This is a genomic window from Pseudomonas sp. O39 (assembly GCF_045447295.1).
GTDB lineage: Bacteria > Pseudomonadota > Gammaproteobacteria > Pseudomonadales > Pseudomonadaceae > Aquipseudomonas > Aquipseudomonas antarctica_A.
Genome location: NZ_JBJGXV010000031.1, coordinates 1 through 51753, shown reverse-complemented (window position 1 = coordinate 51753; position 51753 = coordinate 1). Strand labels below are relative to the sequence as shown.

The following is a 51753-nucleotide window of genomic DNA, read 5'->3' as shown; positions in this document are numbered from 1 at the left end:
GAAGGGCGTTTCCAGCACTTTCCCTTTGCCTTTTTTCCGACGCTCCGCGTACGCCCTGGCAAATTGCAGGGCGTGCATGGCCCGGTCGTTCAACAAAACGAATCGATCTCCGCCGGTTTTCGTACGCTCCACCACTTCCCCCAAGGCGATCCCGCGACACACGTGGGCCGTCCTCTTCTCTTCGTCAACCGCATCCCAGCGCATCGCCAGGGCTTCGGATAGGCGCATTCCCGTAAAAAACACAAATTCAAAAAATGCCGCATAGATCGTGCTCGGCCAGTGACTGTGCTCGTACATTTTGGCGATGATCTGGTTCGCCTCGTCCAGAGTGAACGGGTCGATTTCCTTCTTACTGCGCTTGGGCAGTTCCAGGATCGCCGCCGGGTTCTTTGGGATCAACTCCTCAGACACAGCGGAGTTCAGTATTGTCGACAGCTTCGAGATCGCGTTGCGCTTCACCCCTGGCGACTTCCACTCCCTGGAAGCCATAACCCGGCGGAGCAGCGTGGTGGTGATCAGGTCGATCCGCACCAGAGCCAGCCCAGGCATCCAGTACCTGTTTAGCGCTCCCTTGTAGTTCCCCTTCGTGCCGGCCACTACCTCACGGCTATCCAGTCAGAGCTGAGCGTACTCGCCGAAGTTGATCTTCCCGCCTGCGACGTTGCTGGAGCTGGGGAATAGCTCGGCGTACTTGTCGTCGTCGAGCAACCCCAGCTTGATCAGCCCCTTTACCTGATCAACAACCTGTGAGGCTGATTTGATTCCTTTCTGTGTCGCGGGATAGGGGAGCGTTTCACTGCGCCGGCTGCCGTTCCACATAAATCGGATGCGGATCGATCCGTGGTGGAGGTCCATTCCTGCGGGCAGACCCACTGACTTTCGAGCCATTCGTAATATCTCCTGATGCTGTAGATGATCCTGCTGCCATGCTTATTCCAGACGCCAAGAGGTATCTGGTTCCTGGCGCGCTTCGAGCGCAGCGCCGCGATAGTGGTGCCGAGGATTTCGGCCATTTGCGCCTCGGGAACCTTGTCACCGGTGACGCCATCGCTGAGTTGTTCTGCCGCTGACATATCTACCTCCCGCCGGCCGCAGTGGGCCGCGCTGTCTTGATGATGTGAACGATGAAACCGAAGGTGATCAGCAGCCAGGCGCAGGTGCCGGCGAAGGCGTAGAGGATGTCGGCTGTTTCGCCGTCTTCCAGAAGGCAAGGGGCGATCCAGAAGAACCAGCAGCCGCTGCCGACCAGGTACAGCAAAGCGCTCAGCAGGATCAGGGTGAGTTTGATTGCGAACATGTGGTGTCCTTGCCGCGCTGGGCGGCAGAAGGTGGGTTGGGCGGGGAGAAGGCCTTTGGCTTTTGCTTCGTCCCAGCATTGCTGCCGGAACTGTCGCGCTGATTCCAGTGCCTGCTGCTTATTGGATGCCTTCCAGGTGGGGCCGGTTTGCACGAACTTACCGCGCAGCTTTCCGCACCAGTGATTGACGAAGTTGCCGTTTTCGATCTGGCTGATGATTCCCGCGGTGGCTTTCGGCGCTGTCGCGTAATCGACCAGTTTTTGTTCGTACGTTAATTCGGGCATAGGAATACCTCGCCCGCCGCTTACCGGCAGGCATTTGGTTAGGGGTTGAGAGTTTTTAATGTATGAGGTGAGTCTGCGCTGAGCATCCTATGGGGAGGTGTGTAGGCGGATCGAAAAGGTTCGAGAAACGCACTAGCTCATTTGAGTTTTAGTTTGCCTCGCAGGGCGTTGGGCTTTGATATAAGCTTCACAGCTAAATCAACTGAACTGGTTCTGGTGGGATATGGCTGAGCTGAGTTTTACTCAAGTAGTCGCAGCAACGTTTCTTGGTAGTGGTGTTGGTACGTCATTGTTTATGTTTTTTTTGCAGTCCAATAAAGAGTATAAAGCTCTTCTCCGCTCAAAGCTTGAAAGTGTTTATGCGGATTTTGATAAGTTTTCAAATGCTCATAGAACGTTGATCTCTACGTTTAGAGACTATGCGGAAAAACGTATCGATCTGAAGGGTTTTATGACCAACATTCAGAGATACCAATCTCAACTCGGTGATCCAGTAAAGCATAGGATAGAAGCTGTATCTGCTATCTATTTTCCGAAAGTTACGATGTCGTACAAATCGTACCTGACTGCGAGAGATAAAAGTGATGCGGTGATTACTCCTCTTTTAACAGATGTAAGCTTACTTGCTAAGCTGCCACCCGATACGCTAGAACAACTTATCCAAGTCGGCTCGTATCAAAAAGATATGGAGATCCAGACTAGAAAGTCCATTCTTTCATGTGCCGACGACATAAACAGAAATTTCGTATATGTTTTTTTGAATCGAGTAAAGGGGAGGTTTTGAAATCTATCCCCATCTAGCTAGTTTGATTTTTTAGGCGTGACGATGCCTTGCCGCTATAGCGGCTGACTTTGAAGGGGGAGGGGTTACAGGTTTTGCGGGTGGAGTACGGATGTACTCCTATCGGGATTTTGCGTTCAGGCCGATCACGTCAGAAAGTCGCACCAGTGGTTCGACGCGGTAAAACCCAGGCTCAGACTGCACCTGGTTAATATCACCGTCTACCCAGGGCTTTTTCCTATAGCCGGGCACTGCCTTCATTGCCTCGGACGGAAAGCACTGACGCCCGACCACCTCCAGCGATGCCACCGCTACCCGCGCGGGCTGCTCGGTGTAGAGCGGGATTGAGTAGCCATTCACGGCGGCTGTTGGCGCGCCGCCGATTTTCAGGCTGTGCTGTGTGACTTCGTTGGAAATGGTCGCGTGCATTTCCGGCGAGCGCGGGTCCATCCACGCCACCGGCTCGCCCTGGGCTCGGCGGCTGGCTTGCAGCCTTGGCTGCACTCTCGGCTTGTAGTCATTCACGGCCCGGCATGCAGGGTGATGGCCTGCCACGGTTTCAGGTTTCGCATCCAGCAGGGCGCGCAGCTCGCCTGCCCAGGAAAAGCTATCGGTCAGTTCAAGCATCGCAAGCTCCAGCAGCTCACGCGGCACGCCGTTAATCGTTTGGCCGGTCATGGCAATTCGTCTCCGACTATCATCTCGCAGGGGCCCAGACGTACAGCAGCGAGTTCAGCCCGCAAATCATCTATCTGCTGATCCGCTGTGGTTAGGCGCTGTTGCAGGGCATCACGCTCGGCGGCCACGCGATCGAAGTCGTCTTCGATGACGAAATACCGACGATCACGATCACGGACTATCTCGAACTCAGCAGGGGAGCAAGGCCTTGCTTGAGCTTCTCCGCCGTAGACGCCGATGTACCACTTCTTCACTTCGCTCATACGGCTTCCCTCGTTACGAGGTCATGGGCATTAACAACCGTCATGCCGAGGCGTTCGGCGATCAGGACTTCCAGGCAGGCACCCTTTGAATGCTCCCAGCCGGGCAGGGTGGCCACGGTGTCGCAATCCATCAGGGCAGCAATGTCGCGGCGCATGCAGTCGTTCCAGGTGCCGCCGTCTGGGTTGATCTCGGCGGGATTGGTGACGGTGTGGCCGCCGGCGCGCAGGTTGGTGGTCATGGCGTGGAAGGCGGCGAAGTTGAGGCCGGGCAGGACAGTCATGGGGCCGCTGAGGTAGATGCGCTTCATGCTGCCACCTGCTGCTGTTCCTGGCCCAGCGCCGCCTGGACTGCCTCGACCACTCGGCGAAGGTAAGTGAATTTGTGGTTCTCTTCGACCGCATTGCCGTCGAGCGGGTAATGCCATTCTTCGCCGAACAGCTCAGTCAGTAGCGCACTTTGATGCCAGCACTCGCTCGGGCTCTCAATGCTGCGCAACACATCTATGTCATGCCAAAGCTCACGGGCTTCATCTTTGCTCAGCTCGCCCAGTTCCCACTCATGGCGGCCTGTACGTTGCCGGCGGCGCTGCAGGATGCACTTCTGGGCCAGGGCGTGCAGAGCGTTGCCGCTGAACACTGTGGAGCTGATGCCGCGATCCAAGCAACTTAGGATGTAGTCCCAGCCGCAGTCGGCGACGAACTCGGCGACGGTGCGCGGGCGCATCCCACCCCAGTAGGTGTTCCAGCTGTTGTCCCAGCAGTTGATGGTAATCTTGCCCTGGGCGGTCTGGTAGTTTGGGTTCGAGTCAATCGGGCAGTCGCGCCGGCCGAAGTCCTCGAGGAACACGGTGATCGGATCGAGTCGCGGCGCGCCGGTGATGACGAGCTTCGTGACTGTCGAGCGCTCAACCTGCAGCGAATCTGCCGTATTGTTTTCTGTGGGCATGGGAGTACCTCGACGGTATATTGTGCGGATATTAATGTTGGAGATTAAAATGCGGCTTTTTCACTACACGGATGTCAATGCCGTCAAGTCTATTATTGAAAATGGAAAAATGTGGCTGACAGATTCTCGATTTCTGAATGACTCTCAAGAAATGCATGATGGGGTAGAAAGAATAATTAATTCTTTAGAACATCAAAAGAAACACTTCTCTCATAGGCATGAATGTTTAGAGCTTGCTGCTGGATACTTAGCGCAGGATCTCGGGCTGGGGCCATATTTTAAGTCTGAAAGACGTCCCGTGTACGTTTGCTCATTCAGCGAACAATGCGATTTATTGAGTCAGTGGAGAGCTTATGGGAGCTATGCCGTTGAATTTGAATCGGATGATATTCCTCTACATCTAAAATCTTGCGTATATGATGTTGACGAAAAAAATACGCAGGCATCATATGGAGCTTTGGATGCCCTGGAAGTCGTTGCAAATGAGATGAAAGACGACGGACTTTGTGGTGCTCCAAGTTTTGAAGCAGTTGCAAATCTTGTGTCACTAGCTGCAACATTCAAAGATTCCAGCTTTTCAGAAGAGCGCGAGGTCCGCCTAGTACTTGGTCACGATAAGGACCCGATGTTCAATCAACGGCTTAAAGTTTTGTTTAGGGCTAAAGGGAATAATTTGATTCCGTATGTCGAGCAAGAGATCCCCGTCAAAGCGATAAAGGCAATACATGTCGGGCCTATGCGCGACCAGGAGCTTGCGTATATCTCAATGAGCGCCTTCGTCCAAAGTCAGTCTCTAAGTAGTAGTATTTACGCTGAAAGTAAGCAGCATTGCGTCAAAGTCATTAAGTCTGCGATACCATACAGGGCACCTTAACCGGGTAAGCCCGGGCGGTAGAGTTGTGGTGTTACGCGGCCCGGGCTTGACGTTCTTCGGCGCGCCATGGATCGTTGGCGCGTGCCAGCGCTGCCATCGGCGGCGGGCTGACACTATTGCCGCACATGTGCACCTGCTGGGTCTTGGTGAACGGCTGACCGTCGGCGCCGTGGGTGATGATGTAGTCGGCGGGGAAGCCCTGGGCCTTGTACAGCTCGGCCGGTTTCAGCATCCGTAGGCGGATATCGACGATTACGTAGGGCGTGCCCTTGACCATCACGGTGACCATGGCCAGGCGGTCCTTAGTGGTGATCGTCGGCGCCGGCGAGTCGCAAGCGCTGATGTTCTCGGTGCCGTAGTAGCTGATCAGGAAGGCGGCGACGCGCAGGGCACCGGCTTCGTGTTCAGGCGACAGGGTGAGCGAAACAAGCGAACTCTTGCCACCGCCGCCGGCTGTGATGGTCGGCGCCGGTTCTTCCAGGCCCTGGCCAATGCTGCCGCCGAATGCCCGTTCCATGAATGCACTGACTAACCCGTGGTGCTGGCCGCCGGCGCTGACGGTGTGCAGCGGGTCATTCAAGTCGCGTGCATCGCAGTTGCCCCGCAGGTGCACCAGGTTCGCCACGGCCAGTTGCTGCTGGCTGCCGGTGTTGGTCACCGTGGTCATGGGTTCGTGCATGCCCTTGGCGTGCGTGGTGTTGAATCCGCCGTTCGCCTGGATCATCACCGCCGTGCTGACGGACTGCCCGCCGCCGCTTGCAGTGACGGTGCCCACCGGCCCGCAGATGTCATTGACCCCGTGGGAGCGGCGTTTGTTTGCGCCAGAACCTTCGCCGTGCCCGGCCTGGACGATGCAGGCCGAAGCCAGTGCGTGCTTGACTCCCCCGGCTACAACCGTCCCCAGCGGCTGATCCAGGCCCGGCACCCTTGGCTCTTGTCCTGCGCGCTCGCCGTACCCCGACTGAATCAGCGTTGGGCTGATCAGCGTCAGCTTACCGCGATTCGCGCACGTCACCGTGGGCAGAGGGTCGAGCGGGTCATTGATTCGGTCGCTACCCTGGTGCGTTGCCGGTGCGATGATTGGGCTGACCACGCTGAACGCGCCGCCCTTCGGATAGGAGGTGACGGTGCGCAGCGGCTCGTCGGCCGATTGCACAGTCTCGCCTGACCAGTTGGCAATCGGCACAATGAACGGCGCCGCGCTATCGATGACGAACTTCTTCATGCCCTTGGCAACACGGCGGAGGGTGGCCGGGGCCAGGTCTTTCTTACGGCCGAAGATGCTTTTGCCCAGGTCGGTGAAGTCGATGCATTCAGCAGCGGTTTTCCACTTTTGCTGGCCCCTGGCGGGGTTCTTGGCGTGAGTCGCTTCCGGCCACACAATCGGCTGGCCGTCGCACCGGGCGATCATGAACAAACGTTCCCGGCTGGTCGGCGCGCCGAAGTCGCAGGCCTTGATGACTTTCCATTCAACGACGTAGCCCATGCCTTCCAGCAGGGCCACGAATCGGCGCCAGGTCCGGCCGCGCTGCTTGGGGTCAGGGATCAGGAACTGCTGGCCCACCGGCACAACCTCACCAGGTGCCGCAACGTCGCCGCCAAGTTTCACCACGCGGCCGGTGGCCTTGTCGCGCTTGGCGATCAAGCGGCCCCACTGAAGGATCTGCTTCACGTTCTCCAAGCTGATCACCCGGGGTCGCTTCATGCCTGCCCACTTGAGGCCGATCCATGAAAGGTTGCGGATCTCGCGCTTGCGCGGTTGCCCGCCGGCCGCCTGACTGTGGTGCGTGCAGTCCGGTGACATGTGGAACCAGCCGACGGCCTTGCCGCCACACTCGGTGTCTGGATCACCCTCGAACACGTCGGTAGTGAAGTGCTGGGCGCCGGGGTGGTTAACGGTGTGCATGCTGATCGCTTGCGGGCTGTGGTTCTTCGCCACGTTCACCGCGCGGCCCAGTCCCATTTCCAGCCCGGTACCGGCGCCGCCACCACCACAGAAGAAGTCGACAACGATCTCGTCGTCCTGAGGGTTGAAGCTGAGTCCGTATTGGGTTTTGAAATCGAAGGGGTGTTTCTTCTGTTGTGCGGACATAGGGGATCCTCGCCGGCTGGCGTGATTCGTTGATATGGGGTATTACGGGTGACCGGCATGGAGCCGGATCAAGGAGAAACAGATGGGTGCAGTTGAGTGCCTCTATGAGAAAGAAATTCTTAAACATAGGAGGTGGTTCATTTTTTACACTCTATTGGCGTTAGCCACTCCAATCGCCACGCTAATACTGGTTTCCACTCTGGATAAACCGAGTCTTTGGATTTCCCGGTCTGGCGCAGTAATGGCGGGTATTGCGTTTCTTGCTCACTTAAAATCAGCGGACATGATGGGGGTCTTGACCCCGGGCATGATGGTTGACAACAGCTATACAGCCACGCGAGCACGGTACTATTCGCAGATTGTCTGGTTCGGTCGAATCGCGATCGCGGTGGTACTCATCGGGACAGCGGTATGGGGGTTTGGAGATTTGCTCCCGATTGGATCAGCGCCCACTCTATAGGCTTAATACACTCAAGGCGTGTTGCTTGCCCCGCAGTTCCGGCAGTCTTCGCGATAGCGCTGCATGTCGCTGACGAACCGGCCGCAACCGCCACAGTTGAAAACTTCTCCCCGTGGTTTTTTCGGTTTCGCTAATTTGATGCCGGTGCCGCGGAGTGCCTGCTTAAGATCAACGTCCTGGCGCCAAACCAACCGTCGGCGAATGGAATCTATGTAGTCGGCAGACCATAGTTTTCGCGTTCCGGCTGTGAGTTCGGCGGCGAACTCAATCCGCGATTGTTCCAGATTCAGATTGCAGGCGCGGCCAAGATCAGCGGTGACTTGACCCCTGCTCCAGCCGATCCAGTAGACGTCATTGCCGTTCCAACTGCCTGGCACTTGCAGGTAGACGCGGCACCCTGGCTCCAGCATGGAGTTGCTGGCTTGTTCGTCCATCAACTGGCAGTCGACGCCATAGTGGGCGCGTTCGTCGATGTACTGCTTCGGCCATGGGATGTCGGTGTCACGGTGGCCGCAGGCCTTTTCTTTGGTGTGCAGCTCGCACTTGTCCAAGTCGGTGTAGTAGCCGCGGTGCGACTTTCCGTGGAAGGTCAGGCCATCACCGACGTGACTGCGGCTGTCTTGTAGGTAGAACTGATCGTCCATGGATTATCTCCAGTCAGGCGCCGCCCTCCGGTTACCGGATGCAGCGAGTAGGGTGGGGGTATACAAGAAGCTGACAAAACGACTTAAGGTCTGATTTCTACTCATAAAGCAGGTGCAGCGATGAACGATAAAGTCAGCCGCGAGACTCGCAAATTCAAGGATTACGAAATACTCGTTGTGATCCACTTTCCCTCCGAGAACACCGCAGAGAAATTCACGGTTCAATACCAAGTATCGAAGGATGGACTGCCCGAGACTGAGCTTCTTGCATCTCATGAGCCGCAAGCCACCCTCGATGAGGCTTTCGAGCATGGCTACTCAATGGGACGTAGATACATTGAAACGCTAATCGCCTGAATTGTGCGGCTCTATGATCTCGTCGCCCGGGTCTTTCTGTATGGCGAGCAGGCTTTTATTGAGGAACTCCCGCGCCACGTTTTGAGATATCTCGATTTCGTGGCGCGGCGGATTCAGTAGAGGCTGGCACTTCGCAGCGCCCATCGCATGCAGGTGATGAATCATCAGCGTCATTGCCTCGCCCTGCTCAGTAATGCCTGACCACTCCATCAGGTCGGCCAGCGCTTTCCGGGTGCCTGGGCGGACCCTGAGCCTCAACTCTTCCTCGGCAAGTGCCACACGCTTTCTGGAAGACTTGGCCGAGCGTTCTTTCAGGGGTACTGCAGCCATGGCCTACCTCTTCTATTCCGCTGGCCGGCAGTGCGAGCCAGGTTTGTCGTTTGCGTTGCTGGGTGCGGGCTATGCGGCGCATGAATCGACCTTGACCTGGCGCCAGGCACCGACCGCTTCGAAGATCCGCGCGGCGTGCGCCTCGTCCAGCGATATCGCTTCGGGTATCGCGATCCAGCCCGAGGCCACCATCTGGCTTTGGTTGGCCTCGTCGCGCAGCTTCTTGTAGCAATGCTCGATCACGTCTTCCAGGTGGTCGGAGAGGTAAACGCCATCGGGCGCTACCTCCACCGACTTGTTGTACCGGTCGCCGCGGGCGTCGATGCAAAGCGCGCTTAGGTAGATCGTCCACCGGTGCGGGATGCCGCATACGGCCTGGCCAATCTTCCCCGGCGCGATGTTCTTCAGCGACTTGTAATTGATCATGCGCTGGCGGCCGCTGGGGTCGATGTTGACCACCGCGACGTGGTGGGTAGCCAGCAGCGACCGGCAAGACCGGTCAATGCGGGCTTTGAAGTTGTGGGGTTTGCGCTTGCTCATAATGCCTCCGCGAGTTTGCGCGGCGCCTTACGCTCGTCCCGCGTGATGGGCGGTTTGCGGCGCTTGAGTACAGTTTCAGGGTCTATCCAGTTACGGCGCTCGGGCGGAGGTTTAGGTTTGACAGGTGGCACGTTCTTGTAACTACCACCGGGCGACTTCCAAAAGTCGGCCACCGCCGACGCAAGCCGATCAGATTCAATCTGTTTTTCTCGAACCGCGTAGAGGTTAAGACTGATCATGGTGGCCTCACTTTATGCGAATCGAGCTGTCGCCGCGCTCTAGGTGAGCCCATTTCGGCTCTTCGAGCAGTTCGTGTTCGGCATCCTCACCTGCAGCCATGCGCTTGCGGACCGACTCGTTATGATCTCGGATTTCCTTGAGCTTGGCGGCGATGGCCTTTTTGTCGGGGGTGATGCTCGATTTCACAGACGTCAATTCGTCCGGCACGGCGTCTTCGTTGTCCACGATGACCCGCTCGCCGCCCATGGCTAGGGTGATGGTGAATAGCGGACGCTTGATGGACTTTATGTTGGCTGCTTCCATGTTTCGGCGCAGGTAATCGCTGATCTGCGAAACACTGTTGGTCTTGATCCGCTTGAGTTCGGCCAGGCGCTCGATTTCGTTTTCAATGGCCGTGACGTCGCTTTCGATATTGCGGCGCAACATGACGATGTTGTCGGCCTTGATGTTGAAGTCGCCTTGAACCTCGTCCATGGCGTGCTGAAGGGCCTCTTTCAGGCCTTCATCATCGGTGTCGGCCATGGCCTGGAGTTCGGCGAGTTTGCCGGTGAGTGCGTAGAGTTGAGTCATGCTGCTGCCTCCGTACCTTTCTCAAGGCTGGCTTTGCGCTCTTCGAATGCGCGAGTGATGCGGGCGATGAACGCGGGCTCATTGCGGCGAGTGGCTTCGCGGATGTATTTCACGTTCAGTGTTTTCAACTCGTAGGCGGTTACCGCCTTGCCGATGGTCTCGACAGCCGAGGCGAGCCAGTCAATGCGCTCCTGTTTTTGGCGCAGAATTTCGGCGTCTTTGTCTTCAGCCTTCTCAATCTTGAATTCTTCGGTGATGGTGTCGACGTAGGTGGGGTCGTCGAACATGCCCAGGTAAATGTCAGCTGCGAAGCCCAGGGCTTGCAGGCACTTACCGATGCCATCGGTGAGGGACTTTTTCGCCGTATCCCAGTCAGTCAGGATTTTCCCCTGCTGCAGGTATACAAATGGTGTGTGGCCGTACTGCTGGATTGTGCATTTCTGCCCGGCCTTGCCCGTGTACCAAAGCTCTACTTTTACGGTGTGTACCTTTGCGCAGATCATCGGAGCTCCTGGCCACTCTTTCGTCGGTGCCTGGAGCGGAGCGCCTTCGTCGAAGCGATCCTCAAGGACAGTCCAGCCCCAGCCTTCGCCACACGGGCCAAAGAGCTCTGTGGCTCGATGCATCAGGTAAGTGGGCCTGATGGCAGTACCCTTGAAACCACCTGCGCCGGTAAATTTTTTGGTGACTTCGGGGTCGGTAGTTTCGACCTGATCCCATATCCTGGTGTTCTCAGACATTACTTATTCCTCCAGCCGTCCGCGCGCTTGGCCAGTTCCTTAAAGGACGCCGCGGGCAGCCTGCTCATATATTTTTTGTTGTCGCGATACCATTCTTCCAAGGCCGCTTTGGGCGTCTGGATGGCAACGACGTGGGATACTTGTTGTTTGTACGAGGTCGAATTGGCAACCTGGGAGTAGTAAGCCCCGCGCACGACCACGGTGTTGGTCATGCCCTGCTTGACCAGGTTGTTCAGCTCTTCCTGGGATTGAACGGCAATGGCGCCGGGGTGTTTCTGCTGGAACAACCTATAGCAGGCCTCCCGCACAAGCTCGGTGCTGCCGTACTCGACATATTCAACGTCAGAAATTCCGGCCTCGATCTTCTCCGCCACCTCATCCAGGCGCCCGGTGTCGATCCAGGCGTTTTTGGATACCTGTTTCAAATCCCAGCCGCTGACCGTCTGGCGGTCACGCTCAAGCTGCAGGTGTTCGGGGAGGATGTCGTAGCCGTAGGTCAGGTCGGTGTCGCAAACAAACAGCGTGCCGACGTAAAGCTTTCCAGGCCGGGATGGCAGTATGTGGCCGTACTTGGTGCCGATCACGTCGCTCATCGGCGGCTGCATGCGCAGGCACATGCTGCGGATTTCCGTTTCGTCATCCTCGGTAAGACCGGAGACAACGAATTCAACACCCTGATTCTGTCGGTGTGCCGGGGTTTCGTTGATGCAAAGCACCTCTGCGTCGAACTGATCGCTATGCCGGAACTCAGGTACCCACTGCTTGTTGCCGTTCCAGACTTTGACGTCGTAGCCGTTGCGGGCCAGCACCAGCAGGGCGATCTTGTAGCCCTCGCCGAAACTACCTATGGCGTCGGATCGTGCTGCCCAGCACCAGGGTGCTGGCTTCCAGTCTTGCAAAACGGCTGGTGATAAACAGCTGGCCTTCGGCGAAGGCATATTCAAACGGCGACTCGCTATCCAGGGCGTTCTGGACCAGCTCCCGGATGGCCTCTTTCAGGCCCCAATGGCGGACGTAATCGCGGGACAGGGGAAGTTCGTAGGACTTGGAACGGATGCGATCTGCAATAGCTGCGAGCATGACTATCTCCCGCGCCATCCTTGCGGGGCGCTGTGAGGTATTGGTTATTGAGTGATTCGATCAGCTAGGGCGCTGAGCAACATCAGGAAGGTGAAGAGGGCGAGGACAGGGAAGGAGCCGCGCCAGATGAGTAGGCGCCGGTGGCGCTGGCGGGTGGTCATGGCCAGGGCCTCAACTGCTGCAACACCAATTCGTGCAGCGCCTTACCGTTTCGGCTCATGCGTTGCCCGCGCAACTGCCATTTTTTCGTGCTGGGCCAGCAATCGATCATTCGCCCATCGGGAAGCGTAAGCACGACGTGGTAGCCGTTGTTGTGCTTCTTGTGGGCGATGCCGGTGCGTGCGAGCCAGCCGTCGAAACGCTGCATGGCTTCGGCCTTCATGCGCTTCTTGTGACCTTCAGGGTTTGGCTCACTGCCTTCGCCACCACAGTTCCGGCAACACCGCGTGTAACCAACATCCTCTCCGATGAACTCGCAGCAGCTCATGCAGTGGCTGCCGTCCTCGATATTGTCTTCAAAGAAGCTCACGGCCGAACCCTCACCGCGATCCGCCCGCCCTTCATGGTCGCCGCCAGGCGCTTCGGCAAGGTGGCCACGGCACGCTCACGCGGCTGGCCGATCACTTCATTGAAGGGGAGGCCGAAGCCCAGCATGATCAGCTTCGACTCAACGTCATCGAGCTGCTCATCAATCAGCGATTTAACCGGTGCGGTGGTCATGCAGCCTCCTTGCGCTGCCTGGTGATTTTCAGCAGGCGCTGGCAGTAGTGGTTGAATTCTTCGACGGTGATTGCGTCGCCGGTGAGCATGCTCGTGATCATCCGCGCCACGACGGCTTGGGCGCCCGGCTCGCTACTGGGGTGTTGCAGTGCCTCCAGTGCCTCATCGATCAGGATGTGCGGGCTCATACATCGGCATCCACGTCGTCTTCGCGCTCTTCCCGTTCCGCCGCTATCGCGTCTTCGGCATACGAACTCAGCAGTGCTACAGCGATCTTCTCGACCGCTTCAATCGGGCGTTGCTGGCCCAGCAGGTCTGCGGCGTGAGACCGGGCATCGCTCTGGCTGCCGAGCATTGCCGACAGCAGCAGGCGGGCAAACGAATCGCGCTGGTCCAGACCGTCGATTTGGCGCTGGTTCAGGTGGCCTTGCAGCACCGTGCAGAACCGGTCGAACGTCACAACCTGCGGCTGGCCGTAGCGGCGCTTCCACTTAATGTCGACGCCGCACACCAGGCGCTCCGCCGAATGCTCAAGCCAGTCAGTTACCTCGTCGCTCTCGCTGACCTCTGGAGGCAACTGAGCGTCGTAACGCTCCTGGCAAATATTCAATGCTGCGCTCATGGTCGCCTCCAAGGTGGCGGGTGTTGATCCAACAAAACTCGGATGCACTCATCCGCTCCGCTGCTTGCCGTTGGGCGCGGAGGGGAGTGCATTCGGGGGCTGTCGAGCTGGGAGAGGGAACTAGATCTTTTGTTAGTGGCGTTGTGGCACTATTGGGCTGGGTCAGAATGGATCCAAGCCAATTAAAAGGATGCTGTGATGTACAAGTTTTTTATCGATAAGGGAAACCTGAGGGCCACTGCTCAATTGCTTCATGATGCGAAGCGCGTAGATCCAGAATTGGATGTTGACGCTGTTGAACAGATGCTGCGGGCAAAGCTCAGCGCGCTTTTCACGCCCCTCGCAAATACGCTGCACCTGGCAGACTGCCCTAATATCTACGGCCCAGTTTTTTGCATGCCAGCTTCATCACCAAACGGCTCGAAAACCGATATCGTTTTGAACTTAACAATTCGCCCAAATGATGCAGAAATTGCCAAGTGGACGTTTGAGGTGCTCTAAGTTTTTCGCATTGGGATGTGATCTGGCAGGCACCCAATCATGCATCAACCGTGTTCATAGCTCGGGTCTCGCTGCACGGAAACTTGCTGCTTGGCGGGAGGATTCAGATCACACCCCGATGCGCTCTCATAGGGAGTATCGGGTGGGTTAACCGGGTTCGTCCTGACCACCCAGGACCTCAACCATCACCGGTATAGGGCTGTTAACGACAGGCTGTCGTGGCGCTGGTTGTCCTATTCGGCGTCCTGCTCAAGCCATGCAATCCGCGGCGCCTCTTTGCGAAGCGCGAAATACTCGACCTGTACCTTGGCACTGTTGATCATCTTGCCGCCGAGATTGGCGAGTTCGGCCGCTTCAGCCGGCTTCAGTTCGCCGGCCTGCAATTGGCGGAAAACGTCGGCCAAGTTCCTGCGTAATTCTTCAGCGTTCTTCATCGAGCATTTCCTTCGTTTTACGTTTTATTGACAGCTCCAGCCTCTTAAGCTCAACCAGCTCCTGAGGAATCTGGAACCGTTTTAGGGTCGTGAACTTCACTAGGATCTGTTTGATGTAAGTGTCATCCAGCCTATCGACGGACATTTTCAGGCTTCGCTTGGCGTGGTCTTTCCCCTGGGTTTTGTTTGCCTGGTAGTAGGCCTTGCCGTAAGCGTTTCGGGCTTCCCTGTTGGCTTGGTAATACGCCTTCTGCTTAGCCTTGCTCAGCCCTGCCTTTGAGCAAGCCTTGCAAGCTGGGCGCCGTCCACAGGCTCGGCTTGAGTCTCTGTAAAACTCGTCGAGGGGGAGCGATTGCTTGCACATGGAGCAGATTTTCATCTGAGCCTCCCGGTTGTTTTCCCAATGCACCCGGGTAACCAGGTGCATCAGTGAAAAGGTCCGTCAGTCGCCGTCGCTCGCCTCGACCATTTTTTCGATGTCGGCGGCGACCGGCTTATTCCAGTTCTTGATCTGGCCTGTCTCCAGGTCGATGTTCAGGATCAGGTAATCGCCGTAGTGCTCTCCGGGGAAGAAATCCGGCACGTAGCCTTCATAGCTGCCGACTTCATCGCCCTGTGCGTCTTTCAGGCCAGCCGCGAACCCGTCGCGGACCTTGATGTGGAGGTGCAGCTCAGTCACGTCGACCTGCACCGTTTTCTTCTGATTGATTTGCATGCTGATGCTCCTGGTTGTCATCCCAAGCAGCCCTCGCTAGAAGGCTGCTCAGTGATGCTGTCCAGTTGAACCCCCGAGAAATCCTCGGTAGTTCGTTTCTCCACCACGCGCATCGCCCGATTCATATCTCTGGCCGGCGTCACACATTTCGTGGACGGTGTTCTTCGCCGACCGGCTTGCGTGATTTCGCGTACTCACATCTGGTGAGTACGGCCAGTTCCAGAGCTGGCATGGGGATCGAATTTGTTTTTCGCGCTGTTCGCCGTTTTGGCGATGCCTCAAGGGCTTCCCGTTTCCGGGGATCGATCCGCGAAGATTTCAGGTTTTTAAAGAGCGGCGGGCGGAGGCCCTTCGCAGTGGCTGTGTATCGCTGCGATGAGTCAAATATAAGCGCGCTTATTTTATGCGTCAATAAGGATGCTTATAATTTTTCATGCAGGTGATAAAAAACCCGCTCACTGGCGGGCTCTTTTATGAATCGCAGTACTCGCGCCAGCCGATTCGAACGGCGCCGTCACCGAGATGCTCGATTCTTATTCCGGCGGTTTCGCCGATGTCTTGGATGACTTGGCACCAGGCTTCAGGGCTTTCGTCGTCGCGCCTGGATACCTCGACCAACTGAATCCGCTGTACTCGAGGGGAGGCGATTATGCGTTGCAGGCGGTGGCCCACAAGCTCGTAGGAATTTCGCGGTTTCGGTGTGGGGTAGGGTGCCTGGATCATGCTTCGCTCCTTGCGAATACTGTATGTGTGTACAGTATTGGTGCTGACATATATTGGCAATAGGGTAGCGAGAAGTTTCATGCATAAATGCATATGTCTGATGGAGATCCGTTTCTGCAAGCATGAAAAAGCCCGCACTTGGCGGGCTGTGGTGACTCTCGGCTGTCAGTCGGTAATGGAGGGATACTTTCCGCTCACCGAGTCTCTATAGATGATCTCGCTGAACAGCCTTGGGCCGTCGCGCATCGTGACCAGGGCTTGCTTGGCTTCTTCCTTCGTTTCAAATGGGCCGGCACCCACAGCTAGGCCAATCATTGAAACAACCGGAAGCCCGGTACTGGTAATGGCTTCAATGGTTCGCCGCTGTTCTTCTTCGTCACGGCAGGAAGTTGATGCGACCCATCCATTTTTAAGGCGCGGGGCGGCTACTGGCTCAACATCGGCGCCGCAGTGCTTGCACTTGACCGCAGCAGTCTTGATGCTCTCGGCACACATAGGGCAGGGGCGAGTATCTTTCTCTACCTGGGCGGCAGCAGGGGAGCCTTTACCACCCAGCAAAACCATGAGAAGGCCTGCGAGCGCAATCACACCGCCAACAATAGTGTGGATCTGGCGGTCGGCCATGAGTCCCAGGTTATTCACTCGGCCGCCGGCGCCGGTAGGCACGGATACATCCATGCTAAGCGCGAAGATCAGCCAGCACGCGCCGACGATCAGCGCGAATGTCCCAAATCCTTTCATTGGATCCCTCCCGTAATTGAGCCCGCACTTTAGCATTCGTGGCGTACAGCCACCATTGGTCTAAAGTCCGCCTTGATGCTCGTCAGCGAGCCTATGCTGAAGTCACCCCATTACTGTGATAGAGGCTCCCATGAAAGAGGCGCAGCGAAGACTGAACCTGACAGCGTGGCGTGAGCTTTCTGCACTGGCTGGAGGTCGAATGGACGCAGAGTTGAAGTATTTCGAATTGCTGAGACGGGCTGACGCCATGGAGCGATCCGACATGATCACGAGTGATGAGTGGAGAAGGCTTGTGAAGCATGCCGGAGCATTGCTTTGCAGTACTGCGCAATGTATGGGCGGGCCAGGGTAGAGCAGATACAAGAAGCCCGGCGCTGGGCCGGGCTTGATTCAATCGGGGTGTTGAATTGGAAGCTTTAGCTGAGTGCCAGAGCGGCGATGGTCAAGCACTTCCAAAACTTGGTGCTCGGCCTTCAACTGATCGCCCACGAGGGTTTTAATTTCCTTTAGGCGAACCCTTAAGATATCTCCCTTGCCAAATCGCAGATCGCCACTCTCAATCATCGAAAGGAAACTTGGATCAACAATTGATGCGTAGAACGTGGACGCGCCATCGTGGAATCTCCATTTATTTTCGTCGCGAAAGGCGATGTTCACCAACTGAAGGCTGGCCACTCGCTCACTCTCATCAAGTCGCTCCTCTTCCTGCTCGGGAGCGATGAAGTTTTCGGCTTCCGTTTCTGATGCCGCTACGAAATCGCCATCAGGCTCGCGAACGGCGAAGTAATCAACTCCCGGCCGCTGGAGCGGTTTGTGCACTACGTCTTGGAAAGCCTTGCGTAGCTTCCAATTTCGGAACAGCGCTAACACCTTTTCCTCGGTGTCGAAATGCTCCTGATCGCAGAAAACCCTGACAACGCCATCGCTAAGGATTTCAACTTTTGTGATATCTCGATTGCGAACCCACTTGATGAGCTGAAAAACACCCCTCGTTGTTAGGCTCGTAAAGCCGAGCAGGGCGATCAGATTCGCCGCTGCGGTAACCGGGCTACCGGCAAAAAGATCCTGGGCTTGCTGAATCAGACTCTGCGTTACGCCAAGATCAATTCCAAAACTGCCAGTTTTAAATGATCCTTTGACGCTAACGGAGAGCTTGGTTCGGCCATCGTTGAGCGTGGCGTTTGCCTCTTCGAAAAGCTCCCCGAGAGCCAGAAGGGCGGGCGCAAGATCACGCACCTCCATCTCGTGCGATTGAAGCGCGGGCCCGTCATAAACGACTTGTAGCGATGCTTTGCTCATGTCTTCCATTGTTGCTTCCGTGCGTGATTCTGTCTATTTAAGACTATGGCTGCCCGTCCGAAAGCGAGAGGCTACAGCATCCCGCCGCGCCAGACCACGCGCCTATTCGGGCTTGCTTGGGTTTATCTGTCCAGCGCTCAGCTCACCCCCGCACGCCATAGAAGTGATTCAGCGCTATCAGCTCAACCACCGCAACGAAAACGCACAGAGCAATGAAATTAGGGCTGAATACCCGCTTGCGATTCGATGATCCCCCGCCTGACCAGTTCGCACCAGTATAGATAGTGAGTGCTGCAACGAGTGCGAGCAGAGCATAGGTCCAAGCCTTGCTCCAAAAGCTCTGCTCTCGCCAGGCAGTCATTGGCTCACCCAAGGCAACAGCATCAGGAAAACCACCCATACCCAGGGCACTTCATGGCTCTGAGGCGACGCGAAAGCGCTAGAGACTCTGTAAACTCATAATACGAGGCGCCGAGCTTGGATCGCTGTGAGTACTGCAACATATCCACAATCCGCTGGTAATCTGCGCTTTGCTTGAAGTTACGACACTGCTCAACCCGTTCAGCTTCCGTTACAGGCATCGGTACTGCGTCGATCTGTTTTTCGTACTCAGTTTTTTCTTTTGGCGTGCTGTAGCAGCCGGAGATAAAAAGCGGGGCGACTATTAAAGTCGCGATCCGAAAGGCATTCATTACCACATTCCCTTGTGTATACGAGCGCTAGTCAGCTCGCGATATCTCGATTTAGCTTACCGCCCGGGCATATCCGCCCCAGCACACTTGCGGATCAGTAAAACTTCTGCAGCGCCTGCACAACCACGCCCACGATCCGGCAGTCTTCAGTGAACGGCTCGATGCGCCAGGACGGATTGAGCGGCTTCAAATAAAGCTTTCCCCCATCGTTCACAAGCTTCTTAAAGGTCGCCTCGTTGCTGTCGGGCAGCTTAGCCACCACCAGCTTGCCGGGTGCGGCTTCCGCCTCGGTATCAACCAGAATTAGCGTGCCTTCTGGGATGCTCATGCCGGATTGCGCCGTCATAGAGTCGCCCTTCACCTCAAGCCAGAACGCCTGGCCCTTCGAGTTGTACTCAGAAAATTCGTATCGATCTGAAATGCCTGCAGGGTACGGCTCAACAGCCTCTGCCCAGGAGCCGGCCGATACCCAACTGATCACCGGGTAACGGTAGCTTTGGGAAGGTTGCGCAGCCATAGATACGTTCGAGTCTTCTCTCGTTTTCGCAATCATCGGGCCAATGTTGTCCGAAAGCCAAATCGCACTGACGCCGCATATGTGGGCGAACTTTGGAAGGTGCGCGCTCTGAAGGTTTTTCCCCGTCTCCAATTGGGAGATCAGTGGTTGCTCGACGCCGGAAACTGCCGCCAGTTTTGCCTGGGTCAGATTGGCGTGCTTTCGCGCTTCTTTTAGTCGTTCTGCAAGTGTGCTCATGCACATGAATTTATAAGTTCCCTTATTGGCTTGCAAATAAGTATGCTTCTACTTAGGATATAAGCAGGCTTATCAGGAGGGCTCTCATATGACCCCTATCGAAAGGCTCGTCGACTTCTTCGGCGGGCAAACCAAAACCGCTTCAGCGCTCGACGTATCCCAAGCAGCAGTTTCGTACTGGGTCGCCGGGATTCACCCGATGCGCGCAGAAAAAGCTTTCAAGGCTGAAGAGTTGACGGGCGGAAAGATCACTGCGCGTGAGCTGTGCATGCCCCAGAAGGGCTCCCGATCCGCCGCATGACATCCCTGTCCGCCGTTCCATTGAGCAAATGATCGCCTCTGCATCGGCAGGGCGCCACGGAAACAAATTTGAGGTTTTACGAATGGAAGACTTTTTGGATGCGTGCCAGGCCGAAGTGAAAGGCAATGAGCCTAAGACCCTGGCTGCAAAGATGGGTGTTCCGCACGTTGGCCTGCTTCAGCGCGCGAACCCGGACAACGAGGCTCATCACCTGACCGTGGAGCATCTTTTCGGGATCTTGCTGCACACCGGTGACATGCGCCCACTGCTGGCCCTGGCCAATGAGTTCGGCTTTGACCTGGTATCGAAGTCGGCGCCGGAGCCGCAAGCGCTCACCAAGTCGCTAATCAACGTGGGCAAGGAAGTCGCTGACCTGACGATCGCAGTGCACGAGGCACTGGACGACAACCACGTCAGCACTTTCGAAAAGAGCCTGATCCGCCAAGAGATCAATCACGTACGGCAGAGCCTTGACGTGATGGATGCGTCGGTTAAGGCCGCCTGAAAGTTTTCGCATGCGAAATGTAGGGAGGGTAGGCGGGGGCGAATGGAAACCGAAAAAGAAACCCAAACATCATCTTTTGGGGCAGTCCCTTTCCACTATTGGTGAAAGAGCTGGACGAAAACGCAGGCACAAAAAAGCCGACGTACGAGGTCGGCTTTCTCAACAGCAGTAAACAACTGGAGCGAATCATGCACCAACACACAGAATCGATCAATAGCCCCAACATTCCCGCGCCACGTTTTTCGCAATCTGAAAACGTGGCGCGCAATTCCTCAGTGATTCCGTTCGACTTCGACGGCGCCGCAATCAGGGTCATTACCGACAAGCTCGGCGATCCATGGTTTATCGCGCGCGACGTCGCCGACGCCCTTGGCTACTCCAAGCCGGAGAACGCCGTGGCCCGTCACTGCAAGGCTGCGACCACTACCCCGAAACAGGCTGGTGGTTTCATGACCATCATCCCGGAGCGGGACCTGTACCGGCTGGTGATGAAGTCCAAGCTGCCGGCCGCCGAGAAGTTCGAAGAGTGGGTGGTTGGCCAGGTGCTGCCAAGTATCCGCAAGACCGGCACCTTTTCTGCCCAAGGCCCGAACAACTCCAAAATCGTCGGCGAACTGGCCATCCTGGAGTGCTTTGACCGCCTTTTGAAGCCTGCCAACTCCAGCAAGATGCTGATGCTGGCCAAGATCGCCGCCAACAACGGCCTAGATGCCAAGTTCCTCCCAGGCTACGCCGTTGACGCCGCCCCTGATGCCGCTGGCTGCTCTTCGATGCCGACCAAGGCAATCACCGCTCTGATCAAAGATCACGCCATTGCCAGCACCGCCCGCGCATTCAACCTTGCACTTGAGACCCACGGCTTCCTCAGGGTGCTCCAGCGCAAAAACTCCAAGCAGGAAATGGTGGACTTCTGGTCCGTGACCGAGAAGGGCATGGCCTACGGCAAGAACCTCACCAGCCCTCAATGCCCCCGCGAGACGCAGCCTCACTGGTACGTGGATCGCTTCCTTGAATTGGCCGCTAAGGTCGGGAAGGCCTGACATGCAATACACCGTCACGATTAACCAGGTGAAGGCGCTGGAGTGGGGGCTGAATTCTCAGCAAGCCCTGCTGTTCGCCTTCGTCTACGGCTGCCCGAGCTGGACCAAGCCAATCAAGACCGATGACGGGATCTTCTTCGCGCTGAGCAAGGCCAAGATCATCGAGGAGCTGCCGCTGCTCACCGATAAGCCGGACACCGCTTACCGCATGCTGAAGGCCCTGGAAGAGGCTGGCTTGATTGAGCTTTCTAGCACTTCGAACATCACGCTTTTCCGCCTCACAGAGAAGGCGATCGAGTGGAACCAGAAGCTCGACGGGTCGGAAAAATATCCGACCCCACCAAAAAACAAGGGTCGGAAAAATATCCGATCTACCTCGGATGAATCTCCGAGCAAGGTCGGAAAAAAATCCGAACAAGGGTCGGAAAAATCTCCGACAAATCAGGATACCAATCATCAGGGTACCAATCAGGACACCAGTCAGGACTTGCAGGACGCCACCGGCAAGCCGGCTCAGTCCCGCGGTCTGGTGCTGGTGGTTGATCGCACCGACACCCCACGGGTCGAGATCCCCGCCGACATGCCTGGCCCCAAAGACCAGACCTGCAAAACCTTCAAGGTCTGGGCGAACTACGCCATGGCTTACCGCAAACGCTACAGCGCCTGGCCTGTGTGGAATGCCAAGGTTGGTGGCCAGCTCGGCCAGCTGGTCGACCGCCTCGGCGCGGATGTCGCCCACCACGTCGCTGCCCACTTCCTGAAAACCAGCGATGCCGCTGTACTGCGCAAGTGCCACAGCCTCAACGAACTGCTGGCCAACGCTGAGAGCTATCACACCCAGTGGGTGACCGGGCAGCGCATCAACGGGACAACCGCCCGCCAGATGGAGCGGACTGAGGCAAACCACTCCGCGGCGGAGCAGGCTGCCCAGATGGTTTTGGCCAAACGGCAAGCAGGTGACCGAAATGAATACCTTTGAAATGAATGACCAGCAGGTTGCCGGGCTGGCCGCCGCCATCTGCGCCACCGCCGAGGCAATGGGCCAAGAAATGAACCCAGGCACTGCCGCAATGATGGCTGAAGACCTCTGCGCATATCCGGTGCCCGTCGTCAAAGCCGCGTTGAAGGCCTGCCGCTTCGAGGTGAAGGGCAAGCTGGCAATGGCTGACATCCTGCAACGCGTCCAGTCCTCCGACGGGCGCCCGGGCAAGGACGAGGCCTGGGCCATCGCCATGACCACCAACGACGAATTTGAAACAGTGGTGCTGACCGACGAGATCCAGCTGGCCCTGGCTGCTGCGAAACCCATCTTGGATGGCGGCGACAAGATCGGTGCACGCATGGCGTTCATCGACGCCTACCAGCGTTTCGTGAGCCAGGCCCGCGAGGATGCAAAACCGGTCAACTGGCACGTGTCCGTGGGCTTCGACGCAAACCGTCGCGTGAAGGCTGTGACCAAGGCAATGGAGCTGAAGAGAATCCCGCGCGAACACGCCCAGAAGTACCTGACGGACCTGAGCGTCGAGCCAATCACTGATGACGGTCGCGCCATCGCCGGCTTGCTCACTGGCACCGTCACACGGCCAGAGCCCGAGCTTCGGCAGAGGCTGGAACTGGTGAAAACCTCGATGCTGGAAATGCGCAAGGCCAGTGCCGAACGGAAAACCGAAATGCGGATTGACGCGGCAAATGAGTTGGCTGATCGCAGAGCGATGCTCATCAAGCAAGCTCAGGAACTGGAAGCGAAGAGGGCGGTGCAATGACCGACAAGATCAGCGTCAACTGCCAGGCCAAGCTCTCTGAGGCTATCACCAAGTTGAGCGCCATGTACCGAGACAAGAAGTTCGTGGTGGTCTCCCTGCGCGCTGGCAAGGACCGCACGCTTGACCAGAACCGGTTGTGGTTCGGGATGTACAAGCGAATCGCCGAGATGACCCAGATCGGCGACGCGGCCGATGCCCGCCGGTACTGCAAGCTGCACTTCGGCGTGCAGATCCTGCTGAACGAGGATGCCGGCTTTCAGGCCGAGTGGTACCGCGTCATGCGCCATCTGCCGTACGAAACGAAGCTGGCCATGATGGGCGAGTGCCATTTGTTCGGCCCCGACGGTTTCCCGGTGACCAGCCTGTTCAATCGCGCTCAGGGCATCAATTACACCGACCGCATCGCCACCTACTTCACAGGCCAAGGTGTGGTTTTCACTGATCTACTCAGCAAGGAGGCTGCATGATCGCCAAGCAACCCAAACCGAAGAAGTGTAAGAACCCAGCATGCGGCATCAGCTTCCCGCCGCAGCGACTGGGCCAGGCCGTATGCAGCCCGAAGTGTGGCCTGGCCATCAAGGACGTGAACCAGGCGAAGGCGCGCAAGTCGCTGGCACAGGTCGAGCGCCGCGAGATCAAAGTCCGCAAGGAGAAGCTGAAAGGCAGGGCGGATCACTTGCGCGAAGCCCAGGCCGCGGTGAACGAGTACGTGCGCCTGCGTGACGCGCGCTTGCCATGCATTAGCTGCGACTCGACGCCGAACGACAATGACCTCATGACAGGCAGCCGGTGGGACGCCGGGCACTATCGATCCGTAGGTGCCTGCCCAGAGCTGCGCTTCGAGCCGCTGAACATCCATCGCCAATGCGTGAAGTGCAACCGCAACCTGTCCGGCAACGCCGTGGAGTACCGAATCCGTCTGGTGCTGCGTATCGGTGCCGACAAAGTCGCATGGCTTGAAGGGCCTCATGAGCCTCGCAAGTACACCGTCGAAGAAATCAAAACCATCAAGGCCGAATACCGGGCAAAGACCAGAGAACTGAAGAGGGCTGCAGCATGACCTATCGCAACGTTGTTTCAGCAGTAGTTCGAGCCCTTGCGGCCGAGACCATCAGTTCCGCCGGCGGCTGCGACTTTGAGCCGAAGGTGCAGTGCGCCAAGCAGAAGGGGGAGATCGTCGGCAAGGAGGCGGCGTTTCTTCAGGACTGCTGGGTGTTCGGTCGGCTGCACAAGGCGCTCACCCCGGCGCACTGGCGGGCACTTGTGGCAAAGTACTCGACGCACCAGGAGCGCAAGCATGGCGCCATCCTGGAATTGCTGAACTCGGTGAAGACACCGGCGCCGAAGCGCTTCCGGGAATGCGCGGTGCTGACCTGGGCCATTCCACAAGTTGCCGGTGCCGAGGGCAAGCGCTCCGCCGCGGTGCTGCCGGCCGCCTGGTACGACATCACAAATTGGGATAACGACGGCAAGCCGGAATCGACTCGGTATCGGTGGCGTTCAGGGATCCGCAAGACGCTTGATGACCAGGTGAACGAGGCGCTCACTGCCGCTCAGGAGCTGCTCGACGCAGAGGGGCTTATCGAAAGTTGCGCCGCGTAGCAAAAAGCTATTGCACTGAGTGAGAAAGTGAGAGAGTATTTACCCATCCTATCGATCTTGCGCGTTAGGGACTCACACTTGAAAGCCCGGCTTATATGTCGGGCTTTTTATTGCGCTCAGTTTGTGCAAGGTCGAAAATAGAGCTTCCGACTATAAACTGGGAGAGCGTCATGGTTTTGCGTGGCATGGCACAGATGCATGTCGACGACTTGGCGGAACGGTTCAAGAAGTTGGTTGTAGGGCAGGCTGGCAACGCGGATATTCAGTTTGCGTGGGTTGTTTTTTATCAGGGCAGAATGTTCGGAGCTTATTCAACGGCCGAGCTTGCACTGAAGAAAATAACGAACATTGAGCACTGCATAAGCATCGACGAGGCCCCAGTCCCTCAAACTTCAAGCGACTAAAGTTTTTATGAAACCCCGCCTAGAGCGGGGTTTTTTATTGCCCATGGAAGGGCGATTCAGCAAAAGGAATTTGCAGATGTTGAAAGAAATCAGATGCGGTAACTGCAACCGACTTCTCGCCCGTACGGGTGGGTTTACAGAGCTCCAGATCAAATGTTCCCGATGTGGGACGCTGAATCATGTGAAGGCCACGAGCCTCGAGCAATCGCCCATGAGCGCCATACGCCCAATTCAGAGGCCTGAACTTAAATCAGCTCAGTAATGGAGTTTAAAATGGAAAACGCAAACTCGGCGTCTCAAATCTTGCAAGATCTTTGGACTCAAGTAGAACCGGTGGATAACACCGGCATGCTTAGGCGCGTGGTTTTTGCGCAAGGCAAGTTTTTTGCGGTTGGTGGCAACAGTCTTCCCACAACCACTCAGGTTGTCACCGGAGGCGCAACTGGCACAGCGTGGACCAAGCTTAAGGGCGTCGTCACCTCTAATAGCGGAATGGTCCTCAACGAGCTGTACTGGAACGGTATTGGGACATCGCTTCAAGCCCTTTCTCAATCCGGCAATGTGATCAACGGCATCGCAGACCGCCCTGAAAGGGATTGGACAAATCTTACGACAACTGCTCGCGCGTACGGGGACTTGCAAGGCGTTGCGTTTTATCAGCCGCTTTTCGGCAACAACTACACCTGGATACTGGTTGGGTCTAACGGCAAAGTCTTTTCCCGTTATGGCGATTGGTCAGGCCTGGTGGAGCGCACTACGACCTTCACTTCTAGCGAGACCGTGTACTGCGTCAACGTCATTGGCAGTTTTGTGTTGATTGCGGGATCGAATGGGAAGCTGCTTAGCGGTGTGAAGATGGCGACGGATAATCCGCAAACATTCACACCCAGAACTAGCACCTTCGGCACTAGCACCATCCTTTCCATGAAGCTTTGCAACGGGAAAATGTTTATCGTTGGTGCGGATGGCAAGATGGCATATTCATCCGATGGGCTTAGCTGGACTGCTGTTGAAGATACCAGTTTCGGTGGAACCATCATCCGCGACATTGCTTACGGTAATGGCAAGTATGTGGCTGTCGGCGACGGCGGCAAGACGGCCGTTTCCGAAGATGGGCTCGGCTGGATTCAGCAAGACAACACTTTCGCAGGAACCGATATCCGGAGCGTCGCCTACGGCAATGGCAAATTTGTAGCTGTTGGTGCAGACGGCAAGATTGCTTACTGGACTCCATGATCTTCTATCTCCTTGCGTAATAGAGCCCAGCCGTCGCGCTGGGCTTTTTTTGGCCCACGGAAAGGGCGATTCAGCAAAAGGAATTTGCAGATGTTGGAAGAATTCAGATGCGGTAACTGCAAAAGACTTCTCGCCCGTACGGGTGGGTTTACAGAGCTCCAGATCAAGTGTTCCCGATGCGGGACGTTGAATCATGTGAAGGCCACGAGCCTCGAGCAATCGCCTTTGAGCGACATGAAAGCGGAATCCTCCGCGACAAATCATTCGACTTAAAAGGTGAAATAATGGAACTTCCAAGCATTGTTGTTACGGCTCCAGACCCGTTCTACCCTGGCCTGAACGCTTCAGGTGGTGGCACTATGCAAAGCCCTGCTATAGCTTTCAATGGTATGCAGCTAATTCGGAATGGCTATTACGCAAAGGGTATGTGGCGTGAGGTTTTAGTACGGCTCTGTTCAGAAGTAGCGGGTACCATGAGTCAGTACGGTAGATTCGATTCTTGGATGATTGGTGAGAGTTTTAACCGAGACCTAAAATTTTTGCCGTTTGCCGATAACTACATGTGCATTACTGGTGTTAATCCGGCAGCAGCTCTGGATTATGCATATCTCAACCCATTGCTAGTTACGCACGCCGCTCCCACGCAAGAGGTTAAGCAAATTTCCGCATCGGAGCTTGGTCCTGTATCTGCGTTGGGTCATTTCATTAATGGTGATGGTGCCACCGTCCGGATGGATATTACCAAACTTGGGCTGAATCCATCGGCTACTAAGATTCCGATGCTTGAACAGCATTTTAACGATATGTCGATTGGCACCACTAGGGTCGTTCTGGATAAGGTTCCTTACAATACTTTCGATGACTCTTTCAATACGGGTTCCGTTCTTGGAAATATCACCCTGAAAATTGAAGGCAATGCAACCAAGTATGAGAATGGTTCTGTTGTGTTCAATGGGGAGGCACGTGCTTACAACGATAAGTATGACGCGAATCAGGGTTCCTTCAGAAATGCGTTGCCCGAAGCGGCGACGACGGTGCTCCGTGCGATTCAGAACGGGACGGGCGCCAAGGAGTTTGAAATCGAAATCAGGGGCTCGCTACCGATCGATATCCAGCGCTAACTGAGTCATTATAGGCGGGAGAGATCCCCTCGATGCACGGTCATGCCAGCTTTTGGCATGATCGCTGTTTGTGGGTTTTGTGTGGAGAATTGTGGTTTTTCGAATGAGTGGTTTGACGTACTAAAAAACAAACCTCTAATATTGATCATTATTTCAAACGATTAATCTTGGTGGAGTTGGAGTGTTATGAGTTCATGGAAGTGGTATTTTTTTCTTGTTTTCTTATCGCTGTCAGCGTTTCTTTTGTATGTGTGCTCCGTTGCTGGCGCGCTCGAAAACCCAAATGACCTAAGCGATACAATGGGAGTTCCTGCAGCTTATGTTTTCTCAGCGTTTATCATGGGGTTTGGAACGATTTCTTGGTGTTTGTCTTTTGTTGGATTGTTGGTTTGTAAATTTGTAAGCGATGAGCATGTTAAGACTAAATTCTTTATCTCTGGTATCGCTAACTTGCCTTGGCTATTAACGTGTGCTCTTGGTGTCTTTTCGGTGGCTGCATTTTCGTACGATTCGATTATCGGAGTTTTGAGCGGGTTGTTGTTTTTTTTGGTTGTGATCTTGCTTTGTTTGAGGCTAATTCGGACTGTTAAAGCCAGCCGAACATCGATTTAGCAGTAATTCCTGGTTCTTGAACCTCACATTGTGGGGTGCTTCGAATCACTACGAGTCAACTTCCTGGCCTCGAAATTAATTGGGGCTTTTTAGTTTTTGGCCCCACCACACCCATCGCTCTTAGCTGGGATTGCTGTTGGAGCTGACCTATTTCTGGCCAAGGCCATATTCTTCATGGAGCAACGATGGATCCTACTGACCTCGGTCCAGGCACAGCTACCTGGCTGGGCGGTAGCGCCACCGTAGTGCTGGGCGGCCTGTTATGGCTGCGCCGGTTCCTCTCCAAGGACGCAACCGACCGGGCAATGGACAGCGCCGATATCGGCACGCTGAAGCGCCTGAATGAACTACTGAACCAGGAGCGCGCCGCCCGCAAAGAAGCCGAGGCCCGCGCCGATCAGTTCGCCAAGGAGCGGAACGACCTGGCCGCCGCTGTTGGGCGCATGGAAGGCAAGATCGAAGCGCTGACAAGCCAGGTCGCCCAGCTCACTGACCGCGTGACGCAGCAGAGCGACGAGATCACTCGCCTGCGCACTAAGCTGGGAGGAATCGCATGATGGACAGATGCGCATTGGAATTTATCGCGCGCCGCTGGTGGCGCCGGGCTGAGGTCTGGGCCATTGCAGTCGTGCTGGTGGGTGGTGGTGCAGTTCTGGGTTACCAGGCCGCCTACTGGTCGCTCGCCGAGAAGCAGAGCAGCCAAGTGACCGACATTCGCAAGGCCTACGACACCGCGATGGGTGAGCGCGACAAGCGCCTGGAAGAGCTGACCCGCCAAACCGGTACTGCTGCCGACAAGGCCACGAAGGCCGCAACGACCGCGGCCCAGGCTGCCGACAAAGCTGACGAAGCCCTCAACCGGGTATCGCAGTAACGCGCGCCACGTTTTCGAATGCGCCAAATCGTGGCGCGAGGTTTTGCAGATGAGCAAAGTGATCCGCCTGCGGCACGCGCTACCGTTGGGCCCGGACATCAACGCATCGGTGAGCGCGCTCGACAAGGCTATTGCCGATGCCGTGGACGCCGCCAAGGCTGCCGGACTTCCCCAAGGCCTGATCGTTGGATTGCTCCACGGCCATGCCCATGCCCAGACATTCCAGATGGTGAAGCAACAGGAATAAGGTATTGGCGCTGAATCCAGTTAACGGTTCAGCTCCTAACTGGAAACCACAGCCACTCTCCGTCCTGGGTAATGCTGTCCACTGGATACACCACGAAGTCACCATGTGCTTCATCAGGAAAGCAGAACTCAATTAACGAAGTGTCAAGCCAGCCTTCGAACGGCTCGGTTTTCACGCCAAGCCAGCTGAAGCCCTGATTGCTTTTCTGATACGTATCAGTGCTTTTATCCAAAGCTCCCCGATGCTGGCTAAACGTAAATGAGGCTCTTATTTCCCGGGTTATAGTCGGCTGTTCCGCCGGCCTAAACGAAATCTGTGCTGTCTTGAACTCCATACGATTGACCCTCCCATAATTTGAGCATCATCAATACCACGAAAATCCGCAGAATGAAGTTATGCGGCGCTTTGGAGAGTTTGAGGCAGACATGAATAGGCCATACCCGCCTGGCGCACTCTTTGAGCTGTCCGATTTATCCGACTTCGGTATTCGCCTGACGCCAGCACCCGAGGCGTGGGAGTGGCTCCAGACAGAGATCCTCGCCGACACCGGCAGCATTCACAACGAAGACCATGCCCACCTACTGGATGCAGACATCCAGGTCATGTGGGCATCGTCGAGCTTCGAGAAACAAGGCCGCACAGTCCTGGGCCAGGCCGAACAGGTAGCGTTCCGCGCTGGCGGTTGGCAGAAAGCCCGGATGGAGCAACAGATGCGTGATTGGTTCGGCGATGTACCGGCCTTCATCATCACCCTTGCTGCCGACTACTGCGCCCAGTGCAGCGACCTTGAGTTCTGCGCCCTGATCGAACATGAGCTGTATCACCTGGCTCACGCGACCGACAAGTACGGTCAACCAGCATTCACCCAAGACGGTGCGCCGAAGATCAAGCTGCAGGGCCACGACGTCGAAGAGTTCGTCGGAGTCGTCCGCCGTTACGGTGCAAGTCCTGACGTTCAAGCGTTGGTGGATGCTGCAAACAGTCCTGCTGAGGTGGGGAAATTGAACATTGCGAGGGCCTGCGGAACCTGTCTGCTCAAGTCGGCCTGATTTTTGACAGGCATTAGACGGAATTCAACCTATGGCAGCCCTGAAAAATGAGGTGAAAGGCTTCATCGTTCAGGCGTTGGCGTGTTTTGACACTCCCTCCCAGGTGGTGGAGCAGGTCAAACAGGAATTCGGCGTTGAGATATCTCGCCAACTGTGTGAGTCGCACGATCCCACCAAGCGCGCCGGGGTGAACTTGGCGGTCAAGTGGGTGACGCTGTTCCATGACACCCGCAAGCGGTTCCGCGAAGAGACTGCTGAGATTCCAATCGCCAACCGCGCCTATCGCTTGCGCGCGCTTGGACGCATGGCTGTAAAGGCCGAGAACTCAAAGAACATGGCCCTTACTGCTCAGTTGCTGGAGCAGGCGGCCAAAGAGGTGGGCGATGTTTACGTGAATCGTCGCCTCGAACCTGAAAAACCTCTGGGCTCCCATGCGGACCAGCAGCACGCCGTTGCTGAATACACGCTGGAGCCTGATGAGAATGTCCCGACTTCCCCGCACCTTTGATCCTCCGGTCAAGCTGACGCCCAAGCAGGCGAACATTTACTGCTGGGGGTTTCAGCCTGAGGCCCGTTTCCGCGATGCGGTATGTGGTCGCCGGTTCGGCAAGACTTTCTTGGGCAAGGCCGAGATGCGCCGCGCCGCACGTCTGGCTGCTGAGTGGGGCGTGAGCGTTGAGGACGAGATTTGGTACGGCGCGCCGACCTTCAAACAGGCCAAGCGTGTGTTCTGGCGGCGACTGAAGCAGGCCATTCCTGAAGCATGGCGTGCACACCGTCCAAACGAGACGGAATGTTCGATCACCCTCAAGTCCGGCCACGTCATGCGTGTGGTGGGGCTCGACAACTACGACAATCTGCGGGGCTCCGGCCTGTTCTTCGTCCTGGTGGATGAATGGGCAGACTGCCCGTGGGCTGCGTGGGAAGAAGTACTGCGGCCGATGCTATCGACTTGTCAGTACCAGATTCCAGGCGTTGGTATGCGTAAGGGCGGGCATGCGTTGCGAATCGGCACGCCCAAGGGCTTCAACCACTGCTACGACACTTATCTGGACGGTAAACCAGGCGGCGAACCGGACCATAAGAGCTGGCAGTACACGTCATTGCAGGGCGGCAACGTTCCTCCTGAAGAGCTTGAAGCGGCTCGCCGGAAAATGGACCCGCGCACTTTCCGGCAAGAGTACGAAGCTGGCTTTGAGAACTACGCGGGCGTCGTCTACTACACGTTCAATCGCGACGAGTGCCGAACCAGCGAGCGAATCAAGCCGGGCGAGGCGTTGCACATCGGTATGGACTTCAACGTCATGAAAATGGCTGCCGTCGTCTATGTCGTGCGTAACGATCTGCCGATGGCCCTGGATGAGTTTCACGGTGTTCGGGACACGCCGGAGATGATCGAGAAGATCCAGACACGGTTCCCTGGGCACTCGGTGGCGGTATATCCCGACGCCAGCGGGCAGAACACCAGCAGCAAAAACGCGAGCGAGTCCGACTTGTCGCTGCTGAAGAAAGCAAAATTTACGGTGATCGTCGACTCCACAAACCCAGGCGTGAAAGACCGCGTGAACTCGGTGAACGCCATGTTCCTTAACGCCTACGGCGAGCGACGACTGAAGGTCAACATCGACCAGTGCCCTCAGCTTACGTTGTGCCTGGAGCGACAGACCTACACCGATAAGGGCGAGCCGGACAAAGATCCGAAAAAGGGTCACGACCATATGAACGACGCCGCCGGCTACTTCATCGCCAAGCGCTATCCGATCAAAGCGATCGTCACTTCTATCAAAATGGGATACGCCCGATGAGCAACGACGTCTCCTTCAAGCGGGCGGAATACACGGCAGTGCTGGACCGCTGGGCGACCATTCGAGACGTCTGCGCCGGTCAGCACCGAGTTGTCGATCGGCTGCCGTACATCAACGCACATGACAAGTCGCCGGAGAACGAAGACCGAAACCGGGCTTACCGCGAGCGGGCGGTGTTCAAGAATGCCACCGGGCACACCCGTAACGGGCTGCTGGGCCTGGCCTTCCATAAGGACCCGACACTCACGGTGCCGAAGAAGCTGGAATACCTGCAGGACAATGCCAACGGCTCCGGGGTGAGTATTTACCAGCACTCACAGGGTACTCTCGAAAAGGTGCTTGAGGCTGGCCGTCACGGCCTATACGTCGACTATCACCAGGATGACGGCATCGGCGGTCACTCGGTGATCCTGTCGTACTGCGCCGAGGACATCATCAACTGGCGCACTGGCATGGTGAACGGCCATAGCGTGTTGACGCTGGTGGTGCTGCGGGAGTCTCCGGAGATTCCTGACGGCTTCGGCTACAAGACAGCTGAGCAGTATCGCGAATTGGCGCTCGAGGAGGACGGTTTTGTCTGCCGTGTCTGGCGTCGGTCCGGGCCGAAAGGTGGCGGGCCGCTGGCAGTCATCGACGAGTTCAAGCCCGAAGGTGTAACCGGTCGCCTCAAGGAGATCCCGTTCACATTCGTCGGCGCGCAGAACAACGACCCAAGCATTGATGAGTCGCCGCTCTACGATATCGCCATGATCAACCTGGGTCATTACCGGAACAGTGCCGATTACGAAGATAGCGTCTTCTGGTGTGGCCAGGCCCAGCCTTGGATTTCCGGCCTCGATGAGTCATGGCGCGACTGGATGGAGAAGAACGGCGTTTATGTCGGCTCCAGGGCTCCCATGATGCTGCCGGCTGGTGGTGCATTCGGCTACGCGCAACCTGCGCCGAACACCCTGGTCAAGGAGGCCATGGCCGACAAGAACCAGATGATGATCGAACTGGGCGCACGGATGGTGGTGGCTTCACTTGCCACCAAGACCGCTACCGAGTCCCGAGGCGATCAGTCGGCATCCACTTCGGTGCTCGCAGGCTGCGTGGCAAACGTCAGCGAGGCCTACACCCGAGCAATCATGTGGTGCTGCGCCTACATGGGCATCGCTGACAAGAAGGTCGCGTATCAGGTGAACCAGGAGTTCGTTGAGTTGACGGCTGATCCGCAGATGATCACGGCCTTGGTTGGCTTGTGGCAGAACGGCGGCTTCGCGAAGGCGGATCTTCGGTCGTACCTACGCAAGCTTGGGTTGATTGCGCCAGAGCGAACAGACCTGCAAATCGATGGCGAGCTGGAAGAGCAGGGCGACGGCCTGGACCTGGACGACGAGGACAAACCAAATGGCGGCAAACCAAGCAATCCTTGACGCCACGATCCGGCACGCGGTCTTCCTCGAAAAGCTCAAGGCGGGGGAGGTGGGCAAGTTTGCTCCCTTCCTCAAGGAGATTGACCGCTCGATCCGTGACCGGCTCACTCAGTCCGACCTGACCGAGTACAACGTCAAGCGTCTGGAAGCGCTGCTGAAGGAGGTGGATAGCTTGCTGCTGGGCATCTTCGATCGCTACAGCGCGCAACTGAACCTCGACCTGGTGGACATTGCCAACTACGAGGCTGAGTTCGAAGCTACGAGTTTGGCCCGATCAGCACCGGTTGGCGTGTCGCTTGATGTGGTCGCGCCTACAGCTGCGTCAATTCGCACGGCGGTGTTAACGAACCCGCTCAGCGTTCGCGGTACCGGCGGCGGCAAGTTGCTGAAGGCCTTTATCAAGGGTTGGACCGGTGCAGAGCGTGAACGCGTTACCGGCACCATCCGGCAGGGCTTCTTCGAAGGGCAGACGAACTTCCAGATCATCCGCAACATTCGCGGAACCAAGGCTGCCGGCTACAAGGATGGAGTTCTCGCCACCACCAACCGTAATGCCAGCACGGTCGTGCACACCGCTATTCAGCATGTGTCGTCCCAGGCGCGCATGGAGGTGGCCAAGGCCAACACAGACATCGTGCAAGAGATCCAGATGGTGGCCACGCTGGATAGCAAGACCAGCCAGTTGTGCCGCTCGATGGACAAACGCAAGTTTCCGGTAGATTCCGGCCCAAGGCCGCCGTTTCACCCGAATTGCTTACCGGGGCACACTCTTGTAACGGCCAGTAGCGGGATCGCGGGCGTAAGTAAACGGTGGTTCGACGGAGAAGTCGTTGTCTTCAAGACATCCTCTGGTCGTGTACTCACCTGCACGCCAAATCACCCGATACTCACGGACAAGGGATGGGTCGCTGCGAAGGAGCTTGATCTCCGAAGCAACGTAATCTGCGACGGCAGCAGTAAGTGGGCTGGTGTTGTTGACGGCGACGACCATGACATGCCATCCAGCATTCATGAGGTAACGGAAGCGTTCCTCAGTAATAGCAGCGTGCTTGCCTGTCCAGTGCCAGTGTCCGCCCCATACTTCCACGGCGACGGGGTGGGCAGCGAGGTTGTCAATCAGCGCCCAATAGTTTCCAGGTAACAGCGTCCAAAACTTTCCAGTCGGCTACGTGGTTTTCATCTGTTTCTTGCGCTGTTTGAAGCGGAACGAGTCATTGCCGGTTTCTAGGATTTCGCAGTGGTGGGTGATGCGGTCGAGCAGCGCGGTGGTCATCTTGGCATCGCCGAAAACGCTGACCCATTCGCCGAACGACAGGTTGGTAGTAATGATCAGCGAGGTCTTTTCGTAGAGCTGGCTGATCAGGTGAAACAGCAGTGCGCCACCCGAGTCGGGAAACGGCAAATAGCCCAACTCATCCAAAATTACGGCATCGATATGCAGCAGTTGCTTGGCCAAGTTACCGGCTTTACCTTGTTGTTTTTCCCGCTCTAGTTGGTTGACCAGATCGACGGCGTTGTAGAAGCGCAAGCGCTTTCCTTGATGGATGGCGGCGACGCCCAAGGCGGTGGCCAGATGGGTTTTGCCGGTGCCCGTGCCACCGACCAGGATCAGATTGTGGGCGCTGTCCATGAAGGCGGCGCTGGCCAGTTGCTGGATCTGCCCTTGATCAAGGGGAGTTTCGGCCCAGTCGATAGCGCTCAGGTCACGATGGATCGGGAAACGGGCGGCCTTGAGCTGATAGCGCAAGCTGCGCACCTGCCGATCGGCTTGTTCTGCCTCGATCAGGCGATCCAGCCAGACCTCTGGAGGGCTTGATTGGCGCGGGGCTTCGGCCAATAGCTCGCGCCACGCAGTGGCCATGCCGTGCAGCTGTAAGGTCTTCAGTTGGGCGGCGCGGTCAATGGACATACTGGCCGCTCCTTAGCTGCTCATAGCGGCCGCAATCGGCCAGCGGCTCAATGCGCAGTTGCAGTTGTGCCGGCAGTTCCAATTGCACTGGCCGGGCTGGAGCGGTCAGGCGCCGCAGTTCATTCATCACCAGCGAGCCATTGACCACGCCGCATTCGAGCGCTAACTCGCAGGCCACTTGCAGTGCGTCTAGACCGACCTCGCGGGCGACCAGCAGCAACTCAACAAAGGCGCGATCGCCACGAGGTTGTTTGAGCAGACGTTCGCGAACCTGCTGGATCGCCGCCGGCAAATCCCATTCGACAAAGGGCGCGCCATTGCGCAAGGCGCCGGGCTTCTTCTCCAGTACCGAAAGGTAATGCCAGGGATCGCAGATCAACTGATCGCGGCCAAAGCGGCGAGCGTGCTCGGCGATCTGTGCACCCTCGGCGACGACCAGTACCTCAGTGGCAGTGCTGCGCACGGACACCGCCTTACCGGCCCATTCGGCAGGGACGCTGTAGCGGTTGCGATCAACCCGCACCAGGCAGGTGCTGGAGGCGCGCAGCATCTGCTCGAGATAGCCGTCAAAGGTCGCGCTGAACGCGCGCAATAACGGTTGCTCGCGGGCGAAATGCTCGGCAATGCTCTGGCTGCGTTCGGTAGGATGCTCGCGCTGGCTCAGCTCGCGGCAACGTAATGCCAGCCAGTCATTAAGCGCCGCAAAGCTGGCGAAACGCGCCATCGGCGTGAACAGCCACTCGCGGACATTACCCACCTGATTTTCAATCTGACCCTTTTCCCAGCCCGAGGCCGGGGTGCAGGCCACCGGCTCGAACAGGTAGTGATTGGCCATGGCCATAAACCGACGATTAAAGCGTCGCTCCTTGCCGACCAGGATCGCCTCGACCACCGCCTTGAGGTTGTCGTATATGACCCGTTGCGGCACCCCACCAAAGAACGCAAAGGCCCGGTTATGGGCATCGAACACCATCTCCTGGGTCTCACGGGGATAGGCTGCGACGAACATCTGCCGGCTGTAGGCCAGACGAAAATGCGCCACCTTGATGGTCTGCGGCACGCCATCGATCTCGACGTGCTCATGGCTCCAATCGAACTGACAAGCATCGCCGGGTGCGAACACCAGCGGCACGAACGCCTGAGTTGTCGTTGGCCCGTTCTTGACGGATTTCCACTGTTTTACAAAGCGCTGCACGCTGTCGTAAGCGCCGCGATAACCCTCGATCTGCAATCCCTCGAACAACCGCTGCGCCGTACGGCGCTGGGCGCGAGGTAAATGCTGCTCGGTATTGAGCCAGGCTTGCAGAGTGACTTGAAACTCACCGAGCTTTGGCGAGGGCTGTTGCTGACGCGCATACACCGGTTCAGCCGTCGAGTGCAGATGCTTGCGCACCGTTGGCCGGGAGAGTTTAAGGCTGCGCGCAATCGCACTAATGCTCTCGCCGCTAACCAGATGCCGGCGCCGAATTTCGGCAATTATATCCATCGATAACACCCCAGATTCTCCGGCCGAAAGACCGGATGGTTGCACACCCCGGGGTGGAAACTATTGGACGCTGTTTACCCCGGAAATCTGGAAAGTTTTGCACGCTGATTAACAGCGAGGTCGCAGTTATAGGGGCCGATAGGGTGTTGGGTGGTGGGGTATATGCCGCGATTCACCAGCATCGTAAAAAGCTGGGTCTCGTACCTGGAGATGCGCGCCGATCGGGTCTGATTAGTAATCGCGCGTTGAGCTTTCTCTTCCGCGCTGTGGACTCTACCTCTTGCAGCTTCGTTAGCTCGATGAGCAAGGCGCTTTCGCTCGTCCGGAGCTGTTGTAGCCATGCGCGCACTCTGCTGCTCACTTCGGTTTCTAGTCGGAACACCTGCCAGCTTGAGATGCCTGATGATGACATTTGGGGCGACCTTGAAATAAGTAGCTATACCGGAGATTCCGACGCCGGAATTGAACATTTCAATCAGTCTTTCGGTCGGCAGTTCGATTTTCGGCCTTCCGGCGTTACGCATGACGACGCCAGCCTCACTGAAGGATCGATAGAGTACGGCTCTGCTGACACTGAATTGGCTGCAAATATCATCAATGGATGCTCCGGCCACGTATTTTGCGACCAGATCGTCGAGATTCGGAACGATGGTTTTTCTGGGCATGTTTACAATCTTGAAACGGTAGATGGCTGGTATTTTGCTGGTGGAATCGTAACTCATAACTGTCGAACAACGTTTGTACTGCTTACTTCTCTCAGTGAAATTTTTGCAAAAGGCGCTACGAGGGCTTCAGTGGGCGCCGATGGCGGTCAGCAGGTCAGTGCTGACCTCGATTACTACCACTGGCTTCAGCAGCAGCCTGCTTCTTTCCAGGATGTGGCTATCGGTCCGGTCCGGGCCAAGCTATTCCGAGAGGGCGGGCTGAGCATCGAGCGATTCACCGAGCTGCAGCTTGATCGCAACTTTGCGCCGCTGACTCTGGTGCAGATGAAGGGGCTGGAGCCGCTGGCCTTCGAGCGAGCAGGGATCTAACCGAACACATTCAATCAGCCGCCTCCGGGCGGTTTTTTATTGCCTGCAAAGCGGGCGAAACATACCCAAGGGGTGCATCAACGTGGCAGAAGAAAACGAAATCGACCTGGAAAACCCGGCAATCAAGGCCGCTATCGCGACTGCCGTTGAAGCATCTGTGTCTGGTCTCAAAACTAAGAACTCGGAACTGCTGGGCAAGCTGAAGGAAACCTCCGGCAAGCTGACCCAGTTCGAAACCCAGTTTGAAGGCATCGATATTGAAGCCGTCAAAGGCCTGCTCAGTCGCGCCGGGCAGGACGAAGAAACCAAGCTGCTGACCGAGGGCAAGGTGGACGAAGTCTTTAACCGTCGCACCGAGCGCTTGCGTGGCGACTACGACAAGCAGTTGAAGACCATCAGTGAGCGCGCCGAGAAGGCTGAGTCCTTCGCTGCCAAGTTCCAGGGTAAAGTCCTGGGCGACTCGGTACGCGGCGCAGCACTGAAGGCTGGTGCGCTCCCTGAAGCGACAGACGACATCATCCTGCGCGCCAAAGGCGTGTTCACCCTTAACGAAGATGGCGATGCCGTCGCCGTTGATGAATCCGGCCAGGTCATCCTCGGTAAAGACGGCAAGACCCCTTTGACTCCGCTCGAATGGGCGGAATCTCTGCGCGAAAGCGCACCTCATCTGTGGCCAAGGGCTTCAGGGACATTTGCCCCGGGCGGGGGTGGCGGCAAGGCTGCATTCAAGCGCTCCGAAATGACTTCCGAGCAGAAGCGCGACTTCCAGCGCAAGCACGGCCAAACCGCATATCTGCAATTGCCCAAGTAAGGGGATTGACTCATGGCTACAACCGTAAATAGCGACCTGATCATCTACAACGATGAGGCGCAAACCGCATATCTGGAGCGTGTCCAGGACAACCTGGATGTGTTCAACGCATCGTCCAATGGCGCAATGGTGCTGGACAACGAACTGATCGAAGGCGACTTCCGCAAGCGCGCCCTCTACAAGTTGAACGGCTCTCTGGAGCACCGCGATGTCAACTCTGACGGCAAGGTAACTGCCAAGAAGATCTCCGCCGGCGAAGCTGTCGGTGTTAAGGCTCCCTGGAAGTACGGCCCTTACCAGACCACCGAAGAGGCGTTCAAGCGCCGCGGTCGTCCGGTCGAGGAGTTCTCCCAGATCGTCGGTGCCGACGTCGCTGATGCGACCTTGGAAGGCTTCATCCAGTACGCAACTGCTGGCCTGCGTGCCGCCATCGGCTCCAACGCCGACATGGTGGTTTCGGCCAACATCGAAACCGACGGCAAGAAGACGCTGACCCGCGGCATGCGCAAATTCGGCGACAAGTTCGGTCGTATTGCGTTGTGGGTCATGCACTCCAGCGCCTACTTCGACATCGTCGACGAAGCCATCACCAACAAGATCTACGAAGAAGCTGGCGTCGTGATCTACGGTGGCCTGCCGGGCACTCTGGGCAAGCCTGTACTGGTGACCGATACCGCGCCGGCGGACGTGATCTTCGGATTGCTGCCAAACGCGGTAACCATCACCGAGTCTCAGGCCCCGGGCTTCCGTTCCTACGAAGTGAATGACGAAGAGAACCTGAGCATCGGCTACCGCGCTGAAGGCACAGTGAACATCGATGTGCTGGGTTACAGCTGGAAAGCCACCACTGGCGGTTCCAACCCAACCCTGGCTGCGGTCGGCTCTGCTGCCAACTGGGTCAAGCACGCTGGAAGTAACAAGGTCACCGCCGGCGTGATGATCAAGCTGACTGCAACGCCTCCTGTCGCTGGCGACTAAGCCTTAAACGCAATGCGCGGTCAGCGATGGCCGCCTTGGAGAAACACATGGAACTGACTTACAGCAACCAGCTCGACGGCTTCGACCCGGAGAAACGTTACCGCAATCCGGAACACTTCGATAAGCCCGAAGCCGGCGTGACCAGCGTGCTGGTGATTGGCGATTGGCCAAGCGTGGTCGACGCATACGAAGCGGCCGGTATTGACGTGTCGGTGAAAGAGGCCAAGCGGGTGCAGATTGTTGGCGGTGCCAACCAGGCCGAACTGGAAAAAGTCATCGCGACTTTGCGGGTTGAACATGGATCGATCGAGATCCTGATTGGTGGCCTTGAGGCTGGCGAAATCCGCCGTCCAGAGGCTGGTGAACTGGCGTTGCGCCTGTTCGAAGTGCTGGGAAGCATCCATGCCTCAGTAGGTGACCTGACTACTGAGCGTGACGGCCTTGCCTTGACTGTCGACGCACTGCGCGGCGAGGTTGAAGCGCTGAAGAAGGCCGCCACCACACCGCCCGCGGATGAGGCCACTCAAATCGAGGCGCTGAAAGCCAAACTCGATGAAGCCAATGTCCAGTACCGGGCCAACGCTTCGAAAGACTCCTTGGAAAAGCTTGTCGCCGAGTTGAGCGGGGCGTGATACGACTGAGATGTAGGCAAGGCTAATAAAGGGCAAAGCAAAAGCTTCGTGAGATCTTCAGAAACCTACTAAATAGGGCGTGATTCAGATAGGTTCTTACTTCTGAACTTCACCGAATCTATGGAGTGGATAATGACGAGCGAAAATGGAGAGCTAAATCCTGAGCTTTACGAGCAAATAAAGAAATTCAGTAGTGCCGGAGATCTGCTCGCTGAGTCAGGCTGCTTTGAGGCAGCAGTGACAGAATATAACAAGGCTTGGGAAATGATCCCTTCACCCAAAAATGATTGGGAGGCCGCAACTTGGATTCTGGCGGCTATCGCTGATGCGTGTTTCTTGTCCGGATTCAAAACCTCAGCTCGCGAAGCTTTGCAATACGCAATGACCTGCCCTGGTGGTCTTGGAAATCCCTTTTTGCATCTGCGTCTTGGGCAGGTTTTGTTCGATGACGGTCAAGAAGACTCTGCAGCAGACGAGTTGATGCGAGCATACATGGGCGCTGGCCCAGAGATTTTCGCAACTGAAGATGCTCGATACCTGACCTTTCTCAAAACACGTGCTGATCTTTGAATTTCTTAACTACTAGGCTGACCGGCGATTTATTGCATTGACTCTGTTTAGGGTTATGGGCACTCCATCGTGTGCGCACTTGGTCGAATTCAGTATTCCGTAAAGCGAGCAGGCAGTCTTAACCCATTCAGCGAGTAAACGCATGACACTCATCATCGAGGACGGTACTGGCAAGCCTGATGCCGAAAGCTACGCGAGCGCCGAGGACCTGGTTAGGTACGCAGTGAAATTCGGCACGGTCATACCCGCAGGTGTTCCTGAGCAGGAAGCGTTGCTGCGCCGGGCGGCTTTGGCTATGGACGGCATGACCTGGAAGGGGCGCAAGACGAACAGCGAGCAGGGACTTTCTTGGCCGCGCCGGGAAGTGCTGCTGGATCACGAGATCAAGCCTAACAACTACCTGCCGGCGCGCATTCAGTACGGGCAGATGGCCCTGGCGGCCGAGATACATCAGGACGATATCGACCCAATCGACAAGCGCAAAGGCGCTGTGACGCTGGAGCGTGTCGAAGGTGCGGTGACCCGCGAATACGCGACGATTTCCAACACCAGCGGCCGACTGTTGCCTGCGGCGCCTGATCGACCGAGTTCTACGCAGTTTGCCGACTACCTACAAAAGCGCGGGTTGTTCGCGGTCCGCGCATAGCTGCAACGGAGACCACCATGGCCACCTTCTACGACGAAATGGCCGTGATGGCTCTGGAGATGATCTCAGAGTTCGGCCAGCCCGTGACCATCAGCAAGACTGAGCCGGGCGAGTACGACCCGGAGACGGGCGGCGAGACGCCGGGCGCAAACGTCGAGCAAATCGCCCAAGGCATCCTGCTCGACTTCACCGGCCAAGAATTCCAGAACAACAGCCTCATCAAGCAGGGCGACAAGAAACTCAAGATTGCAGCGCAGGGATTAGCCTGGATGCCTGGCCTTCTCGACAAAGTCGTGGCCCAGGGGCGCACCTGGTCAATCGTCCCGCCGCTGAAAGAGGTCAACCCGGCTGGCACACCGATTCTTTATGAGCTGCAGGTGCGGTCGTGACCAACAAGTACGCGAGCATGAACGGAAGTTTTGCCGAGAACATTCGCGACTTCGCCGAGCGCGCTCAAGCCGGAATCGACGCAACCATTCGCGAGATCGTGATAGAGATCGGCAGCAGCGTCATCCGCATGTCACCGGTGGGCAATCCAGAGATCTGGGCTGCGAACGTCGTTCACCGGCAGGCGAACAAGCGAGCCGCCGATGACTACGACTTCAAGGTTTCGGTGCGCAACACGATCATCAACCTCAACGAATCGAACTTCACCAAAGCCGGCAAACTGCGGCGCGGTGTGAAGTTGGCCAAGCCCCTGACCAAGACCGAGCTCGACCAGAACTTCAACGTTAACGGGTTGGTTGCTGGCAAGGACTACGTCGGCGGGAGGTTCCGCGGGAACTGGCAGTTTTCGATTGATGCCCCAGCAGATGGCGTTCTTGATCAGATCGATGTCAGCGGTAACGTCAGCATCGCCGTGCTCAAGGCACAGGTTCAAACCCTGACCGCGGGGCAGACGGCCTACATCGTGAATAACCTGCCCTACGGAATCCCACTTGAGTATGGGCATAGCAAGCAAGCGCCTCACGGGATGATTCGGGTCACGTTGTCTCAGTTCCAGAAAACTGTCGATGACGCCATCAGGAATAACCAAGTATGAGCCACGCCATCATCGCATCGATCTATGAGGCAAAGCTGCTCGCCTGGAGCAAAGCGCGTGCGGAGCCCATCAAGGTCGTGTTCGAAAACACTCAGTACGACCCTGCGGACGGCGATACCTATCTGCGGGCGTTCATGCTCCCAGGCGATACCGCGAGCAGCACGCTCGCTGGCGACCACCGCGCATTCATCGGCGTCTACCAGGTCAGCATTGTGGCACCGGCCGGCACCGGCAAGACCAAGACGAACCCACTTGTGGCTGAGTTGACCACGCTATTCCCGCTTTATGCGCGAGACACAAAGGCAGGCCTCACCGTCGTTACGATGTCGCCAGTTGATCCTGGCCCAGGCATCACAGACCCGCCGACTTACACGGTGCCGGTGTCGTTCGAGTACCGAGCCGACACCGCCTGATCCTAGACGGTAGAATCCATTCATGAATTGGTTTGGGAATACCTGCGATGGACGAAATCAGGAAGCAGCGACTTCAATATCTAAGTGAGTGGGTAGAGGACCACTGCTATAGGAATCGCGAAGAAATCGCCTTGAGCGAGCGGTGCTTATGCGTCGGATGCGGTCTTTGGCTTCTGCCCACTGAAATTATAAAGTGGTACGAGGATAAGCATGCATGCTGTCCAGGCTGTGGCCTTACCGGTGTGGTCGTAGGTTCGAAATCCGGTATCCCTTTGGACGAGGTCCGAAGCAATATGAAAGTCGATTAGCAACAAACAACATTTAGCCCGTTGGGCAAACCCCGAAACCCGCCTCTGTGCGGGTTTTGTCATTTCTGAAAAGAGGAAACACCCATGGCCGGCATCCAAATGCCCAACGGCGCTACCCTTGAGATTGCAGCCGCCTACGGTCCAGCGATCCCATTCACTGCTTTGACCAATGCCAATCCAGCCGTAGCGACCGCTGCGGCGCACGGCTTGGCTGAGGGTGACGTAATTGCTGTTAACTCCGGCTGGACCCGCCTCGATGGTCGCGGCGTTCGAGTTGGGGAGATCGCCAGTGGCACGTTCGCGCTTGAGAGCGTCAATACGACCAGTATTCAACAGTATCCCTCGGGCTCGGGGATCGGTTCCGTTCGCGAGGTTACAGCCTTCACCGAGATCTCTCAGATCACCGAGATGAATTCCAGTGGTGGTGATCAGCAGTTCCTGACCTTCGGCTTCCTGGCTGACGATGATGATCGCCAGATGCCAACCACCAAAAACCCGATCACGCTGACCATCACCGTCGCTGATGATCCTTCCAAGCCCTATGTGGAGGTCTGTGAGGCTGCCGATGACGACAAGCAAGCGCGCCTGCTCCGACTCAACCTTCCTGGCGGCAGCAGCATCATCTACAACGGCTACGTGTCGATCACCTCGACGCCGACCATGTCCCGCAACAACTTGATGACTCGCGTCATCAGTATCGCCCTGACCGGTCGTCCAACCCGCTACGCGGCCACGGTGTAATCGATGGCCAAGTTCAAGTTGATCCAAAAGCCGACCTTCAAGGCACCGGTGATGATCCAGCGCGCCGGCTACACCGCTGAAAAGGTGGAGTTCGAGTTCAAGTATCTGGACCGCACCGCGCTTGCCGAGCTGTATACCGGCTGGAACGAGCGGCACGACGAACTGGGCAAGCAGGTCGGCGACATGGACCTCAAAGCTTTCACCGCCGCCCAGATCGCCCTGCAAGCAGACCAGCTGTTGGATGTGGTGGTGGGCTGGGATATCGAAGAGGAGTTCACACCTGAAAACGTGCGCATCCTCGTCAATTCGATCAACTCGGCGCCCAAGGCAGTGTTGAGCGCGTACGCCGAAGCCTTCAGCGAGGCTCGCCTGGGAAACTCCTAAGCGCCTCCCGCGCGCTCTATGAGCCAGGGCCATCGGATGCAGACCTGATGGCCTTCGGTTTATCGCGCCAGGACATCCCCGACAAGGAAGTCGGAATCTGGCCGGACAACTGGGAGGCCTTCAAAGTCTTCGAGGCCATGAGCACCCAGTGGCGCACAGGCGCGTGCGGCGCGACAGGAATGGACTACAGCGTCCTCGCCGGCGTGATTCGGATGTGCGGCGTACCGATCAGTCAGCGACAAACGATTTTCAGCGACTTCCGGCGGATGGAGGCTGAAGCCCTGCAGGTGATGGCGGAACAGAGAGAAAAAAAATGAGCACCAATTTCGCTTCCCTGGGTATTGCGGTCGAGTCGTCGCAGGCCGCAAAGGCTGCTGACGATCTGGATAAGCTGGTCGATTCGGCGGAAGGTGCCCAGAAGGCCATTGATGACCTCGGCAAAACCGGTGAAGGCCTGGCCAGCACCGGCAAGAAGGTTTCCCAGGCCGAAGCGGATGTTGCTCAAAGCATCGACAAATCTACGGCGGCCAGGGATCGGCAAGCTGGAGCAAGTCGCAAGGCAACTGACAGCGCAGTAGCGGAAATCTCCGTCATCAGTCAGCTCGACAAGGCGATGACGGGCAATATCTCGAGCATGGAATCGCTGGTTCAGGCCGAAGGCTTGCTGGAGCGCGCCCGCAAGGGCGGCTTGGTCACCATCGAGGAGCAGGCGAAGTACCAGGATCAACTGGGAAAGGCCTACGACAAGATTGAAAAGGCGGAAGCTAAAGAGCTGGCCCAGAAGCAAAAGCTGATCGAGGCAGAGAATCGCCAGATTGAGGCACTGAAGCGCACCGTCAACGGTATTGATCCAGTGACCGCCAAGCTGGTGAAGCTGGAGGCTCAGGAGAAGGCGCTCAACGACCTGCATAAAGCTGGTCAGATCGACGCTGAGCGCTACAACGAGGCTCTGGCTAAGATCGGTAAAGACCGGGCGGGCCTCACTGAGGCCGCTAGCGCCTTCGACAAGCTGAAGCTCGGCACCCGCCAGGCTCAGGAAAACGTCATGCAGCTCGCCAATGCCATCCAGGCGGGCGATCTGGGTAGTGGTGCGCGCGCGATCGCTCAGCTTGGCGCTGGCGCCGGTGAGTCGGCGAAAAGCTTGGCAGGCATGCTGATCCCGGCTGGCCTGCTGGTCGCGGTAATCGGTTCGCTGGGCTATGCGTACTTCGATGCGATGAAGCAGGCGCGCGAGTTCAATGCCGCTATCAATGGCGGTACTAACGGTGCCGGGCAAACCATTGAAAGCCTGAAGGACATGGCCGACGGCGCTGGGCGCGTCACCGGAAACCTGTCCGGTGCGCGAGAGGCCGTGGTTTCGCTTGCGTCTGGAGTGGCTACCAGCGGCACCCAGATGCGAAATCTGGCTGAAGCAGCAGCCGCAGTCAGCGAAGTTACCGGTCAGGGGGCGGGCGAACTCGCCAAGTCCTTTGCCACCGCTGGCGATAGAGCTACTGAAGCCGCCAGCAAGATCAGCAGTCAGTATGGGTTGCTCACCCTTGAGCAGTACCAGGTGATAAAGGGGCTGGATGATCAGGGCGATAGTCAGCGCGCTCTGGATATTCTCAGCGAAGACCTTAACCAGGCCGCACTGGCGCGTCTGAAGACCTATCGTGAGTCGCTTTCGGATGTAGAGCGCGACTGGGACAAGATCAAAAACGCCATCAAGGGCGCTTACGCTGAAGTTCGGTCGGAGATATTCCCTGACCTGGCCAAGCAGATCGAGATCACCCAGCGCGTTCTGGACACCCGCAAGGGCGGCGGAGTTGCGGGTGCCATCTCTAACGGGCTGAGCTCTTTGAACTCGGCTCTTGGTCTTGGTACCGGCGAGCACGACGACTCAACTGAAGCGCTTGAGAAAAAACTTGCCGGGTTGAAAGCCAGGCAGACTGCCAGTTCTAATCTGGCAATCGTCACCGGTGAAAACGCCGACGCAAACCAGAAGGCAATCGAGGCTCAGAAAGCGCTGGATGCGCAACTCGACAACGTCAACCCTCTGAACAAGCGCAAAGCGGGACTGGAAAAGCTTAATAACCAGTTCAAAGCGCTTTACGAAAATGCAGAAAAGGCAGGGCAGAAGTCGCCACTTCTTGAGGGTGTGAGCTACGACGGAAAAAAGTTTTCCGGTGGCGCGTACGACAAACTGCTAGAGGGTCTCGAGGACAAAAATAAAGATCCCAAAGCGGCTGGCACCCAGGTCGACCTGACGAGCTTCAACAACGCCAAGAACGACCTGGCGGCGATCACCGACACCTACAAGAACTACCAGAAGGAACTGGAAGCGGCTCAAAAGGCTGGCTTGCTGTCCGAGGAAGACTATCTGCTGCGGCGCCAGGCGCTCATCGGCAACGAACGCGACCAGGTAACTGCAGCCTACGAGGCCGAGATTGCGGCGCTGGAGGCTGCCAAGGGCAAGAAGGCCACATCGGCCGCGCAAAGCATCCAGCTGGAACAGAAGATCGCTGACGCGCGCGCGGGGATGGTCAAAGCGCAGAAGGACGCTGACAGCCAACTTGAAGTCCTGGCGACCAACGAGACCGGGCGCCTGGCCAAGCAAGAGCGGGCGATAAGCACGTACGTGCAGGCGCTGGGGCAACAACAGAGGGCGTTGGAGCTGGCAGGCCAGCGCGCAGTGATCGGCGTGGGACAGGGAGATCGACAGAACGCGCTCAGCGGCGAACTCAACAGCCAGCAAGACCGGTTTGCTCAGCAGTCGCTGGAGCTGGCCAACCAGAAGTCCGACCCATCGCGAAACATGTCGGAAGAGGAGTTCAAGCGGAAGTCGCAAGCGCTCGCAGACGCGAACAAAGCCGCCACTGACCAGATTCGGCAGAACTACGCGGATGTGGAGAACGCCCAGGGCGATTGGACCAAAGGCGCAACAGCGGCTTGGGACAACTATCTGGATTCGGCGCGGAATATCGCCGGCCAGACGAAAAGCCTGTTCGGCAATGCCTTCAGTTCGATGGAAGACGCAGTCGTCAACTTCGCCATGACCGGTAAAGCATCGTTCTCGGACTTTGCAAAATCGATCTTGGCTGACATGGCGCGCATTGCAACACGCCAGGCCAGTTCGGCATTGCTGAGCAGTCTGGTGGGTTCTGCGGCGAGTTACTTGGGCGGCAGTGCTGCAGGTGGCAACGGACTGGCGGCCGGGTCTGCTGGTGCGGCATCTTCCAATCTCGGCGCTTCGGCCGGCGGCTACTCCGGTTCCTACTTTCCGCAAGCTTTGGGCGGTGCCTGGTCGGGCGGTGTGCAGATGTTCGCCGACGGCGGCGCCTTCACCAACTCAATCGTCAGCAAGCCTACGGCGTTCGGCATGGCCAACGGCAAAACCGGTGTCATGGGCGAGGCGGGGGAAGAGGCAATCATGCCGCTGACCCGAACATCCAGCGGCAAGCTGGGCGTTATGGCCATGGGCGGCGGCGGTGCAGGTGCAACGCAGATCAATGTCGAGGTGCACATCGACGGCGAGGGTAACGCTTCGTCCTCGGCTGATGCCCCCGGTTACGACCTGTTCGGCAAGGAGCTGGCAACGTTTGTTGAGCAGAAGTATCAGCAACTGCGCAACAAGGACATGGGCCAGGGTGGAGTCATCAACAAAGCAATCAAGGGGCGCTGATGGCAATCGAACGATTCACTTGGTCAACGGAGAAGGGCGCGGAGGGAGATATCACCCAACGCGTGCGCTCCAAGCAGTTCGCCGACGGATACGAGCAGTCGGTTGAGGATGGTTTGAATAACCAGTCGGAATCCTGGCCTGTGACTTTCACTGGTATGGAATCTCGAATCCTGGAGATCAGGAAGTTCCTCGACCGGCACAAGGGGGCAAAGGGCTTTCTCTGGACGCCACCACTTGGCGTGCTTGGGCTCTACAAGTGCAACGGCTACAAGCCGATTCACCGTGGCGGCCAGGTCTACGCCATCACCGCCACCTTCCAGCAAACCTTTCACCCCTGAGATAACGACCCATGGCACTGATCACGGACATCCAGAAACTGGAGCCCGGCGGCGAGATTCGCCTGTTCGAAATTGACGGTACCGAGTACGGCGCCGATTACCTGCGCTTTCACGGTCACGCCATTCCGCACACACCGGAGGAATTGCTGGCTTACGAGGGATCTGAAGAGGACCTGCCAGCGAAGTCGATCTGGTGGCAGGGCGTCGAGTACGCGGCCTGGCCGGTGCAAATTGAAGGCATCGGTTCCAGCAGCGACGGCACAGCCACTCGCCCGACATTCGTCGCTGGCAACGTCAACGGTCGCGTGACGGCGCTGTGCTTGGCCTTCGAGGACATGCTGAAGTTCAAACTCACGGTTCGCGAGACGCTGGCGCAATACTTGGACGCTGCGAACTTCCCTGAGGGCAATCAAACTGCTGACCCGACCCAGGAAGCGTTGGAGATCTGGTATATCGACCAGAAAACCAGCGAGGACGGCGAGGCCGTGATGTGGGAGCTGTCCTCTCCTGGGGAGATCGACAACCACGGGCTGCCCGGCCGGCAGATGACGACGTTCTGCCACTGGGCCATGACGAACGGATATCGCGGGGCTGATTGCGGCTACACCGGCGCTGCCATGTTCGACGACGAGGACAACCCCACGGGTGACCCGGCGCTGGATCAGTGCAAGGGATGCCTGTCGTCCTGCAAGCTCCGCTTCGGCGAGAACGACGAACTGTCCTTCGGTGGATTCCCCGCCGTTTCCCTGATTGCCCGGAGCTGACCATGCGCAAGCACATAATTGCGGCTATTCAGGCGCATGCTGCAGCCGAGTATCCGCGCGAATGCTGCGGCCTGTTGCTGGCCGTGGGTCGCGCTCAGAAGTACTTTCCGTGCAGGAATATCGCCACGGAGCCCAACGAAGAGTTCCGGCTCGATCCTGAGGACTACGCTGCGGCGGAAGACTTGGGCGAAGTGATCGGCATTCTTCACTCGCACCCGGACGCCACCAGCAGGCCGTCACCGCACGACCTGGCCATGTGCGAGGCCACGGCCTTACCCTGGCACATCCTGTCCTGGCCGGAGGGCGACATGCGCACGATCACTCCCACGGGCAGCACGCCGCTGCTCAAGCGGCCTTTCGTGCACGGTGCCTGGGACTGCTGGCAGGTCTGCGCTGATTGGTACCAGCGCGAATGGGGGGTTGAGTTCGAAGTATTCCAGCGCACTGATGGCTGGTGGGAGAGCGAGGAGAACGCCAGCCTGTACGAGCAGCACTACGAGGCTGCCGGCTTTGTGCGCGTCGACCGGCCACAGCGCGGCGACATGATTGTCATGCACGTAGGACGCACGGTGCACCCGAATCATGCTGGCATTTACCTTGGCGCCGATCCGTCGCTACCAGGTGAAGAATCAGGCGCCTTCGGCGCTGGCCCGTTCCTGCTGCACCACCTATACGGCAGGCCGTCGGAGATCATCGTCTACGGTGGGCCTTGGCATGACCGGACATGCCTGATCCTCAGGCACAAAGACCGGCGCGAATCATCTGATGTGAAGGAGGCACTTCAGCAAGTTAATGGACGGTGAGTAGCAGTGGGTTCTCTTCTTCAAAGATGTTTTGCTCAGGCATATTTCTGGAGAAAAAACCCTCAAATACCACCTGGAATCTCTCCCGGCAGTCGTATAGCTGTGCTCTCTTGAGGTTACGTATTTTGTAGCCGTCATTCCGATCGAAGTGGCAGCCAAATGACATGAAACAGTGGCTGAAGATGCGAAACACCTGCCAGTAGAGCTCAGGGTCGATCTCCTCTTCCTTGGCTAATTGATAGAGAGCCCACTCTAAGAGCCAGTATTCATCTTGTGCCCAGCGCGCGTACTCGTGTAGCTGGCCATTGAATGAGTTTTCATCGTAGTCATCGCAGCGCGGGAAGTTTCTTTGAACTACAAATCGAGGGTCCATCAACGCGGTTCCTTACGTCTGCGCGGCAGACGGTCCTTTATCCACAACCGATGATTAAGCTCGGAGTGCTACATGCAAATCATACAACGCTACATGCTGACCATTCACGACCTCTTCACCATCACCGATGGCGATATCTGCGGCGCTGAAATCGAGGTCGCCATTCTGGATGGCGGTGTCGAGATTGATCGGATGAAATTCTCCGGCAAGTGCCAAAGCAAGGATGGGTACAGCCGTGCCTACACTGGTAAACCGGGGCTTACTGCTGATCTCATATCTGGCCCTGGCCATATCACTTTTACGCTGGCATAGGAATTTCCAACTCGCCTAGCGTCATAAATTCAGATCCATCCTTCGTCAGCCGTATCAAGTTGGCATTTCCGCCTATCAGGACGCGCTGACCCTTTGGTTTCGCGCCCTCTATGGCGGCCTGCAATCGAATTATTTCTTTGCTGCAATCAGGAAAGTCCCAGTACTCCACAGTTCCCAGTTCCTCAACGGTCAGTGCTGGCTTCATGGCAAGGCCTTGAGGGATCCGCGCGGAGGCAAATTTACTAGTAGACCGGTAGACATAGCCATGAATGTGACCACTATCGTTGGACAACCCAAAGAGATAGATCGTTGCTGTCTGATCCGCGAAGGCGGGTGTGTTGCGTTGCACTTCGCCCCAGATGGACTGAAGGCGCTTGGTCGCTTCGTCGTTGAGAGAATCTACATCCAAGGCAGCACTCTCATCATTCACGAAGGAGATCCAATTGATGAAGACGTCAGCGACTCCGGTTCCGGCAGTGATTAGTCGTAGTCGATCCACGGAGACGGCCTTGTTTGCGTGCCCGAGAAACTCTTCGCTCGGCGTTACGACAAGGGTGTCCGTCACTACAGTAGCTTCATTGTCATCCGTGTAGAAAAGAAGCGAGCTCATGGTGGCTCCAAGCCAGATTGATCTTTCCAGGGAGGCATAACGCTACTACGCCGAACCTCTGCCCAGTTACTGGCATTCCATCCACACTGGATGCCTGGACAGGATCGTGGGAGGGTGATGTCAAATTGACCTCGCGCAACGACAGCTGTAGATTTCCCCCGCGAAATCGCGACTCACCCGTTGCGGGTGAGCAAGAATAATCATCGAATGAAGGGAGTCAACTTGGCCAAATTTATGTGGTTCGTCACCATCGTAATGTCGTTTATTGGTGCGGTTGTCGGTTTTGGCGGGATGATGCTTGCGAAAAGCGCCCCGCAGGAAGCGGCCGCAGCTGCAATGGGGCTGACCTGCGCAGTGATTCCGTACTGCATTGCTCGAGCATTCACTGAGCTTCGCTCTCTGTGATGCCGAAACCGCCCAGCCTATCGCTGGGCTTTTTGCATCTGGTGGACTCGGACGCAGAGTAGATTTGCCAAGGATTTATCGTGCAAGTAGAGCTTGTTCCATTTCAAATTTGTGATTGCAGTCAAGTGCCCTTAACCTTCAGTCGCGCTTTCTTTGGAAAATGGATGATCCGAAATGACAT

75 protein-coding genes and 2 pseudogenes (1 of these 77 only partly in view) are annotated in these 51753 nt (G+C 57.0%); 44 read left to right on the top strand and 33 right to left on the bottom strand.

From position 1 onward, the window contains the following. Positions 1-888: pseudogene (locus ACI77D_RS27225) on the bottom strand (tyrosine-type recombinase/integrase) (it extends 306 nt beyond the left edge of the window). Between the two features lie 187 nt (positions 889-1075). Continuing rightward, positions 1076-1297, bottom strand: a complete 222-nt coding sequence (locus tag ACI77D_RS27220; protein WP_407017887.1) for a hypothetical protein — start codon at positions 1295-1297, stop codon at positions 1076-1078. Positions 1298-1805: 508 nt separating this feature from the next. On the opposite strand from ACI77D_RS27220, the gene ACI77D_RS27215 reads away from it, so the two are divergent. Then, the gene (locus ACI77D_RS27215) at positions 1806-2366 is read left to right on the top strand and encodes a hypothetical protein (protein WP_407017878.1); all 561 of its coding nucleotides are present in this window, start codon (positions 1806-1808) and stop codon (positions 2364-2366) included. Positions 2367-2483: 117 nt separating this feature from the next. Here the strand turns inward: ACI77D_RS27215 and ACI77D_RS27210 are convergent, their stop codons facing one another. From ACI77D_RS27210 to ACI77D_RS27195, 4 genes are read right to left on the bottom strand one after another with little or no spacing between them, the layout of a single operon-like run. Next, positions 2484-3041: a hypothetical protein gene (locus tag ACI77D_RS27210; RefSeq protein ID WP_407017877.1), complete on the bottom strand. Its 558-nt coding sequence runs from the start codon at positions 3039-3041 to the stop codon at positions 2484-2486. Beyond that, the gene (locus ACI77D_RS27205; protein WP_407017876.1) at positions 3038-3304 is read right to left on the bottom strand and encodes a hypothetical protein; all 267 of its coding nucleotides are present in this window, start codon (positions 3302-3304) and stop codon (positions 3038-3040) included. Before ACI77D_RS27205 ends, ACI77D_RS27210 begins: the two co-directional genes overlap by 4 nt. Continuing rightward, positions 3301-3612 (bottom strand): DUF4406 domain-containing protein, encoded by a 312-nt coding sequence (locus tag ACI77D_RS27200; protein WP_407017875.1) that lies wholly within the window; start codon positions 3610-3612, stop codon positions 3301-3303. Before ACI77D_RS27200 ends, ACI77D_RS27205 begins: the two co-directional genes overlap by 4 nt. Then, positions 3609-4250, bottom strand: a complete 642-nt coding sequence (locus ACI77D_RS27195; protein ID WP_407017874.1) for a hypothetical protein — start codon at positions 4248-4250, stop codon at positions 3609-3611. The genes ACI77D_RS27200 and ACI77D_RS27195 overlap by 4 nt, the downstream gene beginning before the upstream one ends. Before the next feature lie 34 nt (positions 4251-4284). On the opposite strand from ACI77D_RS27195, the gene ACI77D_RS27190 reads away from it, so the two are divergent. After that, positions 4285-5124 carry a DUF2971 domain-containing protein gene (locus ACI77D_RS27190; protein WP_407017873.1) on the top strand — a complete coding sequence of 280 codons (840 nt, stop codon included), beginning with the start codon at positions 4285-4287 and terminating at the stop codon, positions 5122-5124. A 31-nt stretch (positions 5125-5155) separates the two neighbouring features. Here ACI77D_RS27190 and ACI77D_RS27185 read toward each other — a convergent pair whose 3' ends face one another. Together ACI77D_RS27185 and ACI77D_RS27180 are read right to left on the bottom strand one after the other, a co-directional pair. Further along, positions 5156-7216 carry a DNA cytosine methyltransferase gene (locus tag ACI77D_RS27185; RefSeq protein WP_407017872.1) on the bottom strand — a complete coding sequence of 687 codons (2061 nt, stop codon included), beginning with the start codon at positions 7214-7216 and terminating at the stop codon, positions 5156-5158. 471 nt (positions 7217-7687) lie between these two features. Beyond that, positions 7688-8320 carry a hypothetical protein gene (locus ACI77D_RS27180; RefSeq protein WP_407017871.1) on the bottom strand — a complete coding sequence of 211 codons (633 nt, stop codon included), beginning with the start codon at positions 8318-8320 and terminating at the stop codon, positions 7688-7690. A 120-nt stretch (positions 8321-8440) separates the two neighbouring features. On the opposite strand from ACI77D_RS27180, the gene ACI77D_RS27175 reads away from it, so the two are divergent. Continuing rightward, positions 8441-8677: a hypothetical protein gene (locus tag ACI77D_RS27175; protein ID WP_407017870.1), complete on the top strand. Its 237-nt coding sequence runs from the start codon at positions 8441-8443 to the stop codon at positions 8675-8677. Here ACI77D_RS27175 and ACI77D_RS27170 read toward each other — a convergent pair. From ACI77D_RS27170 to ACI77D_RS27120, 11 genes are all read right to left on the bottom strand, one after another. Continuing rightward, the gene (locus ACI77D_RS27170; RefSeq protein WP_407017869.1) at positions 8666-9007 is read right to left on the bottom strand and encodes a hypothetical protein; all 342 of its coding nucleotides are present in this window, start codon (positions 9005-9007) and stop codon (positions 8666-8668) included. The genes ACI77D_RS27175 and ACI77D_RS27170 overlap by 12 nt on opposite strands. Before the next feature lie 69 nt (positions 9008-9076). Continuing rightward, complete coding sequence (locus ACI77D_RS27165; protein ID WP_407017868.1) at positions 9077-9547, bottom strand: hypothetical protein; 471 nt, start codon at positions 9545-9547, stop codon at positions 9077-9079. Further along, on the bottom strand, positions 9544-9786 hold the full coding sequence (locus ACI77D_RS27160) for a hypothetical protein (protein WP_407017867.1): 243 nt from the start codon (positions 9784-9786) through the stop codon (positions 9544-9546). The genes ACI77D_RS27165 and ACI77D_RS27160 overlap by 4 nt, the downstream gene beginning before the upstream one ends. A 7-nt stretch (positions 9787-9793) precedes the next feature. Further along, positions 9794-10357: a siphovirus Gp157 family protein gene (locus ACI77D_RS27155; RefSeq protein WP_407017866.1), complete on the bottom strand. Its 564-nt coding sequence runs from the start codon at positions 10355-10357 to the stop codon at positions 9794-9796. Then, positions 10354-11097: a hypothetical protein gene (locus ACI77D_RS27150; RefSeq protein WP_184742040.1), complete on the bottom strand. Its 744-nt coding sequence runs from the start codon at positions 11095-11097 to the stop codon at positions 10354-10356. Before ACI77D_RS27150 ends, ACI77D_RS27155 begins: the two co-directional genes overlap by 4 nt. After that, positions 11097-11906, bottom strand: coding sequence for a hypothetical protein (locus tag ACI77D_RS27145; RefSeq protein WP_407017865.1), 810 nt, complete (start codon positions 11904-11906; stop codon positions 11097-11099). Before ACI77D_RS27145 ends, ACI77D_RS27150 begins: the two co-directional genes overlap by 1 nt. A gap of 31 nt (positions 11907-11937) precedes the next feature. Next, entirely contained in the window at positions 11938-12177 is a 240-nt protein-coding gene (locus ACI77D_RS27140; protein ID WP_407017864.1) for a hypothetical protein, read from the bottom strand. A gap of 157 nt (positions 12178-12334) precedes the next feature. After that, positions 12335-12706: a hypothetical protein gene (locus ACI77D_RS27135; protein WP_262387760.1), complete on the bottom strand. Its 372-nt coding sequence runs from the start codon at positions 12704-12706 to the stop codon at positions 12335-12337. Beyond that, on the bottom strand, positions 12703-12897 hold the full coding sequence (locus ACI77D_RS27130; RefSeq protein WP_124378401.1) for a hypothetical protein: 195 nt from the start codon (positions 12895-12897) through the stop codon (positions 12703-12705). The genes ACI77D_RS27135 and ACI77D_RS27130 overlap by 4 nt, the downstream gene beginning before the upstream one ends. Further along, positions 12894-13085, bottom strand: a complete 192-nt coding sequence (locus ACI77D_RS27125) for a hypothetical protein (RefSeq protein ID WP_407017863.1) — start codon at positions 13083-13085, stop codon at positions 12894-12896. The genes ACI77D_RS27130 and ACI77D_RS27125 overlap by 4 nt, the downstream gene beginning before the upstream one ends. Then, entirely contained in the window at positions 13082-13519 is a 438-nt protein-coding gene (locus tag ACI77D_RS27120; protein WP_407017862.1) for a hypothetical protein, read from the bottom strand. The genes ACI77D_RS27125 and ACI77D_RS27120 overlap by 4 nt, the downstream gene beginning before the upstream one ends. A 198-nt stretch (positions 13520-13717) precedes the next feature. Here ACI77D_RS27120 and ACI77D_RS27115 point away from each other — a divergent pair, with 198 nt between their 5' ends. After that, complete coding sequence (locus ACI77D_RS27115; protein ID WP_407017861.1) at positions 13718-14020, top strand: hypothetical protein; 303 nt, start codon at positions 13718-13720, stop codon at positions 14018-14020. A 233-nt stretch (positions 14021-14253) separates the two neighbouring features. Here ACI77D_RS27115 and ACI77D_RS27110 read toward each other — a convergent pair whose 3' ends face one another. From ACI77D_RS27110 to ACI77D_RS27070, 9 genes are all read right to left on the bottom strand, one after another. Continuing rightward, positions 14254-14454 carry a hypothetical protein gene (locus ACI77D_RS27110; protein WP_407017860.1) on the bottom strand — a complete coding sequence of 67 codons (201 nt, stop codon included), beginning with the start codon at positions 14452-14454 and terminating at the stop codon, positions 14254-14256. Then, entirely contained in the window at positions 14441-14881 is a 441-nt protein-coding gene (locus ACI77D_RS27105) for a hypothetical protein (RefSeq protein WP_407017859.1), read from the bottom strand. The genes ACI77D_RS27110 and ACI77D_RS27105 overlap by 14 nt, the downstream gene beginning before the upstream one ends. 15 nt (positions 14882-14896) lie before the next feature. Further along, positions 14897-15169: a hypothetical protein gene (locus tag ACI77D_RS27100; RefSeq protein ID WP_407017858.1), complete on the bottom strand. Its 273-nt coding sequence runs from the start codon at positions 15167-15169 to the stop codon at positions 14897-14899. Positions 15170-15640: 471 nt separating this feature from the next. Continuing rightward, complete coding sequence (locus ACI77D_RS27095; protein ID WP_407017857.1) at positions 15641-15892, bottom strand: DUF1654 domain-containing protein; 252 nt, start codon at positions 15890-15892, stop codon at positions 15641-15643. 165 nt (positions 15893-16057) lie between these two features. Further along, a complete protein-coding gene (locus tag ACI77D_RS27090) occupies positions 16058-16633 on the bottom strand; it encodes a hypothetical protein (protein ID WP_407017856.1) in 576 nt (191 codons plus the stop codon). 390 nt (positions 16634-17023) lie between these two features. Continuing rightward, positions 17024-17941 carry a hypothetical protein gene (locus ACI77D_RS27085; RefSeq protein WP_056861762.1) on the bottom strand — a complete coding sequence of 306 codons (918 nt, stop codon included), beginning with the start codon at positions 17939-17941 and terminating at the stop codon, positions 17024-17026. Between the two features lie 133 nt (positions 17942-18074). Further along, complete coding sequence (locus ACI77D_RS27080; protein WP_407017886.1) at positions 18075-18293, bottom strand: hypothetical protein; 219 nt, start codon at positions 18291-18293, stop codon at positions 18075-18077. A 22-nt stretch (positions 18294-18315) separates the two neighbouring features. Next, a complete protein-coding gene (locus ACI77D_RS27075; RefSeq protein WP_407017855.1) occupies positions 18316-18624 on the bottom strand; it encodes a hypothetical protein in 309 nt (102 codons plus the stop codon). Positions 18625-18718: 94 nt separating this feature from the next. After that, positions 18719-19384: a LexA family protein gene (locus ACI77D_RS27070; RefSeq protein ID WP_407017885.1), complete on the bottom strand. Its 666-nt coding sequence runs from the start codon at positions 19382-19384 to the stop codon at positions 18719-18721. Between the two features lie 82 nt (positions 19385-19466). On the opposite strand from ACI77D_RS27070, the gene ACI77D_RS27065 reads away from it, so the two are divergent. The 17 genes from ACI77D_RS27065 (at position 19467) to ACI77D_RS26985 (ending at position 29083) form a co-directional block, all read left to right on the top strand. Next, positions 19467-19679, top strand: coding sequence for a Cro/CI family transcriptional regulator (locus ACI77D_RS27065; protein WP_017528163.1), 213 nt, complete (start codon positions 19467-19469; stop codon positions 19677-19679). Between the two features lie 82 nt (positions 19680-19761). Then, positions 19762-20184, top strand: a complete 423-nt coding sequence (locus ACI77D_RS27060) for a phage regulatory CII family protein (protein ID WP_407017854.1) — start codon at positions 19762-19764, stop codon at positions 20182-20184. A gap of 188 nt (positions 20185-20372) precedes the next feature. Continuing rightward, positions 20373-21224, top strand: a complete 852-nt coding sequence (locus tag ACI77D_RS27055) for a Bro-N domain-containing protein (RefSeq protein WP_407017853.1) — start codon at positions 20373-20375, stop codon at positions 21222-21224. Position 21225: 1 nt separating this feature from the next. After that, positions 21226-22203 (top strand): phage replication protein, encoded by a 978-nt coding sequence (locus ACI77D_RS27050; protein WP_407017852.1) that lies wholly within the window; start codon positions 21226-21228, stop codon positions 22201-22203. Further along, positions 22190-22987 (top strand): hypothetical protein, encoded by a 798-nt coding sequence (locus ACI77D_RS27045; protein WP_407017851.1) that lies wholly within the window; start codon positions 22190-22192, stop codon positions 22985-22987. Before ACI77D_RS27050 ends, ACI77D_RS27045 begins: the two co-directional genes overlap by 14 nt. Beyond that, positions 22984-23454, top strand: a complete 471-nt coding sequence (locus ACI77D_RS27040) for a hypothetical protein (RefSeq protein ID WP_407017850.1) — start codon at positions 22984-22986, stop codon at positions 23452-23454. The genes ACI77D_RS27045 and ACI77D_RS27040 overlap by 4 nt, the downstream gene beginning before the upstream one ends. After that, positions 23451-24047 carry a recombination protein NinG gene (locus tag ACI77D_RS27035; protein ID WP_407017849.1) on the top strand — a complete coding sequence of 199 codons (597 nt, stop codon included), beginning with the start codon at positions 23451-23453 and terminating at the stop codon, positions 24045-24047. The genes ACI77D_RS27040 and ACI77D_RS27035 overlap by 4 nt, the downstream gene beginning before the upstream one ends. Beyond that, entirely contained in the window at positions 24044-24589 is a 546-nt protein-coding gene (locus ACI77D_RS27030; protein ID WP_407017848.1) for a hypothetical protein, read from the top strand. Before ACI77D_RS27035 ends, ACI77D_RS27030 begins: the two co-directional genes overlap by 4 nt. Before the next feature lie 170 nt (positions 24590-24759). Further along, positions 24760-24993 (top strand): hypothetical protein, encoded by a 234-nt coding sequence (locus ACI77D_RS27025; protein ID WP_407017847.1) that lies wholly within the window; start codon positions 24760-24762, stop codon positions 24991-24993. Positions 24994-25069: 76 nt separating this feature from the next. Further along, on the top strand, positions 25070-25255 hold the full coding sequence (locus ACI77D_RS27020; protein ID WP_407017846.1) for a zinc finger domain-containing protein: 186 nt from the start codon (positions 25070-25072) through the stop codon (positions 25253-25255). A gap of 11 nt (positions 25256-25266) precedes the next feature. Beyond that, positions 25267-26229 carry a hypothetical protein gene (locus tag ACI77D_RS27015; RefSeq protein ID WP_407017845.1) on the top strand — a complete coding sequence of 321 codons (963 nt, stop codon included), beginning with the start codon at positions 25267-25269 and terminating at the stop codon, positions 26227-26229. 90 nt (positions 26230-26319) lie between these two features. Then, entirely contained in the window at positions 26320-26502 is a 183-nt protein-coding gene (locus ACI77D_RS27010; RefSeq protein WP_407017844.1) for a zinc finger domain-containing protein, read from the top strand. Between the two features lie 11 nt (positions 26503-26513). Continuing rightward, a complete protein-coding gene (locus ACI77D_RS27005; protein ID WP_407017843.1) occupies positions 26514-27350 on the top strand; it encodes a lipid II-degrading bacteriocin in 837 nt (278 codons plus the stop codon). A gap of 186 nt (positions 27351-27536) precedes the next feature. Further along, complete coding sequence (locus tag ACI77D_RS27000; RefSeq protein WP_407017842.1) at positions 27537-27962, top strand: hypothetical protein; 426 nt, start codon at positions 27537-27539, stop codon at positions 27960-27962. 185 nt (positions 27963-28147) lie between these two features. Beyond that, positions 28148-28519, top strand: a complete 372-nt coding sequence (locus tag ACI77D_RS26995) for a chemotaxis protein (RefSeq protein WP_025856073.1) — start codon at positions 28148-28150, stop codon at positions 28517-28519. Then, positions 28519-28836 carry a hypothetical protein gene (locus ACI77D_RS26990; protein WP_187601396.1) on the top strand — a complete coding sequence of 106 codons (318 nt, stop codon included), beginning with the start codon at positions 28519-28521 and terminating at the stop codon, positions 28834-28836. Before ACI77D_RS26995 ends, ACI77D_RS26990 begins: the two co-directional genes overlap by 1 nt. Before the next feature lie 49 nt (positions 28837-28885). Continuing rightward, the gene (locus ACI77D_RS26985) at positions 28886-29083 is read left to right on the top strand and encodes a hypothetical protein (RefSeq protein ID WP_407017841.1); all 198 of its coding nucleotides are present in this window, start codon (positions 28886-28888) and stop codon (positions 29081-29083) included. Between the two features lie 28 nt (positions 29084-29111). Here ACI77D_RS26985 and ACI77D_RS26980 read toward each other — a convergent pair whose 3' ends face one another. Continuing rightward, positions 29112-29417 carry a hypothetical protein gene (locus ACI77D_RS26980; RefSeq protein ID WP_407017840.1) on the bottom strand — a complete coding sequence of 102 codons (306 nt, stop codon included), beginning with the start codon at positions 29415-29417 and terminating at the stop codon, positions 29112-29114. A gap of 91 nt (positions 29418-29508) precedes the next feature. On the opposite strand from ACI77D_RS26980, the gene ACI77D_RS26975 reads away from it, so the two are divergent. From ACI77D_RS26975 to ACI77D_RS26955, 5 genes are read left to right on the top strand one after another with little or no spacing between them, the layout of a single operon-like run. After that, positions 29509-30132 (top strand): putative metallopeptidase, encoded by a 624-nt coding sequence (locus tag ACI77D_RS26975; RefSeq protein ID WP_407017839.1) that lies wholly within the window; start codon positions 29509-29511, stop codon positions 30130-30132. Between the two features lie 31 nt (positions 30133-30163). Next, entirely contained in the window at positions 30164-30640 is a 477-nt protein-coding gene (locus ACI77D_RS26970; protein ID WP_016969343.1) for a DUF2280 domain-containing protein, read from the top strand. Then, on the top strand, positions 30615-31937 hold the full coding sequence (locus ACI77D_RS26965; RefSeq protein WP_407017838.1) for a terminase: 1323 nt from the start codon (positions 30615-30617) through the stop codon (positions 31935-31937). The genes ACI77D_RS26970 and ACI77D_RS26965 overlap by 26 nt, the downstream gene beginning before the upstream one ends. Further along, complete coding sequence (locus ACI77D_RS26960) at positions 31934-33352, top strand: DUF4055 domain-containing protein (RefSeq protein ID WP_407017837.1); 1419 nt, start codon at positions 31934-31936, stop codon at positions 33350-33352. The genes ACI77D_RS26965 and ACI77D_RS26960 overlap by 4 nt, the downstream gene beginning before the upstream one ends. Next, positions 33327-34493, top strand: coding sequence for a phage minor head protein (locus ACI77D_RS26955; protein WP_407017836.1), 1167 nt, complete (start codon positions 33327-33329; stop codon positions 34491-34493). Before ACI77D_RS26960 ends, ACI77D_RS26955 begins: the two co-directional genes overlap by 26 nt. Before the next feature lie 24 nt (positions 34494-34517). Here ACI77D_RS26955 and istB read toward each other — a convergent pair whose 3' ends face one another. Together istB and istA are read right to left on the bottom strand one after the other, a co-directional pair. Then, entirely contained in the window at positions 34518-35261 is a 744-nt protein-coding gene (gene istB / locus ACI77D_RS26950) for an IS21-like element helper ATPase IstB (protein ID WP_094953903.1), read from the bottom strand. Further along, a complete protein-coding gene (gene istA, locus ACI77D_RS26945) occupies positions 35251-36756 on the bottom strand; it encodes an IS21 family transposase (protein WP_141240638.1) in 1506 nt (501 codons plus the stop codon). Before istA ends, istB begins: the two co-directional genes overlap by 11 nt. Before the next feature lie 713 nt (positions 36757-37469). On the opposite strand from istA, the pseudogene ACI77D_RS26940 reads away from it, so the two are divergent. The 16 genes and pseudogenes from ACI77D_RS26940 to ACI77D_RS26865 form a co-directional block, all read left to right on the top strand. Beyond that, a pseudogene (locus ACI77D_RS26940) lies at positions 37470-37781 on the top strand (phage head morphogenesis protein); the annotation flags it as partial. 82 nt (positions 37782-37863) lie between these two features. Then, positions 37864-38592 carry a hypothetical protein gene (locus tag ACI77D_RS26935; RefSeq protein WP_407017835.1) on the top strand — a complete coding sequence of 243 codons (729 nt, stop codon included), beginning with the start codon at positions 37864-37866 and terminating at the stop codon, positions 38590-38592. A 12-nt stretch (positions 38593-38604) separates the two neighbouring features. Next, entirely contained in the window at positions 38605-39570 is a 966-nt protein-coding gene (locus ACI77D_RS26930; protein ID WP_407017834.1) for a major capsid protein, read from the top strand. A 47-nt stretch (positions 39571-39617) separates the two neighbouring features. Then, positions 39618-40202 (top strand): hypothetical protein, encoded by a 585-nt coding sequence (locus ACI77D_RS26925; RefSeq protein ID WP_407017833.1) that lies wholly within the window; start codon positions 39618-39620, stop codon positions 40200-40202. A 132-nt stretch (positions 40203-40334) separates the two neighbouring features. Continuing rightward, positions 40335-40772, top strand: coding sequence for a tetratricopeptide repeat protein (locus ACI77D_RS26920; RefSeq protein ID WP_407017832.1), 438 nt, complete (start codon positions 40335-40337; stop codon positions 40770-40772). Between the two features lie 142 nt (positions 40773-40914). Further along, a complete protein-coding gene (locus tag ACI77D_RS26915; RefSeq protein WP_407017831.1) occupies positions 40915-41418 on the top strand; it encodes a DnaT-like ssDNA-binding protein in 504 nt (167 codons plus the stop codon). 17 nt (positions 41419-41435) lie between these two features. Beyond that, positions 41436-41807, top strand: a complete 372-nt coding sequence (locus ACI77D_RS26910; RefSeq protein ID WP_407017830.1) for a hypothetical protein — start codon at positions 41436-41438, stop codon at positions 41805-41807. 17 nt (positions 41808-41824) lie between these two features. Next, complete coding sequence (locus tag ACI77D_RS26905) at positions 41825-42460, top strand: hypothetical protein (RefSeq protein WP_407017884.1); 636 nt, start codon at positions 41825-41827, stop codon at positions 42458-42460. Continuing rightward, on the top strand, positions 42457-42873 hold the full coding sequence (locus tag ACI77D_RS26900) for a phage tail terminator-like protein (protein ID WP_407017829.1): 417 nt from the start codon (positions 42457-42459) through the stop codon (positions 42871-42873). The genes ACI77D_RS26905 and ACI77D_RS26900 overlap by 4 nt, the downstream gene beginning before the upstream one ends. A gap of 392 nt (positions 42874-43265) precedes the next feature. Continuing rightward, on the top strand, positions 43266-43922 hold the full coding sequence (locus ACI77D_RS26895; RefSeq protein WP_407017828.1) for a phage tail protein: 657 nt from the start codon (positions 43266-43268) through the stop codon (positions 43920-43922). 3 nt (positions 43923-43925) lie between these two features. Next, on the top strand, positions 43926-44306 hold the full coding sequence (locus ACI77D_RS26890; RefSeq protein WP_407017827.1) for a phage tail assembly chaperone: 381 nt from the start codon (positions 43926-43928) through the stop codon (positions 44304-44306). A gap of 47 nt (positions 44307-44353) precedes the next feature. Then, entirely contained in the window at positions 44354-44623 is a 270-nt protein-coding gene (locus tag ACI77D_RS26885; protein ID WP_407017826.1) for a DUF1799 domain-containing protein, read from the top strand. Further along, positions 44620-47967 (top strand): phage tail tape measure protein, encoded by a 3348-nt coding sequence (locus ACI77D_RS26880; protein WP_407017825.1) that lies wholly within the window; start codon positions 44620-44622, stop codon positions 47965-47967. Before ACI77D_RS26885 ends, ACI77D_RS26880 begins: the two co-directional genes overlap by 4 nt. Next, positions 47967-48305, top strand: a complete 339-nt coding sequence (locus tag ACI77D_RS26875) for a phage tail protein (protein ID WP_407017824.1) — start codon at positions 47967-47969, stop codon at positions 48303-48305. The genes ACI77D_RS26880 and ACI77D_RS26875 overlap by 1 nt, the downstream gene beginning before the upstream one ends. A gap of 11 nt (positions 48306-48316) precedes the next feature. Further along, positions 48317-49069, top strand: coding sequence for a phage minor tail protein L (locus ACI77D_RS26870; protein WP_407017823.1), 753 nt, complete (start codon positions 48317-48319; stop codon positions 49067-49069). A gap of 2 nt (positions 49070-49071) precedes the next feature. Further along, positions 49072-49872 carry a C40 family peptidase gene (locus tag ACI77D_RS26865; protein ID WP_407017822.1) on the top strand — a complete coding sequence of 267 codons (801 nt, stop codon included), beginning with the start codon at positions 49072-49074 and terminating at the stop codon, positions 49870-49872. Here the strand turns inward: ACI77D_RS26865 and ACI77D_RS26860 are convergent. Continuing rightward, on the bottom strand, positions 49859-50245 hold the full coding sequence (locus ACI77D_RS26860; protein WP_407017821.1) for a hypothetical protein: 387 nt from the start codon (positions 50243-50245) through the stop codon (positions 49859-49861). The two genes, ACI77D_RS26865 and ACI77D_RS26860, sit on opposite strands and share 14 nt — an antisense overlap. A gap of 72 nt (positions 50246-50317) precedes the next feature. On the opposite strand from ACI77D_RS26860, the gene ACI77D_RS26855 reads away from it, so the two are divergent. After that, a complete protein-coding gene (locus tag ACI77D_RS26855) occupies positions 50318-50557 on the top strand; it encodes a hypothetical protein (RefSeq protein WP_407017820.1) in 240 nt (79 codons plus the stop codon). On the opposite strand, the gene ACI77D_RS26850 is transcribed toward ACI77D_RS26855, so the two are convergent. Continuing rightward, positions 50544-51167, bottom strand: a complete 624-nt coding sequence (locus tag ACI77D_RS26850; protein ID WP_407017819.1) for a hypothetical protein — start codon at positions 51165-51167, stop codon at positions 50544-50546. The two genes, ACI77D_RS26855 and ACI77D_RS26850, sit on opposite strands and share 14 nt — an antisense overlap. Before the next feature lie 222 nt (positions 51168-51389). On the opposite strand from ACI77D_RS26850, the gene ACI77D_RS26845 reads away from it, so the two are divergent. Next, positions 51390-51572: a hypothetical protein gene (locus ACI77D_RS26845; RefSeq protein ID WP_087694020.1), complete on the top strand. Its 183-nt coding sequence runs from the start codon at positions 51390-51392 to the stop codon at positions 51570-51572. The last annotated feature ends 181 nt before the right edge of the window (positions 51573-51753 follow it).

Bases quoted from the DNA above. Each gene is read 5' to 3' on its own strand.
- ACI77D_RS27220 (WP_407017887.1), bottom strand. From the start codon at position 1,297: ATGTTCGCAATCAAACTCACCCTGATCCTGCTGAGCGCTTTGCTGTAC.
- ACI77D_RS27215 (WP_407017878.1), top strand. From the start codon at position 1,806: ATGGCTGAGCTGAGTTTTACTCAAGTAGTCGCAGCAACGTTTCTTGGT.
- ACI77D_RS27210 (WP_407017877.1), bottom strand. From the start codon at position 3,041: ATGACCGGCCAAACGATTAACGGCGTGCCGCGTGAGCTGCTGGAGCTT.
- ACI77D_RS27205 (WP_407017876.1), bottom strand. From the start codon at position 3,304: ATGAGCGAAGTGAAGAAGTGGTACATCGGCGTCTACGGCGGAGAAGCT.
- ACI77D_RS27200 (WP_407017875.1), bottom strand. From the start codon at position 3,612: ATGAAGCGCATCTACCTCAGCGGCCCCATGACTGTCCTGCCCGGCCTC.
- ACI77D_RS27195 (WP_407017874.1), bottom strand. From the start codon at position 4,250: ATGCCCACAGAAAACAATACGGCAGATTCGCTGCAGGTTGAGCGCTCG.
- ACI77D_RS27190 (WP_407017873.1), top strand. From the start codon at position 4,285: ATGTTGGAGATTAAAATGCGGCTTTTTCACTACACGGATGTCAATGCC.
- ACI77D_RS27185 (WP_407017872.1), bottom strand. From the start codon at position 7,216: ATGTCCGCACAACAGAAGAAACACCCCTTCGATTTCAAAACCCAATAC.
- ACI77D_RS27180 (WP_407017871.1), bottom strand. From the start codon at position 8,320: ATGGACGATCAGTTCTACCTACAAGACAGCCGCAGTCACGTCGGTGAT.
- ACI77D_RS27175 (WP_407017870.1), top strand. From the start codon at position 8,441: ATGAACGATAAAGTCAGCCGCGAGACTCGCAAATTCAAGGATTACGAA.
- ACI77D_RS27170 (WP_407017869.1), bottom strand. From the start codon at position 9,007: ATGGCTGCAGTACCCCTGAAAGAACGCTCGGCCAAGTCTTCCAGAAAG.
- ACI77D_RS27165 (WP_407017868.1), bottom strand. From the start codon at position 9,547: ATGAGCAAGCGCAAACCCCACAACTTCAAAGCCCGCATTGACCGGTCT.
- ACI77D_RS27160 (WP_407017867.1), bottom strand. From the start codon at position 9,786: ATGATCAGTCTTAACCTCTACGCGGTTCGAGAAAAACAGATTGAATCT.
- ACI77D_RS27155 (WP_407017866.1), bottom strand. From the start codon at position 10,357: ATGACTCAACTCTACGCACTCACCGGCAAACTCGCCGAACTCCAGGCC.
- ACI77D_RS27150 (WP_184742040.1), bottom strand. From the start codon at position 11,097: ATGTCTGAGAACACCAGGATATGGGATCAGGTCGAAACTACCGACCCC.
- ACI77D_RS27140 (WP_407017864.1), bottom strand. From the start codon at position 12,177: ATGCTCGCAGCTATTGCAGATCGCATCCGTTCCAAGTCCTACGAACTT.
- ACI77D_RS27130 (WP_124378401.1), bottom strand. From the start codon at position 12,897: ATGACCACCGCACCGGTTAAATCGCTGATTGATGAGCAGCTCGATGAC.
- ACI77D_RS27125 (WP_407017863.1), bottom strand. From the start codon at position 13,085: ATGAGCCCGCACATCCTGATCGATGAGGCACTGGAGGCACTGCAACAC.
- ACI77D_RS27120 (WP_407017862.1), bottom strand. From the start codon at position 13,519: ATGAGCGCAGCATTGAATATTTGCCAGGAGCGTTACGACGCTCAGTTG.
- ACI77D_RS27115 (WP_407017861.1), top strand. From the start codon at position 13,718: ATGTACAAGTTTTTTATCGATAAGGGAAACCTGAGGGCCACTGCTCAA.
- ACI77D_RS27110 (WP_407017860.1), bottom strand. From the start codon at position 14,454: ATGAAGAACGCTGAAGAATTACGCAGGAACTTGGCCGACGTTTTCCGC.
- ACI77D_RS27105 (WP_407017859.1), bottom strand. From the start codon at position 14,881: ATGCACCTGGTTACCCGGGTGCATTGGGAAAACAACCGGGAGGCTCAG.
- ACI77D_RS27100 (WP_407017858.1), bottom strand. From the start codon at position 15,169: ATGCAAATCAATCAGAAGAAAACGGTGCAGGTCGACGTGACTGAGCTG.
- ACI77D_RS27095 (WP_407017857.1), bottom strand. From the start codon at position 15,892: ATGATCCAGGCACCCTACCCCACACCGAAACCGCGAAATTCCTACGAG.
- ACI77D_RS27090 (WP_407017856.1), bottom strand. From the start codon at position 16,633: ATGAAAGGATTTGGGACATTCGCGCTGATCGTCGGCGCGTGCTGGCTG.
- ACI77D_RS27085 (WP_056861762.1), bottom strand. From the start codon at position 17,941: ATGGAAGACATGAGCAAAGCATCGCTACAAGTCGTTTATGACGGGCCC.
- ACI77D_RS27080 (WP_407017886.1), bottom strand. From the start codon at position 18,293: ATGACTGCCTGGCGAGAGCAGAGCTTTTGGAGCAAGGCTTGGACCTAT.
- ACI77D_RS27075 (WP_407017855.1), bottom strand. From the start codon at position 18,624: ATGAATGCCTTTCGGATCGCGACTTTAATAGTCGCCCCGCTTTTTATC.
- ACI77D_RS27070 (WP_407017885.1), bottom strand. From the start codon at position 19,384: ATGTGCATGAGCACACTTGCAGAACGACTAAAAGAAGCGCGAAAGCAC.
- ACI77D_RS27065 (WP_017528163.1), top strand. From the start codon at position 19,467: ATGACCCCTATCGAAAGGCTCGTCGACTTCTTCGGCGGGCAAACCAAA.
- ACI77D_RS27060 (WP_407017854.1), top strand. From the start codon at position 19,762: ATGGAAGACTTTTTGGATGCGTGCCAGGCCGAAGTGAAAGGCAATGAG.
- ACI77D_RS27055 (WP_407017853.1), top strand. From the start codon at position 20,373: ATGCACCAACACACAGAATCGATCAATAGCCCCAACATTCCCGCGCCA.
- ACI77D_RS27050 (WP_407017852.1), top strand. From the start codon at position 21,226: ATGCAATACACCGTCACGATTAACCAGGTGAAGGCGCTGGAGTGGGGG.
- ACI77D_RS27045 (WP_407017851.1), top strand. From the start codon at position 22,190: ATGAATACCTTTGAAATGAATGACCAGCAGGTTGCCGGGCTGGCCGCC.
- ACI77D_RS27040 (WP_407017850.1), top strand. From the start codon at position 22,984: ATGACCGACAAGATCAGCGTCAACTGCCAGGCCAAGCTCTCTGAGGCT.
- ACI77D_RS27035 (WP_407017849.1), top strand. From the start codon at position 23,451: ATGATCGCCAAGCAACCCAAACCGAAGAAGTGTAAGAACCCAGCATGC.
- ACI77D_RS27030 (WP_407017848.1), top strand. From the start codon at position 24,044: ATGACCTATCGCAACGTTGTTTCAGCAGTAGTTCGAGCCCTTGCGGCC.
- ACI77D_RS27025 (WP_407017847.1), top strand. From the start codon at position 24,760: ATGGTTTTGCGTGGCATGGCACAGATGCATGTCGACGACTTGGCGGAA.
- ACI77D_RS27020 (WP_407017846.1), top strand. From the start codon at position 25,070: ATGTTGAAAGAAATCAGATGCGGTAACTGCAACCGACTTCTCGCCCGT.
- ACI77D_RS27015 (WP_407017845.1), top strand. From the start codon at position 25,267: ATGGAAAACGCAAACTCGGCGTCTCAAATCTTGCAAGATCTTTGGACT.
- ACI77D_RS27010 (WP_407017844.1), top strand. From the start codon at position 26,320: ATGTTGGAAGAATTCAGATGCGGTAACTGCAAAAGACTTCTCGCCCGT.
- ACI77D_RS27005 (WP_407017843.1), top strand. From the start codon at position 26,514: ATGGAACTTCCAAGCATTGTTGTTACGGCTCCAGACCCGTTCTACCCT.
- ACI77D_RS27000 (WP_407017842.1), top strand. From the start codon at position 27,537: ATGAGTTCATGGAAGTGGTATTTTTTTCTTGTTTTCTTATCGCTGTCA.
- ACI77D_RS26995 (WP_025856073.1), top strand. From the start codon at position 28,148: ATGGATCCTACTGACCTCGGTCCAGGCACAGCTACCTGGCTGGGCGGT.
- ACI77D_RS26990 (WP_187601396.1), top strand. From the start codon at position 28,519: ATGGACAGATGCGCATTGGAATTTATCGCGCGCCGCTGGTGGCGCCGG.
- ACI77D_RS26985 (WP_407017841.1), top strand. From the start codon at position 28,886: ATGAGCAAAGTGATCCGCCTGCGGCACGCGCTACCGTTGGGCCCGGAC.
- ACI77D_RS26980 (WP_407017840.1), bottom strand. From the start codon at position 29,417: ATGGAGTTCAAGACAGCACAGATTTCGTTTAGGCCGGCGGAACAGCCG.
- ACI77D_RS26975 (WP_407017839.1), top strand. From the start codon at position 29,509: ATGAATAGGCCATACCCGCCTGGCGCACTCTTTGAGCTGTCCGATTTA.
- ACI77D_RS26970 (WP_016969343.1), top strand. From the start codon at position 30,164: ATGGCAGCCCTGAAAAATGAGGTGAAAGGCTTCATCGTTCAGGCGTTG.
- ACI77D_RS26965 (WP_407017838.1), top strand. From the start codon at position 30,615: ATGTCCCGACTTCCCCGCACCTTTGATCCTCCGGTCAAGCTGACGCCC.
- ACI77D_RS26960 (WP_407017837.1), top strand. From the start codon at position 31,934: ATGAGCAACGACGTCTCCTTCAAGCGGGCGGAATACACGGCAGTGCTG.
- ACI77D_RS26955 (WP_407017836.1), top strand. From the start codon at position 33,327: ATGGCGGCAAACCAAGCAATCCTTGACGCCACGATCCGGCACGCGGTC.
- istB (WP_094953903.1), bottom strand. From the start codon at position 35,261: ATGTCCATTGACCGCGCCGCCCAACTGAAGACCTTACAGCTGCACGGC.
- ACI77D_RS26930 (WP_407017834.1), top strand. From the start codon at position 38,605: ATGGCTACAACCGTAAATAGCGACCTGATCATCTACAACGATGAGGCG.
- ACI77D_RS26925 (WP_407017833.1), top strand. From the start codon at position 39,618: ATGGAACTGACTTACAGCAACCAGCTCGACGGCTTCGACCCGGAGAAA.
- ACI77D_RS26920 (WP_407017832.1), top strand. From the start codon at position 40,335: ATGACGAGCGAAAATGGAGAGCTAAATCCTGAGCTTTACGAGCAAATA.
- ACI77D_RS26915 (WP_407017831.1), top strand. From the start codon at position 40,915: ATGACACTCATCATCGAGGACGGTACTGGCAAGCCTGATGCCGAAAGC.
- ACI77D_RS26910 (WP_407017830.1), top strand. From the start codon at position 41,436: ATGGCCACCTTCTACGACGAAATGGCCGTGATGGCTCTGGAGATGATC.
- ACI77D_RS26905 (WP_407017884.1), top strand. From the start codon at position 41,825: ATGAACGGAAGTTTTGCCGAGAACATTCGCGACTTCGCCGAGCGCGCT.
- ACI77D_RS26900 (WP_407017829.1), top strand. From the start codon at position 42,457: ATGAGCCACGCCATCATCGCATCGATCTATGAGGCAAAGCTGCTCGCC.
- ACI77D_RS26895 (WP_407017828.1), top strand. From the start codon at position 43,266: ATGGCCGGCATCCAAATGCCCAACGGCGCTACCCTTGAGATTGCAGCC.
- ACI77D_RS26890 (WP_407017827.1), top strand. From the start codon at position 43,926: ATGGCCAAGTTCAAGTTGATCCAAAAGCCGACCTTCAAGGCACCGGTG.
- ACI77D_RS26885 (WP_407017826.1), top strand. From the start codon at position 44,354: ATGGCCTTCGGTTTATCGCGCCAGGACATCCCCGACAAGGAAGTCGGA.
- ACI77D_RS26880 (WP_407017825.1), top strand. From the start codon at position 44,620: ATGAGCACCAATTTCGCTTCCCTGGGTATTGCGGTCGAGTCGTCGCAG.
- ACI77D_RS26875 (WP_407017824.1), top strand. From the start codon at position 47,967: ATGGCAATCGAACGATTCACTTGGTCAACGGAGAAGGGCGCGGAGGGA.
- ACI77D_RS26870 (WP_407017823.1), top strand. From the start codon at position 48,317: ATGGCACTGATCACGGACATCCAGAAACTGGAGCCCGGCGGCGAGATT.
- ACI77D_RS26865 (WP_407017822.1), top strand. From the start codon at position 49,072: ATGCGCAAGCACATAATTGCGGCTATTCAGGCGCATGCTGCAGCCGAG.
- ACI77D_RS26860 (WP_407017821.1), bottom strand. From the start codon at position 50,245: ATGGACCCTCGATTTGTAGTTCAAAGAAACTTCCCGCGCTGCGATGAC.
- ACI77D_RS26855 (WP_407017820.1), top strand. From the start codon at position 50,318: ATGCAAATCATACAACGCTACATGCTGACCATTCACGACCTCTTCACC.
- ACI77D_RS26850 (WP_407017819.1), bottom strand. From the start codon at position 51,167: ATGAGCTCGCTTCTTTTCTACACGGATGACAATGAAGCTACTGTAGTG.